Below are 57,671 nucleotides of genomic sequence, written 5' to 3'. Positions count from 1 at the left end.
CTGTTTCAGATTTGGAATCTTCTAATTCGTATGCGTTAAAATTAATTTCGTATGATAATCAGGGAAATATCTTAAATGAAAGTAAAATTAATGCTGTCACGTTAAAAACAAAAGAGGACAAGCAACAAGTTCGAAAAGCATTTTTAAGCCCAGAAAAAGCTAATGTCAGTATGGCAGCTGCAAATGAAAATGATAGTAAAATACTTTATCCAATGACAGATGCTTATATAAATACGGTTGAATCTGGCGGAATGGTAAAAGTAACGTGGGGAAATGTACCAACTGATGGGAATACTTATCAAGTTTATAAAAATGGTCAGTATGTTACAACAACTAATAAAAATGAATTTATAGAATCCCAAAGGTCAGTTGTTCAAAAAGCTGCTGTAAATAAGGCAGATAATATATCTTCAAAAGATGATCCGTATAGAAATTATTATGATATTAAAGGTTTTAAGAGTGTTCCTGCAGAAAAGATTGAAGAAAAAGTAAATTCTCTAAAAGCATCTGATATTAATCTTACAGAACATCAAAAAAATGAATTAGGATGCGAAGAAAAGGAAATTTCTACATATGTAGATAAACCAGGATGGAGTGCAATGCAGAAATCAGCTCAATCTCCATCAAAATATATGGCGGCTGATACTTTTGATTTTGGATATTTATTTAGATATCAAACATTTATTCCAATGGCTCAAGTGGAAGGACCACTCGGATCTGGTTACAAATATTTTGAAGGTGACACAAGAAGAAGATTTAGTTTCTTCTCAGATCAATTCCGAACGAGGTTAGATGTTAAAGTTACTTGGAAAATGAAACCAGGTGGAGCTTGGGTAGGCACCCCTGCAGAATTCAGTTCTAATAAGGAAACTGGTTGGACTCACGGAGTCGATAATAATAATGTATCTAGAAAAGGTAAAGCAAATGCTAATACTGATTTAACTTATAAAGTTATATCTGCAACGCCTACACAAGCTAATTTTATAATGAGAGTTGCATCTTCAAATCCATTAGTTAAAGGAGCGCCAGATATAGATGCGCTTGCAGCTGTAACTCTTAATAGAAATGGTAGTGGAGCAACATCAGGTTTCCATGATAGAGCACCAAACCATGAATTTTATAATGCGCTATACTCAGGAGCTAAGCCTCGGTTTGATAATGTAGTAACTCTTCATACAGCTACATTGCATCCAGTATTAGAATTTTGGGCTCTATTTCCAGGTGTATCTACAGTAGAATTTTTAGCAGTATTTCCAAGGAATACAGTTAATTAAGATCATACTAAGATATAGTAAAAACTCAGTTGCTGGAGAGCGCTGAGTTTTTACTAATAATGTTATATTTTTAATTACTTTTGATAGCTATATTGAAATAGAGATGAGGTGCACTTGATTGAAGAAATTCTTGGTATCCTATGCATATTCAGTATTAAGCTTGCTAATCATTATAAATATAATCCAACAGTATAATTACGTGCTGTTGGAGGGGAAATCTAAATACAATATATTTATTGATGTCTATGTTAATACAATCCAAGCAACATTAGCTGCATGTATTTTGGGAGCCCCAATGGTTTTATTTGGTTGTATTTTAGGTGAACTACTGTTCAGGTATATTATTTTATTAAATAAATATAACTTTATATTTTCTGTTATAATATATATTTTTTTAGGATCAGGATTGATTAGTATTTTTTTATATTTGGGATATCCCACTTCTTACGAATATCTAACTACTATGGATATAGCTCAATATATGTTAATGACCAGTATTTGTTCTGTTACATTTTTTATGAGTAGGAATAGATATGAGAAAAGGAACTGTCCCAAAAGCTCCTTTAAATGACTAAAACCCACGGAGAAAATGTATTTTCTCCGTGGGTTTTGTTATTTTTTCGATTTTCTTTCTCAAACGAGCGGTTTTTTCCACCTGTTTGAGGAAGTTGTGGGCTATGGCAATCAACCCAAACTCAATCGTTACTTTTGCCAATCCTCGTAACGAGAATCGACGGAACGACCGATTGCCCTTGATATGACCGAACGTACTTTCTGCTTCTATCTTTCGCTTGGCGTAGATTTGTGCTCCTTCGTCAGACCAAAGGCTTCGTTTTGCTTTCGCGTTTCATTCTTCATACACTGGGTTGTAGTGTACTTGGCGATTTCCCTTCGCTTTTGTACATTTCTCTTTGAATGCTTCGAACACTCTTCACATTCATATATTTTAAAATCTCTTGTATAACTGTAGGAATCGGTACGTTGTAAATACTGTTTAAACATTACTTTTCGGTTATTTGGACAAATATAATAGTCGTCGTGTTCTTTATATTCCCAGTTACTTGCGTGGCGAATCTCCTTTTTATATGAAGGGGATTCTTCTTTTCTCATCATAGGTGGGGGAATCAATACTTTAAATTCTTGCTCCTCCGCATATACATAATTCGTTTCACTTCCATATCCCGTATCAGCGACGCTCCTTGTCGGGAAAGGCAAATTTGATTGTGCCAATTTCTCCAAATATGGTGCGAAACAACGCGTATCTGTTGGATTTTGATGAAGTGAATATCCGATAATAAACTGATTTTCCGTTCCTACTTGTACATGATATCCTGCTTTCAATTGACCATTGTTCATATGATCTTCTTTCATGCGCATAAACGTGGCATCTGGATTTGTTTTCGAGAAGCTATTGCGCTTACCAAACGTTTCCTAATGAGATTCGTATTTTTGAAGGCGAGGTAAATCGTCTTCTTTCAGTTTTTTATGAATCTTTCGTTTTGAACTGTACCCCGAATCGTGAACACTTAAAAAAATGGCTCCGGTACAATACCAGAACCATCTTTTAAGTGCTTGATTTTTAAAGGTCTTTTTATGAAACTGTCCATTTTATAGGGTACAGTTCAAGTTCCCCTGGAAAAAAAGAGGATAGCCCCTATATATTTTCTGCCATTTCTTCTTTAAATCCGAAGAAATACGTAAAAATAAAGCCGAAAATATAAGCGATTACTAAGCCAAGGAAATAGAGTAAATATTTATTATCGGCAATGAGCGGAATTAACGATATCCCTGATACGCCGATTCCAAGTGAAGCCGTTTTCATAACTGCTTGAAAAGCACCGCCAACAGCCGCACCTAAACAAGCTGTAATAAATGGTTTCCCAAGCGGTAATGTCACCCCGTATAATAACGGTTCGCCAATTCCTAAAAATCCAACTGGCAGTCCCCCTTTAATGACATTACGAAGGCGTTTATTTTTTGTTTTCACGAAAATCGCAATCGCTGCCCCTACTTGCCCAGCTCCTGCCATTGCCAAAACTGGTAGCAGTGGCGTTACATGTGTTTGGTTAATAAATTCCATGTGAATCGGTGTAAGTCCGTGATGTAGTCCAACCATAACGAGGGGCAAGAATGTTCCTGCAAGCACCGCACCTGCAATAACTCCTCCAATATTTAAAATTGCATTTATTCCACTTGTAATTCCATCGGATAATAATCCCGCAACTGGCTGAATAGCTAGCATCGTTACTAAACTGACAACTAATACTGTAATAAGCGGCGTCACTATAATATCAACAGCATTTGGAACCGCTTTTCGAACTTGTCTTTCCACAATAACCATGAGCCATGCTGCAAAGATTACTGCAAATAAACCACCGCGCCCCGGTACTAACGCTTCACCAAATACTTTCACATCCGCCATAGCCGGGTTGAAAATTAAAATACCCGCGATTGCGCCGAGAACTGGTGTACCACCAAATTCTTTCGCTGTATTCCACCCCACTAAAATCCCTAAAAATGTAAAAATACCGCCACCCATTAAAAGCAAGATTTGCAGCCACGTCGCATTCGGATCTGCCCCTGCATTTTTAGCAAAATTCGCAACCCCATTTATAATTCCTGAAGCAACAAGACCAGGAATTAACGGAATAAAGATACTTCCTACTTTTCGCAAAAAGTTTTTCACTGGTGTATTATTTTTCTTCTTAATGGCGGATTTCATTTCTTGTCCAATGTCTTCTAGATGGTTATCATGAGCCACTTCCCCCATTCGCAGCCCTGTCAACGCTTCCATTTCAGCCGCTACTTTATTGACAGTTCCCGGTCCAACTACAACTTGTAATGTTTCATCTTCAATAACGCCCATTACACCGTCAACTTTTTTCAATTGATCCATATTCACTTTACTTTCGTCATGAAGTGTAAGACGTAATCTCGTCATACAATGTGCAATGCTGCGTACATTTTGTATTCCCCCAAGTTGCTCTGTAATGTCATTTGCCATCCGCTGTTCTTTCTTCATGGTAGAATCTCTCCTCTCCATTTCTATAGCGCCTTCTTCACAAATCCTTTTGCATCTTTTAATTTTTCAAGTGCTTCCCCATATTCACACTGTAGTAATATCATAACGATTGCTGCTTTCACATTCCGATTTGCCTTTTCGTAATACGCCTCTGCCTCCTTGTAATCTACCTCTGTTGCTTCCATAATAATTCGTTTAGAACGTTCTACTAATTTTTGATTGGTTGATTGAACATCGACCATTAAGTTTTTATATACCTTTCCTATACCAATCATCGAAGCCGTTGAAATCATATTGAGTACTAACTTTTGAGCCGTGCCCGCTTTTAATCGTGTCGATCCAGTTAGCACTTCAGCACCCGTTTCTACTTCTACACTCACTTGTGCTAACTGACTCATTTCAGCCCCTTTATTACAAGAAATACTCGCTGTCTTTGCCCCAACATAATTTGCATATTTTAATCCACCAATGACATATGGTGTGCGACCACTCGCCGCAATTCCGATCACTGTATCTTTATCATTTAGCTGAATCCCTTTTAAATCTTCTATCGCCAATTCCTCGCAATCCTCTGCACCTTCCACCGCCTTAGTAAACGCTTTCATTCCTCCGGCTATAAATCCTTGTACTTGTCTCTCATCTGTACCAAATGTAGGAGGACATTCAACAGCATCTAAAATACCTAATCTGCCACTTGTCCCAGCACCGATATAAATTAAGCGTCCACCATTTTGAAAAGATGAAATTACATTTCGAACGATTTTTTCAATTTGTTCCATCTCCTTGTGTACTGCTATCGCGACTTTACGATCTTCTTGATTCATCGCCTCTAAAACCTCTTTTATACTCATTTCATCTAAATTCATCGTGTTTTTATTCCGATATTCTGTCGATAAACGCTCTAACATTCTTTCGCCCTCCTTGAAATTTTATTTCACACTTTTATTATATAACTAAGAAATTTAAAATCAATATTCACCATTCATTTTATGAAATTTCATTTTCATTCATGACGAAATTGTGTCTTTCTAATATAAAAAAGAGCCCGTTCAAAAGAACAGGCTCTTCATTCATTTAAATTGATTTCAACACTTGAATCCCTTTTACAATATTCCAAATGAAATAGTAAATACTTACGATACCCGCAATTACAAATGTAGCGATAACAGCAATACCAACTGCACCATTATTCGCTGAACTTAGTCCAAATACACTAGACATTACAAAACCTATGAATACAACTACATACGGAATGAAATGTGTCCATAAAGCTTTCTTTGCATGATATTTCACTTCTTCTTCTGCAACAAAATAAATAATGATTGGAAGAAGAAATGGTGCAAAAAAGATACTAAAGTAACTTAAAGAAGCTAATATATGATTTCCGTTCATTTCTTTCACCTCAAAAAATAGAATGATTTCTTATGTCTTTATTATTTCATAAGAATAATCATGAAACCATTTAAAAACCTTACGTAAAGATGACAATTATGTAAGATTTCGCGAGGAGAATTTTGCTGCTCGTAAAGAAATCCAGCAAGCACTATATGTACAGTTTCACTTTAACTTTCTTAACCGATCTGCTTCCGCTCTTGTTTCCATAAAGCGATCCAACACTTGGTCGCCCATCCGATTAAATGTAATGACATATAATGCATCAATGATATTTAATTGTGTCATTCGCGATGCAATACTTGCAATGCGGTAATCTTGCTCTACATCTGGGATGCAAAGATGAATATCAGCTTCTTTATATAATGGCGATAATTGGTCAAGTTTCGTAATGGCAATAACAGTTACCCCTTGCTTCTTCGCATACTGCACCACCTCTAATACATCCTTTGTACGCCCCGATGTTGAAATAGCAACAAAGACATCGCCTGTCTTTAAATTCGTAATAAGCGGAAGCATCATGTGGAAATCAGAAAGCATCATTGCTGTAAACCCAAGTCTTGTAAATTTATATGCTCCATCCATTGCTGGTGCAGCAGATCCGCCAACTCCGTAAAATAATATCGTTCTCGCCTTTAAAATAGCATCTGCTGCTTTTTCTAACTCTCTTTTATCAATTGCTGTCACACTTGCCTCAATGGCAGCCTTATTCACATATGTCACTTTATTAAACAAATCAAACGGACCATCTTCTGTATTTAGCACGGAAAAATCATTAATATTATAATCGGCAATTGTTAATTCACGAACAAGCGCTAGTTTAAATGCTTTAAAGCTGCCAATACCAATCGTTTTACAAAAGCGCACGACACTTGCTTCACTAGCTCCCGCATTATGAGACACTTCTTTCGTCGTTAAATTTGGAACAATCTCAGCATGTTCCATAATATACTGCGCGACCTTTTTTTCAGCGGGTGAGAATTGATCCATATCATTTTTAATTTTAAATAATAGTGTTGACGCCTTCACCAAATATCCTCCATTCCTTACTCTTATTTTTATTGTAGCTTAATCACCCCCTTTCGTTCCATCCTACTCATTATATATCAGCGATTTTTCAAATATATCGGCGGTTCGACATGAGATATCGACCAATCGACAAATTTCATCAAATCACTGCTACTAAAAATGTAAAAAGAGCCCGTCCAGTAGTACAGGCCCTTCCTTTTATACAAAATATTTCTTTAACAATGGCGGTGTAATAATCGTCGTTAATATAACAACAATGACGATTGAGGTAAAATTCTCTTTTGCTAATAAATTTGCGGTTAATCCATTTGCCGCGATAATAAGTGCTACTTCTCCGCGTGACACCATACCAGCTCCAATACCAATCGACGATTTCAAATTAAATCCTGTTAATCTTGCTCCTAGTCCTGATCCAACTAATTTTGTCAAGATTGCGATTATCGTCATCAAAACGATAAACCAAATTTGGTTTCCAATCCCTTGAAATGTAATTTCCATTCCGATACTAACAAAAAAGACTGGTACAAAAATAGCATAGGCAATCGGTTCAATTTTATGTTCTACTTCATGCTTATATGTCGTTTGCGATATGGCAATTCCGGCTGCAAAAGCTCCGATAATCCCGGCAACCCCCATTTGTTCACTATAATAAGCAAAGGAAAAACAAATAATAAGTGCTGCACTAATTAATGCTTCTGATACGCGAAGCGGCACTAACATGCGCATAATCCACGGAACGACTTTCCACCCAATTACAACAATACTGCTAAAAAAGATGACTTTTTTAGCAATCATAAGCGTAACATTCACATCCTGTGTCCCTAAAAAACTCATAACAAAAGCTAATAAAATTACAACAATGACATCATCAAAGACGGCAGCTCCGAGAATGGTTGTGCTCTCCCTCGTATTCATTTTCCCTAAATCACGCAATGTTTGAACAGAAATACTGACGGAAGTTGCACAAAGTAATAATCCTAAGAAAATGGCATGTGACTGCATCATCCCAAACGCAATTCCTGCTAAATAACCACCGAGAAAAGGAAGAATAATACCGCCGATTGCAACTGCAAATGATGATTTTAAATTACGATTTAGTTCTTCTAAGTCTGTTTCTAGCCCTGCCATAAACATAAGAAGTAACACACCAATTTCACTTAGCTCATCAATGAGTTCTGAACTATCAATAATCCCTAAAACTGCCGGACCAATAATAATACCAACAATTAATTTTCCTAATACAGATGGCTGACCAAGTCTCACACTAATGTCACCAGCTAGTTTTGTACAAAGTAAAATAACAACTAGTTCAAAGTAAAACAGCATAGCATCTTCTCCTACTTTATAGAATACGTCTATTCCTAACGATAGTCTCTCCTTACTAATGCCATTTTATTTGTTGCATTTTTATTTCATTAAATACTCTGAATTACTACAGAAATGCTATTATTTTAGTCGTTATGTCTGGACAAGTTCGTGTTTCTAATATATTGAGCCGCGTTAATCAAAGAGGAAAGATTCCTTTATTAAAACACATCCAAATTTCAAAAGAAGATTCCGGACTCCTTTTGTCCCAATATTCCCGATCATTGCTATTGCGTATATTGAATGAGTAACCTTCCGCAATAACGTGGATTAGCTTTACCTTCTGGCTTGTTATAGGACTATATCTCCTGACAAACAAAACAAACTTAAACTTTCACTATAAAAAAATCGCTCACTATGCCATAAAGCGAGCGATTTCTCATATCTTTCTATTCGATTATTTTTTGTCTTTCTTCTTTTTCCATACTGCTACACTGTCAAAGAAAAAGTTAATGAATAACGTTCCTAACCCAGCCAATAAAAATGTCATTACAAATAAAATCCATATGCTTTTATCTTTCAAAAAATAATATCCAACAAGGAGCACAACAGCGATCCATACATATTCAAGAATTTTTTTTAGTTTTTTCTCTTCCAAAGTCATTCGCTCCCTTATTCAAGCTTCTTCTACTTTTAGTATAGCAAAAAAGAAGCCCATCATCTGCATAAAACGATCATATTACCCTCCTGAACCTGTATCTGTACAGTCTCCCACAATAACAAATATATCTTGCTTCAGCACAAGCATATTCAACTGCTCAATCGCTCGCTTCCAGCGAAATATATCATCTGCACCACTATTTTTGATATGCACATCACTTACAACTGGAAATATAAGCTTTGTCTCCTCTGCTTGAATCGAAGGATTCTATGGAAATGATATAAGTGCGAATACGCTGATTAAATTTCTTAGCTTTCATGCAATTTTCTACCCTACCTAACTCCTCCTCGTTTGGTTTATCCAATACAAGGATTATTGTAACGAAAGCATATTAATCTAAATCGAACTGTTTATGAAGGCTATTACAATACTGTAAATAGAGTGTCATTTCTATATGAAGTTACACATCACTGTCTTCTTTTCAAAAAGACGACGGATTTATGAATCTTTATTAATAAGACAAGTATAGTCCAACATTTAATAATAGTAAGAACGAATCATATAAGGAGGGAATGTCGATGCAAAAGCATAAAAAAATAGGCTGTTTTGCTCCTTTATCTATTATATGTGAAGTCCCATGTCCTCCCCCCCCTCCTATATCAAACGCTGAATTCGTTACAAATGAATTTGTAGGGAATTTCCTAATTACAAATGACACGTTTCTTCCTGAAACAAATCAATTAAAACAATCAGACTCCACTTTCGAACTTTGGAAAGGAGATGGACTGTCGTCATTATCAGGTAGTATTTCTGTATACAATAATCGAAACAGTACAACCGCGATTACTGTACAAATTGTAGGTGAAACGACAAATACGTTAACCGCCTTGCCAGGCAATACTGTTTCATATACCGGTTCAGGATTACAGTCTGTTTCTCTTATCAATATACCAAGTGATCCTTCTGTCTATATAGAAGGCCGCTATTGTTGTCAAATTACATACTGTAAATTCAAAAGTGATTGTATGTAAGTGCGTCCCACATTTTATAAAAAAATCGTGTGAACAGCTTCTTTGTTCACACGATTTTTTTATATTTCGCTAAATTAAAGTATATCGGATTGTCATACAAAACTCGCCAGTTTCCGCGGATGCTGTTCCCAAAATTGTCACAGTATCAAAACGTCTAACTGTAAAGGATGCACCGCTTCCAGTAGCCACCGTAATCGTTTCTACAGCCGTTCCGCCTATACCACCACTATAGAAAACGAGCGTAACAGGACCTGTTCCGGTATCTACTTTCAAATACCCTGATGCATAAATATCTTGTGCAATATTATCGGCATAAATAATTGCAGGTGCCGCGGATGCAGTCCAATTTATACACACTTTATCTTGTACAATATTTTTTTGCGAATTTGCACAACACGAAAGGTTCGCACTATAATTTTCCATTTCAAATCCCCCTTTATGACATGACATAGCGCGTTGTAATACAGAACTCTCCTTGATACGTGCCTACTGGCGTAGCCGGCGTTACAATTTGAATCACATCAAAGCGACGGAACGTAAAAGCAACGCTCATTCCTTCTGTCACTGTAAACGTTTGAATAATTCCTCCACCCGAATCCAATACATTCACCGTAATCGCATTTGCAGGACTCACTCCAGGCCCAACGTCATATGTTAGATAACCAGTCCCTACGATATTTTGGTTAATATTATTTCCATAGACCGTAAACGTACTAGCTTCCGAACTAGACCAAGGATTACAGACTTTATCTTGTACAAAATTGTTGCTTTCATCTGGACAACAAGTTAAAGCGGTTACAGAACAATTACAAGCCATAGTTTCTCTATCTCCTCTCTCTTACCACATTCCCTATATATGTATGCCCTCTTCATCCATTTGCTTGTATCATTCATCTATTTTCCAAACGAATCTTCCATAGGAAACTGTCCATGCATCCCCCTCTACTCTTTCTTAATATTGTATTTCTCTTGTAAATGTGGCGGTGCCATTTTTACAATAAACTGTAAAATAAAAGCCACAACAGCAATGTCATCTAATATACCAAATCCAAGTAGAAAATCCGGGATGATATCAAACGGAAAGGCTGCATATCCAATTAGAAGAGCGACGGTTAATACTTTCTTGGAAAGAGCAACGTCTTTTGAAGTGAAAAATTCATATAGAAATGGACCAAAACGGCGAAAATGAAAGATAAATCGGAATCTGTTCATCATTTTTTTCATCGATACGACCTCCTTTTTTGTATAAAAAAACCTTTATCAAATACGACAAAGGTCTAAAGAATAATAAGACGAGAGTTCCTCCCCTTTATATCGAAAATGTTATAAAAATCCCTTCAAATATTTGATACAACCTCTCCTTTTATGCCTGTTTAGCATTCCCTTAAATAATAAAAACATAAATAAAAAGCCACGCGATAAAGTGGCTTTTCTAGGCATCCTTAAAGCGGATTACATTTTGGCATCTCTAAACCAGATGATTGGGCTAATTTCAATAAATAATAACATTCTTCTCTTGCCATATGATCTGCCATTCTTGCGGATAGCGAGCTGAGTATTTGCTCGGATAACTCTAATTCTTCTAGCTCATGAAGAAAATGCGAGAAAAGATTGAGCTCTAACGAGACATCTTTCGTGAATTTTTTCAAGGCTGGAAAATGATGAAGTTCTGTACGTAAATACCCTGTCATTTCAACAGCTTTTAAATAAAATTGTTCAAAATGCTTCGCATATTCCTCGCTTTTTTCCTTCAAACGTTTCTCCACCAAATCAAGTTCCCCGGCAATCGATCCCGCATGGCCAGCCGCATCTGTTAACCAAACAAGGTGATAATGTAATTCGTGAAAAATAGGTGGTACCTCACCTTTTATTAAATATTCTAATACCGTTATATACTCTTCGACTTCATTTACCATATGATTAATAAAAGTAGGAGTAAAATGAATTGTGACTTTTCCTTCCAACTGCTTCTGCACAATACTTAACTTAAATGTTCTCATTTCCTCAGCTGCTTGTTTCGCCTCTTTGGCAAATGCAACTAAGTTTACAGTATGAATTCGACTTAAATACTTTTCAAACTTCGAAACAAAATGCCTCGCCTTATCAATGTCTCCCTTTTCTTTTGGAGCTAACGCATCTAAAAGAAATTGAGCATGATCTCCAAGCACCCTTAACCAAAATTTATGTTCAAATAATGCGCTTTCTTCATAAGTTCGATCCATATTTCCTTCCCCTCCCACACTATATTTCACACACTCTTAGCGAAAAAATGTTCACATGAAAACTAACTTATTTTTGATTCAATGTATAGTTCATGTTGATCAGGATCATAAACGATAATGCCCGTTCCATTCGGATTATGTTTTTCAGAAAACGATATTTGATAAAAAGCTAGCTTTTTCTTCACCTTTTCTATATCAGAAATAACAATCCGTATCTCTTTAGACGTAATCCGCTCTGCATTTATCCCATGCGTTCGGTTTTGGTTCATCATAATACAAATTCTCGTCGAACCAACATCATACCATACACCCGTAACATCTAATTGTGGTCTTTCTGAACTAGGCTTTAGACCTAAAATTCCTTCATAAAAATATAATGTATCTTTTAAATTTCTTACTTCTAATAAAACAGCATTCATAATTTCCTCCACCGCTCTCTCCCTCCTGTACGCTTTCCTTTTTTCTATATGTGTCATAAAAGGGGATTATGTCTGAATACATTATGTAATGATGAGTTTTTTAGTTTTATAGAAGGAGGTTCTATCATGAACAAATATATGAAATCTTATGTTCCCTATCATAGCCCTCAAGACCCTTGTCCTCCTATTGGAAAGAAATATTACTCTACTCCTCCTAATCTATATTTGGGATTTCAGCCACCCAATTTACCACAGTTTTCCCCACAAGAAGCTTTAAAAAAAGGAACTTTATGGCCTGTTTTTTATGATTATTACGAAAATCCATATGGAAAAGGGCGGTGAGCATAATCGTGGCTGAATCATTACCAAAAGAATATTATGAGTGGCTTGAAGAACTACAAGCACTGGATTTTGCTCTCGTTGAACTAACATTGTATTTAGATACACATCCAAATGATGTTGCAGCGATTGAACAATTTAATGATTTGTCTTACCAAAGACGCTTGCAACAACAAAAAATAGAAAAGAAATATGGCCCTCTTCAGCAATTTGGAAATAGTTACTCGAATGCTCCGTGGGAATGGAGCAAAGGTCCTTGGCCATGGCAAATATAAAGGAGAGAGAGTATGTGGATTTATGAGAAAAAATTACAATACCCTGTAAAAGTAAGTACTTGTAATCCTGCACTTGCCAAATTATTAATTGAGCAATATGGTGGTGCTGATGGCGAATTAGCTGCTGCGCTTCGCTATTTGAATCAGCGCTATACAATTCCCGATAAAGTAATTGGATTACTGACAGATATCGGTACAGAAGAATTTGCTCACCTTGAAATGATTGCTACAATGGTTTATAAACTAACAAAAGACGCATCGCCTGAGCAAATGAAAGCTGCTGGCCTTGATCCACATTACGCAGATCATGATAGCGCTTTACATTATCATAATGCAGCTGGTGTGCCTTTTACCGCAACTTATATTCAGGCTAAAGGGGATCCAATCGCAGATTTATATGAAGACATTGCAGCTGAAGAAAAAGCAAGAGCAACATATCAATGGCTCATTAACTTATCAGATGACCCGGATATAAATGATAGCTTACGCTTTTTACGAGAACGTGAAATCGTCCATTCACAACGCTTCCGTGAAGCTGTAGAAATTCTAAAAGAAGAACGTGATCGAAAGATTTATTTTTAACTGATTTCAACACATACCCTACTGGTATGTGTATTTTTTATTTACTGAAAAAACAACCTCCTCAGAAACAGTATAATTATTCAGTTTAACGTATTAATTTTTATTTTTTTAAAAATTTCCTATTGCTTTCTAGTCATCAGACCTTTAAAATAATAACAGTTGCTCGACAAATTATTTGAATTTTCGACAAAAATCTTAGGAGGATTTTCTATATATGCGTAATACGTTAAAGCCATCGCAAATTTTCTCCATTAGCTTATTGCTATTTGCAGTTTTCTTTGGCGCTGGCAATATGATTTTCCCACCTCTGCTCGGACTTTCTTCTGGACAGAATATGTGGGTGTCTATTTCAGGATTTATTATTACAGATGTAGGGTTATCATTATTGGCAATTGTTGCTGTTGCTCTTGCAGGCGGCAGTTTTAAAAATTTAGCGAGCCGTGTTCATCCAAAATTCGCAGCAATATTAGCTATTATTATTTATCTTTCAATCGGCCCGCTATTTGTAATTCCAAGAACAAGTTCTGTTTCTTATGAAATTGGGATTGCACCCATTTTTCAATCTCAATGGTATTCTATGCTTGTTTTTAGTTTTATTTTCTTTACGATCGTCTACTTTTTATCATTAAATCCATCTAAGCTAGTTGATCATATTGGAAAAATATTAACGCCTGTTTTACTTGGAATCATTGCAATTATGGCAATAAAAGCCATTCTTACACCCGGCTCTTTTGTAGCACCTATCGGCGACTATAAGGAAATGCCATTTTTCAAAGGATTTCTTGAAGGATTTTTAACACTCGATGCAATCGGAGCTCTTGTGTTATCAACAATTGTTGTAAATGCCATTCGCCAAAATGGCGTTAACGAAAAAACATCGATTGCGAAGTACACCATTATTTGCGGAAGCATTGCAGCATTCTTTTTAACTATTGTTTATTTCTTACTTGGCTATATTGGGGCATCACACGGAAATCTTGGCCAGTTTGAAAATGGTGGTCAATTGTTAGCTACTGTTATGTATCACTTATTTGGGACAAGCGGGAATATTTTACTAAGCATCGCTATTATATTCGCTTGTTTAACAACAGCAATCGGTGTCGTAAGTGCATTTGCTAACTATTTTACAAACGTATTAACAAACGTTTCTTACAAACAACTTGTTCTATCTGTTTGCATCTTTAGCTTTGTTGTTTCAAATTTAGGCCTAAGTTTGCTTATTAAAATTACATTACCTGTATTAATTATTTTATATCCAATTACAATTATTTTGATTTTCGTATCATTTATTGATAAATATACAAAACGAAAACCATCTGTTTATATCGGAGCAATGACGGCAGCGTTTTTCATTAGCTGTATTAACGCTCTTGATAATATCGGAATGGTTCCAGCGGCTATTACGTCAATTGTCAGTACAATTCCTTTTTATAAATTAGGAGTCGGTTGGCTCATCCCAGCAATCCTTGGTGGAATTGTTGGTTATTTCATTCCGCAAACACAAATGGAAAGTGAACTTTCTACGAAATAAAGTGAAACTTTAATTAGTGGGGGTTTTCTTCATCCCCCACTAATTATGAACTCTCACCAATCGGGCTACTCCCACCTATCTTCCTTGCTTCTTTCTGAATCTTGAGGCGGGAGTCTTACTGCCCTAAAATAGCAGGATTAAAAAGCAATCGTATATCGAACAATCACATGTTGTGTTGAATATGGAGCCCATAGAGTTCGTGGCGCTCCTCGAAAATATGTTTCCATCCCCCTCTCCTTCCTTTTATCTCTATATACAGATTATTCCTCAAACATATAAACTCTATTTTATGAAAGCTAAAAAGACGCCGATTGCTACTTATGATATTCTCTTCCACCTAATATTATTGTAAGAAAGAAAAAGTCCGTCAATCAATTTATCTTCTTCCCTTCTTTAGTCGCATTTCTCAGACTCATTCGTAGCCATACAATAACCTTACAAAATTGTAATGTTATTGTAAGCTAAAACGATTTGTCATTTTTTCCCTCTCTTCTATACTGAAAATAGATATAAAAACGAACAAAAAGGTGATAAATAAATGAAAAAGAAAAATAAGGTATTCATTACGAGTGTAGTAGCAATTGGAATCGCAGCAGGTTCCTATTTTGCTTTTACTGGAGGCTCTTCTGATGTAGCAATCGCCTATAGTGGTTATAAAGTAACCGAAAAGCAAATTGAAAACACACAAAAATTCGGCGGTGAAGTCATTCCAAATGGGATGGAGACAATTGCATTCGATCCATCAAAAGGAACTTATGAACTAGCTGTCCAAAAAGGCGATGAAGTGAAAAAAGGGCAACTTCTTTTCACGTACAATGACCCTACTATGAAATTAAGTGTTACAGAGGCAGAAATGCAAAAGAAATTAGCTGAAAAAGAAGTAACATTATTAAAGAAACAAATTGATACAGCAAAACAAACATTACAAAAAAACAAAAACGCTGGAGCACCTCAAGAAATGCTAAAAGCGGCAGAAACGGAAGTACAACAGCTTGAATCACAACTTGAAATAAAAAAATTTGAAGTCGAAAAAGCGGAACAAATGATAAAAACAAACAAAGAAAAATTAACTACTCTTTCGGTAACAAGCCCTGTAGATGGTTTCATTGATGAGATTACCAAAAATACGGATGAAAAAACAGGTCTAAACGGGATTACAATTCGTCACACTGGTCCATTAAAAGTAAAAGGACAACTGTCAGAGTTCGAATTAGCTCATGTCAAAGTCGGGCAAGAAGTGACCATTACTTCCAAAACAGTACCAGGAAAAAAATGGACTGGAAAAGTAACAGAACTCTCTTCAACACCGATCAAAAGCATGGATGAAAACAAAACCGTTTCTAATTACCAATTTATTGTTACATTAGATAATAGCGAAGACTTGCAAAATGGATTCCATGTATATGTAACAAATACATCCGGTGCAGCAACTGGCACTGTTATCCCCAAAAGTAGCATTGTGAAAAAAGGGGATAAAAACGTTGTCTTTGTTATGAAAGATGGAAAGGTAAAAGAACAACCAATCACTGTTGAATTCGAAACAGATAGCGAAGCAAAAGTTTCCGGTGTAAAAAAAGGAGAACAAATCGTTTCTAAACCTGATAAAGACTTAAAAGATGGCATGGAGGTCAACACCCAATGATTGAATTAAAAGGCATCACGAAATCTTTTCAAAATGGTGCAGAATCCGTTCAAGTTTTGCACGGTATTGATATCACACTGAACCAAGGTGAGTTTACTTCCATTATGGGACCGTCTGGTTCTGGTAAGTCAACGTTAATGAATGTGATTGGCTGCTTAGATAAACCAACAACAGGTACGTATTTATTGGCCGGTCAAAACATCTCAAATATGTCTGAAACAGAGCTTGCTCATGTTCGCAATAAGGAGATTGGATTTGTATTCCAAAACTTCATGTTACTCCCACGTCTCAGTGCTCTACAAAATGTAGAACTCCCGCTCATTTACGCAGGAGTAGACAAAAAAGAACGCCGAGAACGCGCATTGGTAGCTCTCACAAAAGTTGGGTTAGCAGAACGTGCCACACATTTACCAAATGAATTATCTGGTGGGCAAAAACAACGTGTAGCCGTTGCCCGTGCCATTGTAAATAATCCGAAGTTCATCCTCGCTGATGAACCGACCGGTGCGCTTGATACAAAAACGAGCAAACAAATTATGGATCTCTTTTACGAATTAAACAAACAAGGTTCAACCATTATTATGATTACTCATGATAGAGAGATTGGAGAGGCAGCTGCGCGCCAAATTGTAATTCGTGACGGAAATATCGTTCAAGATTGGAGAGGTTAACATTGAACACAAATGAAAATATACGTATGGCCCTTTCCTCTATCTTCGCTCATAAAATGCGCTCCGTTTTAACAATGCTTGGGATTATCATTGGGGTTAGTGCCATCATTACAATCATCTCAATCGGGGACGGAACAAATGAAAAGTTCCGCGAGCAAATTGGAAAAGAAAAGAAAGACCAATTCTCCGTAAACTATATGACTGAAGATTACTCAGATATGGATGGAAAAGTATCAGCAAGCATGTATGACAATGTATTAAAAATCAGTGGAGTTCAAGATGTATACCCGGATGTAAGTGGAAAAGAAAAAGTATATGCAGGAAAAGAAGAATTAAATCTTGATATCATCGGGGCAAAAGGTGACTATTTTGAAGATTCCTCTAAATTCCATCTCGAACATGGAAGGTTTTTAACCGCTTCTGATTTAGATCGACCAGAACATTCCATTATGTTAAATAAAGAAGCATTTCATAAATTATTTTCTTCATGGAAACCAAACTTATATATAGACATAAAAGGTACACCTTATAAAGTAGTTGGTGTATACTCTAAAGAATCTATGATGGGCGGCATGAAATTCAAAGAAGGTATCATTTCTGTTGAAAATTGGCCTATCCTATTTGGAAAAAATAATTATGATGGCATTACAGTAAAAATAGATCCAGCTCAAGATAAACAAACTGTGCAAGATGCGGTTATAAAATCATTAAATGATGCAAAAAAGCCTGAGTATACAGGAGAATTTAAAATACAAGATCCGCAAGAAGCTTTAAAAGAAATTGATAACTTTACAGGTATATTAAAAAGTGTATTCGGTGGTATTGCAGCCATTTCATTACTTGTTGGCGGCATTGGTGTTATGAATATTATGCTCGTATCTGTAACAGAGCGAACGCGTGAAATTGGAATCCGAAAAGCAATTGGGGCAACGCGTGGAAAAATATTGCTGCAATTCCTTATTGAATCTTGCATTCTAACAGCATTAGGCGGATTCATTGGATTCCTACTCGGTATTTTCTTCGCTTGGATCGTTGCTATGTTTGCTGGATGGCCACTTGTCGTTTCCGTAAAATTAGGAATTATTTCTGTCGCACTTTCTATGCTCATTGGGATTTTATTTGGTTTACTACCAGCTAATAAAGAGGCAAAGCTTGATCCAATCGAGTGTTTACGTTATGAATAAAAAATGGTAGAGAAGATGCTCTCTACCATTTTTTGTATGATCATTTCTTCCATGTAAATCCAAATTTATCCCATGCTTGTAAATAATCGAGTAAGAAAATCTCTTCTTCCACTATACGGCCCACTACGTTTGTCTTTCCTGTATTCACCATATCTTTTAAGGCAATTTGTAATTCCCCTTTATACTGACCGTACTCTTCATTATCGATTAAAATATCGCCTCGTTTAATCGCTCTTGTATGATGCGGTTTAAATTCTTCTTTTTTATATTTCACGCGGCTTTGTGTTGAGCGAATCATATATTCTGATACGTCCCCACGATAGAAATGCGGTTCTTCCAATATAATCTTTCTCTCTAACTCTGTTGTTGTATCATAAATTTCCACATCAAATATTTGCTTTTCTTTATTGATTGCCCCAAGTGCTTTTAGCTCAGCTTCTGATGCGTATGCATTTGCAATAATGACATCATCAATGACCCCTGTTGCAAATAAATGCTTCGCTTGTGTTGTAATTGGTAATTCACGATGTTGTTCGATTGTACATAACCCTTCCGTTACTGGCCACGGACCATATGTTGCATCAAAAGATGTAACAAATGCTGCCGTTCTCATTCCATACTCTTTAAACTGTTTTGAACATTTCATAAAGTGATCATAAGAAAGACCCGAATAGCGATGTGGATAGAAATTATGACAACCAATTAAATTTTCTTTGTTTGGACGATGACTCATAATATTATCAACATATTTTGTACCATTGCTCATATTAATCTCGATTTTTAGCCCATATGGATTATATGTCATAATAGATTCTTCTAATCCTGAAAAACCAACATCTAGCCGAATGCCATATGCACCTAATTTATGGAAAAACGATAAATCATCATAAGAAATACCAAGCTGCTTAAACACTGCTGGACTTATATCAACGAGTACTTGAAAACCTAATTCATTTGCATGAGAAATCGTTTCCTTAAATTCTTTCATAACTGTTTCTTTGTCTCCATCAACGGATAATAAACATGTAAATACTCGTGTAAATCCATACTGATGTGCTAATGTTAAATATTCCTTATCTTTCTCTACTGTAGAATGTTCTGGATAAATAGAAATACCTAATTGTCTCATAAAGTATACGCCTCTTTCTTCATCATAATTGTAAACCTTTACAAATAAATGTAGATGAATAACTATATCCCCTAACCATTTACTACATTTTTGAATCCATTTTCTTTTCCGAAAAACTTCTGTCAATCATAACAACTAGCAGACTATACATCTATACTTTAACTCTTTTTCAAAGAATTGTGTAGTCTTTACACAAATTTGTAAATCTTTTTTATATAAAAAATCATTCCTCTACTTCAGTTCAACTTTCTTGACTGTTACATTGGCCAATACATATACTCGAAGGAACAGAGAAAAATTATAATATAGGAGATGAATATATGGGAGAAGCTGCACTTATAGAGCGAGAATCCTTATGGACAAAAGAATTTATCGCGCTAATTTTCGCTAATTTATGTATGTTCTTAGGTTTTCAAATGTTAATTCCAACGCTTCCTGTTTACGTAAAAGAAATTGGTGGCTCAAGTTCTAATATTGGTTTTGTTGTCGGCATATTTACCGTTGCAGCACTTTTTATTCGCCCCTTAACAGGAAATGCATTGCAGAAGTTTGATAAAAAAATTATTTTAATGACTGGGACTGCCATTTGTTTGCTAGCTATGGGCAGTTATTTGTTTGCTTCAACAGTATTTCTTCTACTAGCTGTCCGGATTTTACACGGAGCTGGTTTCGGTATGACAACCACTACATATGGGACGATTGTCTCTGACTTAATTCCACCTGCTCGCCGCGGGGAAGGAATGGGATATTTTGGTCTGTCTGGAACGATGGCAATGGCACTTGGTCCTCTCATCGGATTATGGATTATGCAAAACTATAACTTTACTATTCTTTTTTTATGTGCACTATCTTGTACTGTTGTTTCTCTCATTTTAACAAAACTATTAAAAATGAAAGAAATGGCAAAGCCACTTCTACAAAAACCCGAGACATTTTTAGATGGTTTTATTGAGAAAAAAGCTTTACTTCCTTCATTATTAATTTTATGTATTACCCTTATGTATGGAGGAATTGGTAGCTTTATTACATTATTTGCTGCACAAGTCGGAATTACTGATATTAGTCTTTTCTTCTTATTTAACGCACTTGCAATCGCTGTAACTCGTCCCTTTTCTGGAAAGTTATATGATGCAAAAGGACATATATTTGTAATCATTCCTGGTGTTTTACTAACTTTTGCAGGAATTATTCTTCTATCGTATACAACAGCGATACCAAATTTAATTATTGCTGCTAGTTGTTATGGTAGTGGATTTGGGGCCATTCAACCTGCCTTGCAGGCATGGATGATTGACCGGGTTTCTCCGCACAGACGAGGTGTCGCTACTGCAACATTCTTCTCTGCATTTGACCTTGGCATCGGTGCTGGAGCAATTCTGTTCGGATTTATTGCCCATTTTACAGACTATGCAACTGTATATCGTTACTCATCCGTGTTGCTAATCGTCTTCCTTTTCATTTACATAACAAATGTAAGAAAAGAAAGACGATTAGGGAAAAGACACGAAAAAGCTGCTGGATAACAGAGGTTCAGCGGCTTTTCTTATTCATTACGATGATATTTTAATTTTGTTGTTACGTTATTGCCAAAGTAACAATATATTTATATATTACTTATTCATTCATATCCTCTTCATAATCTGCATATTTTTCGTATATTGACCTCACAATATGTATAACGCTTCTTCATCATTGTTTTTTACAAACTTACTTTTAAAACCAATTAAATCCAGAAGATTCTTTAAGTAAATGTAAACTTTTTATTCCTTTGTAAATTTAGTGTAAATTTTAACGATAATCCGTTTACAGTCAATCAAGGTTTAGTTAATAATTACACCGTACATGAAATATAAGGAGTGGAATTCGTGGAATTTAATATTCAAGATATGCTCTTCCAATTTATTGGGGGGTTAGGTATTTTCTTATTCGGAATTAAATACATGGGAGATGGACTGCAACAAGCAGCTGGAGATCGTCTCCGTGATATTCTCGATCGCTTCACAACAAATCCACTGATGGGTGTACTAGCTGGTATGTTAGTTACTGTGCTTATTCAATCTAGTTCTGGTACAACCGCTTTAACAGTTGGACTTGTAAGTGCTGGCTTTATGACGTTACGACAAGCCATCGGCGTCATTATGGGGGCAAATATTGGAACAACTGTTACAGCATTTATTATTGGAATTAAAATTGGAGAATATGCTCTTCCTATTATGGCAATCGGAGCAATCTTCCTATTCTTCTTTAAAAATAAAAAAGTACAATCTCTTGGACAAGTCGTATTCGGATTTGGGATGTTATTCTTCGGTTTAGAATTAATGAGTACAGGTATGAAACCACTCCGTTCTTTAGAATCATTCCAGGAGCTAACAGTAAGTATGAGTAATAATCCTATTTTAGGTGTGATTGTTGGTACTGTATTTACTTTAATTGTACAAAGTTCAAGTGCAACAATTGGAATCTTGCAAGAGTTATTCGGGCAAGGAGCAATTGATTTAAAAGCTGCACTTCCTGTATTATTTGGTGATAATATCGGAACGACGATTACCGCTGTTTTAGCAGCAATTGGTACTTCTATCGCGGCGAGACGTGCGGCATTCGTACATGTTATCTTTAATATCGTTGGAACCATTATCTTTACAATCTTATTAATACCTTTTACAAGTTTAATTCAATATTTCCAAACATCATTAAACTTAAATCCTGAAATGACAATTGCCTTTGCACACGGAACATTTAACGTGACAAATACAATAATTCAGTTTCCATTCATCGCTGTCTTAGCTTGGATTGTAACAAAAATCATTCGTGGAGATGATGCTGCTATCGACTGTAAGCCGCAGCACTTAAATCCTATTTTCATTGAACAATCTCCTGCTATCGCTTTAACAGAAGCACAAAAAGAAACGATTCGCATGGCAGAGTTTGCATTACACGGACTAAAAGAAGCGCGCTGCTTTTTAAATACGAAAGAAAAGAAGCACGCGGATATGGCAGCTCAACTAGAAGGGGCGATTAATAATTTAGATCGAAAAATTACCGACTATTTAGTATTGCTGTCTGAAAAGCCTCTTTCGCCAATAGATTCTGAAAAACATTCCGCATTATCATCTGTTGTCGGAGATATCGAACGCATTGGAGATCACGTTGAAAATTTAATCGAGCTTGTAGACTCTCAAATTTCCAATCGAATTACACTATCTACTGAAGCCATGGAAGAACTAAATGAAATGCTAGAGTTAACAGTTTCTACATTACAAGATGCGATCCATGCTTTAACAAACTTTGACACCGAACTTGCTCAAACAGTCATTACGAAAGAACGTAAAATTGATCAAATGGAACGCGTATTGCGTAAACGCCATGTGATGCGCCTAAATGAGCGCAGTTGCTCCGGTGATGCGAGCATTATCTTTGTCGATATGGTAAGTAATTTAGAACGTATCGGTGACCATGCTGTCAACATTGCAGATGGTGTGTTAGGGGAACAAGGAAAATTCTCATTAAGACAAACATTATAAAGACAAAAGAGACGCTTGAATCAGGCGTCTTTTTTGTTTTTACCAAAGTCGCTTTTCTGCTGAATTATATAAAATAGCCCCGTTCCTTCTCTTCTTGGACATATTCCAACAAATTTGACATTCCTATGCTTTTCTCACATTACATATTTTCATTTCACATAAAACCTATTATACTTGTCATATATTCATAAAACATAATAATGACATGCTATATAAATCTGACTTCCCATAAAATAAATTGAATTTTTGCGAAATGTAAATAATTTGTAATGTTCTTTTGCACTAAATTTCATTATAATTAGTTGATATGAGTTTCGTATTTCAATCCAAATGAAGGAGTACATGAAATGGATCAAAACCCATCTTTACAAGAGAATACACGTAGTAATACAAAGAAAAAAGGAAAGAAAAAAACAAAAATTATTATAAGCGCCCTTTTATTATTTTTAATAATAGGAGGAGGTTATACTTGGTTTTTAGTCAATAAAGCATCTTCTGCTGTTCGAAATGCCGCTCACGATTTAGCGCGCGGTAATAAATCAGATTTGCGTGATAAAGCTGTAAAACCTATTACAAATAATGTATCTGTATTAATAATGGGTGTTGATGAAAGCGATGTCCGCGGAAAAGAATACGGTAACGCAATCCGTACTGATGCCCTATTACTAGCAACTTTTAATAAAGATAGTAAAACGGTCAAGCTATTGAGCATCCCGCGCGACACATACACATATATTCCCGTAGAAAAGAAAAAAGATAAAATTACACATGCACATGCATACGGTTCAGCGAAAAACGGGAAAAATGGCGGACCACAAGCAAGTATCGATGCCGTAGAAAAATTACTACATGTTCCTGTCGATTACTTTGTCAAATTCAATTTCAAATCCTTTATGAAAATTGTTGATGATTTAGGTGGCATTAAAGTGGATGTTCCTGTTGAATTCACAGAACAAGATAGTAACGATAATCCAGATGCAATTCACTTGAAAAAAGGGGTTCAAAAATTAAATAGTGAGGAAGCACTTGCACTTGCTAGAACGCGTCATATCGATAGCGACGCAATGCGCGGACAACGTCAACAACTTGTGATTGAAGCAATTTTAAAGAAACTAACAAGCGTTGGTTCAGTTACAAAAGTAGGAAATATTATTGATGATATTAACGGACAATTCGTTACAAACTTAACATTTGATGATATGTTATCATTTTATAAATACGGTTCTGATTCTACACTTGAAAAATTGCAAATTGAAGGAACAGACTGCTACATGGCTAAAGGTGATGACACATGCAGCAAATCTGCTGGTGGTGGTAGAATATATTACTATAAACCAGATGAAAAGAATTTAAAAAGCTTAACAAATGAACTTCGTGAACATCTTGGATTACCTGCATATACAAAGAAAGAGTCAGATAAGAAAAAGCAATCTAACCCTGAAGCAGAAGAAAATCAGGATTCAAATCATAATGAAAATGAAGAAGATACAGAAACAGAGTCTCATAACAATTAATCAAAGCCCCAGCTCTATAGAAATAAAGCTGGGGCTTTATGTATCTATCAACTTAAGAATTCCTAAAATTAAAACTTTTTAAACTATCAATTTTTATATCTTTAAATTATAATAAAAGATAGCAGAATATTTTAATTAACAGGAGGCACATACAAATGAAAGCAGCCGTAAAACATAATATTTCCGACTTTAAAGACTATTTAAAGTCCAATGATATATATATGGAAGAAATCGTTGATGAAAATGATGGTTCCGTACATTTCACAGTAAATTTAACTACAGAAAGTGGCGCAAAAATACACCTAATCGCAGCCTTCCATAATGACCATCCAACTGTAGATATATATTGCTTCAATGTTGCACAATTAGCTGATTCAACATCCAAAAGTGACATTTTATATATGTTAAACGAGCTGAACACATCATATAGATTTGCAAAGTTTACACTGAACAATAGAAATATTATCGATATCTCCACTTCCCTTGCCTTTTCAGAGCCACATTTTAACCCAGCGCTTGTCTTCGAACATGCGAGAATGCTATATCAATTAGCGAATGATGAGTATGAAAAGATTATGAAAGTAATTTGGAACTAAACAAACTTATGTAGGGGCCGTCCAAAACTATAACCTGTGGACAGTCTCTATTTCTCTTTTTAAAACAGCAAGATGGACCAGCTCGTTCATATTTCATGTCAAATCACTAATATTGCTTATGATCCATATAAATGAAAAAGAATGGACAAAAAATGTAAATACAATTGTTTATCCATCCTTTTCATTACATAACTATTCTTCACACATACTTCCGATGCACCATCTTCCCATCATATGAAAAGACAACGCCTTTACTCTCTACAATCGACTCTAAATGCACCGTTCTTCCCCATAGTTGATAAATATATGGCAGTACTTTCTCTAAATATTTTAAATCGAGCTCAATTCCTTCATAACAATGCTTAATATATAGCTCGCCATTCTTTAAATAATCTCCATTTTCTACAACTAGATATGGGAATCCGCCATTTGTCCGCATATTTACAAGCTGATCGCGAACATGTTCCCACTCTTTATCCACTACTTTATACTCTTTCCCTTGGCGTTGGAATAAGTACATATCTTCTCTCATCACTAAGTCCTTATTTAAATAGTTTCTTAAAAATGATACATCCCATTCAATTTCCCGTACTTCAAAGATTTTTTCACGACCTGACCCAGGCTTCACCCCGCGGCGCTTCATCTCTTCGGTCGGGTTATTATAGCGTTCTTCAATATCTTCAAACACTTTAATACCGAGGTAATACGGATTAATGTTCGTTTTAGAAGGTTGCACAACGCCTGCATTTAATTTCGCAAATTCAATCGATTCATCGGATGTTAAATCCATTTCACGGAGTATGCGTTGATGCCAAAACGAAGCCCAACCTTCATTCATGATTTTCGTTTCAAGCTGTGGCCAAAAATAAAGCATTTCTTCCCTCATCATCGTTAAAATATCGCGCTGCCATTCCTCTAGTTCTCGGCTATACTCTTCGATAAATAAAAGCAAATCTTTTTCAGGTCTTGGTGGAATTTTTTTCTTTTTTCTTATTCGCGCTGGTTCTTTCTTTTCATTTTGTTCATCTAATCTCCATAAATCATCGTATTCTGAAACTCGTTTCTTTTCTGCTTCTTCCACATCCTCGATGCTCCATGCTAATTTTGGACGCATGAGCGATGGATCAATATGCTCTTGAATTGCAAGTACAGCATCTAAAAATTTTTCGACCTCTTCTTTTCCATATTTATGCTCATACGCTTTAACACGATCAGCAGTCGCAGCCATGCTTTCCACCATATCGCGCTTCGTATTCGAAAAGCGAATATTATTTTTAAAGAAATCACAATGCGCCAATACGTGCGCCACAATTAATTTATTTTGAATTAAAGAATTCGTATCTAATAAAAATGCATAACATGGATCCGAGTTAATCACAAGTTCATATATTTTACTAAGTCCCAAATCATAATGCAGCTTCATTTTGAAGAACTGTTTTCCAAAGCTCCAATGTGAAAAACGTGTTGGCATGCCATACGCACCAAATGTATAAATAATTTCCGCTGGGCATACTTCATAGCGCATCGGATAAAAATCTAGTCCAAACCCAGTCGCAATCTCTGTAATTTCAGCAATCGCATATTGCAGTGCTTTATCATCACTCGCTCTCATTATTTTCCCTCCTTACACTCTCCCTTAAGAAAGTGTATGAAGGGAAACAAGCTTTCATGAAAACTAAACAAAATTCTCATGCATATCGGAATCATTTCGTTTCCTGAATGTAAACAGAAATTCCTACTATAATATAGAATATTAAAATATACACAATCTCATTCCATATGTATCATAAAGGAGCTGATGATATGAAGTATGGGCTGTTCGCCGAGAACGAGTCCTTTTCTATATTGTTTCGGGACTTGGACTACTACTACCTCATTTATTGCTAGCACTTCCACTATTTCTAGATTCTACATTAACTTCTGTTGACTTTATTATTTTACTCTCGTTAATTATACGAATTAATTTTTTTTGTTTTGGATTATGTCTGATATTCGATATGAATTTAGAGAAGAAACTCTTTATGCACGCTGTGGGCCATTTCGATGCAGCATTCCGTATCCCCCATATGACAAAGGTCAATAAAACAAATGACATGATGCTCGGGTTTCGGTTAGCTGCAACATTAGAAGGGATTGAAATTCACTTTTTAGCAGTTTGAAACTTTCACCACAAAACGAAGAAGCCTTTATTGCACAATTACAGAAAAAATGCCCCAAATTACAAAACAATTCGATTGTAAAATAGGATAGAAAAAGCGACACTATCAATGTGAAGTGTCACTTTTTCTATCCTTATTACTCTTCAATAATATCTAGTTTCTCCACAATCGGTGTGCGCGCTTTTCCTTCTGGCGTTTTATCGAAATAACCGACATGAAGAATACCAATGATGCGCTGTCCCTTTGTTAGTCCAATTCCTTCTATAAATAATGGATTATAAATTAATCCACCTGTTTTCCAAACAGAGCCTAAACCGCGTTCCCACGCAAGCAATTGAAAGTTTTGCATAAATGCACATGTTGCGGCATAATCTTCATCACGCTGAATTTGACGTGGATCTTCATCCATATAAACAACGATTTGAGCAGGTGTGCTTAAGAAACGATCGGATAAAATTTTACCGCGCTTTGCTTTTTCTTCTTCTGTAAAAGAATTTAATACGGCATCTACTAGTTTCTTGCGCCCTTCGCCAATAAATAATTTACAATTCCATGGCTCACGATGTTTATGGTTCGGTGCCCATGCCGCATCATTTAATAATTCAATTAATAGCTCTTTCTCAACTGCTTTATCTATAAATGTACGAATCGATCGCCTTTCTTTCATGACATTTGCAATGGAAGTATATGTAGTCATATTGTTCTCTCCCTTATTTTACTCTATATGTATACGTTTGTTATTGATAGTGATTTTCAATTTCGATTATAACTTAGTTTTCTATCATTAATCAATATTTTATGTTGAAAAGCCATCAAAATCCTGCCCTAAAATAGCGAGAGTTACTATGAATTAAAAAACTTGACATGTTCACAAGTTTTTCATCATAAACATTCTCCTTATTTTACCGTATAATATTTCGCTATCCCCAAAAACTAACGAAAGCAACTTATAAAGGAAAAGAGGTGGATATGATGTTCAAATTTTCATCAAAAAAACAAGGATCGACAAAGAAAAAGACGCCTTGTTCTATTCCTGAATTTATTCATACAATGAAAGAATCTCTTGATTTTGTTTCCTACCCTATTGTACAGGACGAAACACTCTGTCTTTTTTATTACAAAACGGTAGTCGATGCACGCCTCATTGAGCAGTTTATTTTAACACCGCTCAAAAAGCAGTTAAATAAGCTGAAAAATATAACGGATGTAGCAAATAGCATTCCCATGGAAGACATTGTCGTCTCTCCTTCTATTGATGATATTCGTGAAAAATTATTAGCTGGATATGTTCTCATTCAAATGCAAAACCATTCAAAACAATATGTCCTTATACGTGTAGAAAATACATCAATAGGAGCTCGTACATATAACGATACAGAAAATGAGTATAGCGTCATTGGACCTAAAATCGGGCTTGTCGAAAATATTGATATCAATATTCACTTACTACGCAAAAATATTGTAACAGAACAATTAATTTTCAAAGAAATTACGGTTGGATCTATATCCAAAACAAAAGTTGCCGTAGCTTATATAGAAGGCATTACGAATAAACAACATATTCATACTGCTATTCAACGCTTAGAGGGCATTGATTTTGATGTTCCTTTTGACGCAACAATGATTGAGCAATTTATTAGTGATAATAGTAATTCGCCATTTCCCGTTCTACTACCGACAGAGCGACTTGACCGATCTGTATTTGCTTTAATCAATGGACAAGTGCTCATTTTAACAAATGGATCACCTTATGCATTAGCTGGTCCAACAACTTTATTAGATTTCTTTATTTCACCGGAAGATTATTATTTGCCGTGGCTTATTGGCTCTTTTTTTCGGATGATACGTTTTTTTGGTGCGATCTTCTCGTTATTTTCTTCTGCGATTTATACAGCAGTATTAACGTATCATTATCAAATGATTCCGGCAGATTTATTAGGTCCGATTATTTTTTCTCGAGCAAATGTACCTTTCCCACCAATTTTAGAAGCACTTTTTTTAGAAATTACAATTGAGTTATTACGTGAAGCAGGTGCGCGTTTACCAACAAAAGTCGGGCAAACCCTTGGAATTGTTGGTGGAATCGTAATTGGACAAGCTTCTGTTGAAGCAGCTTTAACAAGCACCATTTTATTAATTGCGGTCGCTTTATCCGCTCTTGCATCTTTCACAACGCCAACTGTCAAAATGTCATCTACAATTCGCTTACTCCGATTCCCACTTATCCTTTTAGCTGGTGCATTTGGAGGTCTCGGTCTCATTATCGGATTTGTATTCATTTTAACTCATTTACTTCATTTAAAATCACTTGGATCGCCTTATTTATTGCCGTTATATCCATTCCGTGGTTTAAGTACAGCGGAAGGATTTCTTCGTCTTCCATTTAGTCAAACGGCAAATCGCCCTTCTTTCTTACGCCCAAAGTCACAATGGCGTTATGACGCTAAAAAAGCAAAACAAAAATACGATGGAGAGAAAACATGAGAAGAATATTATCTTTTTTAGTCATTATTTTGCTATGCTCTCAATTCGGATGCGCACAAATGCATACAGTAGATACACAAAGAATGATTCATGCAGCTGGATTTGATATATCAAAAAAACAGGAGTTTCAAGGAACTATTTTATATCCCGAATATACCCATGGTGTAAATACGAAACCGAAAACGCAAACAACGACAGCAATTTCACTCGAAACGATTACGTCTCGTTTGAACGCAAAGTCTCCGCATAATATTGTAGTTGGACAAATGCGTGTCGTCTTATTTGGAAAGTCTTTTGGCACATATGGAATAGGTGAAATAGTGAATAATTTACAGCGCAATCCGAACATTGGTCGCGATGTACAACTCGCTCTTGTTGATGGTTCATCTAAAAAGCTTTTACAGCATGTAAAAACACACGGTTCCTTATATCTTGCTGATTTACTGGAACAAAATGTACGAAATGAAACGATTCCTCGTACAGCTTTAAATTTGTTTTTATATGACTATTACTCAAAAGTACGTGACCCTTTTTTGCCGTATATTTCAATCGATAAAGACCAGGCAGTTTCAGTGAAAGGACTTGCCTTTTTAAAAAAAGATAAAGTCGTCATGTATACGGATAACCAAGGATCCTTTTTAGTCAAACTTCTTATGAATCCAACAAAAAATGGCCACTATGAAGTACCTATTCAAAAAGGGAAACATAAAGGGCTCGTTGTGATTCAAAATTTATCTGGCAAAAGCATCTACCAAGTTAACAATATGGATCATACAGCGAAAGCACGCATTCGTTTAAAGCTAAACGGATTAATCACAAGCTCCCCTAATTGGATGAACTTAACAAATAAAAAAAATATTTCTTTCATTCGAAAACAAGTAGAAAATACGCTAAAAAAACAAGCAGAACAACTCATTCAAGAATTCCAGCAAAAAAACATAGATCCATTAGGTATATGTGATGAAATGAGAAGCCGAACAAGGGAATGGAACATAAAAGAAATTAGAAAGATGTATCCTTCAACAGATATTCATGTTGATGTAAATGTGAATATTGTACAATCTGGCATCGGAGAATAGTGAGGTGATAAGATGAGTACGAAAAGCACTGAAAAAACAAAAACTGTTTCTCCTTATTTCATATTTTTTTTACTACACTCCTTACAAATTGGAGTGGGTATTCTTGGTTATCAACGAATTATTATAAAGAGCGCTGGTCATGACGCATGGATTGCTATCATTATAGCTGGTGCTGCAACTCATATTGTATTATTTTGTATGTTAAAAATGTTAGAGAAAGATGATGATTTAGTTCAGATCCATACAACATGCTTCGGAAAATGGATTGGGTCTTTCTTAACTTTATGTTTCACTTTTTATTTTCTATTATTTTGTCTTACCGTTCTACGGACATATATTGAAGTAATTCAAGTTTGGGTATTCCCTACCATAAAAGGATGGACGTTGACTTTACTTTTTTTACTTGTTACTTACTATGCATTAAAAGGAGGATTCCGCTCTGTAACTGGAATCTGCTTTTGGGGAACTGTATTACCCATTTTCGTTGTTCTTTTTTTAGTTTTCCCACTACAATATGCTCATTTTCGTAACATATTACCAATTTTCATACACTCACCTATTGAAATGTTACAATCAGCTAAAGATTCTTCATTAGAATTTTTAGGATTTGAAGCCATACTTGTTTTTTATCCATTTATTGAAAAAGGAAAATCATTTAAAAAATGGGCTCATGGTGGTATTTTATTTACTACCATTGTATATGGAGTGTTAGCGGCCGTTTCTATTATGTATTTTAGTGAAGGCTTACTAAATCACACCATCTGGCCAACATTAACGATGTTAAAAATTATTAAAGTTCCTTTTATTCAACGATTTGAGTACATTATTATTTTTATTTGGTTACTGATTATTTTACCCAACCTATGCTTAACAATCTGGTCAGCTTGTCGTTCTGTAAAGCGTTCTTTCCATATCTCATTTAAAGTTACACTCCCTTTTTTTATTACAATTGTATTCATCGCCTCTTTATTTTTTACAAATCGAGAAAGTATCAACATATTAAACACCACTTTATCTCAAACTGGAATGTATATTGTATATACATACATTCCCTTACTTTGTATATGGCACTCGATTCGCTGGCGATGGAAAAAGAAAAAAACTGCTCCATAACAGTAGAGAATTTGATACAATTCAATTAATACGTAGCTAAAGGAGGATAAGCATATAAAAAAATATATATTCTCTCTACTTGTAATCATGAGCCTACTCCTTACTGGATGTAGTAGTGCACATGACAAGAAAGTTTCAAGATCAAAAGAAGATCATGCTTCTCACATTGCACAAGGTGACGTGCAAGAAAAAACAAATGGAGTAGAAACACTCCCAACCTTTTTAGACAAGCTAGACCCACAACTAAAAGATATCTATACAGTCGCAGGAAACAACGCCGAATTATTAAGTTGGATTCCTTGTTACTGTGGATGTGGTGAAAATGTGGGACATAAAAGTAATAAAAATTGTTTTATTAAGGAAATAAAACAAAATGGAGAAGTTGTTTGGGACTCCCATGCAACAACATGTGTAAACTGTTTAGAAATTGCAGTCAAATCTGCATCTATGCAGCAAAACGGAAAGTCTCTACTTGAAATTAGAAATTACATCGACAATACATATAAAGAAGGCTATGCAAAACCGACGCCTACACCAATGCCCAAAGCTTAAAAACGAGGAATCCTCTCGTTGTTTATTAGCAAATTCTTTCACGTGTATTTCCACTTATCTTTCACACACTATATGTAACTCCTCGGTAAGGAGGTACACAATGAACACCTACAACGACTACGACAAAGCGCTCTATTACACATATTGTTGTAATTGGGATAAGTTACTTGTTTTAATGGTACAAACAAAAGATCAAATATTTTCAAAACGAATTGAACGCTTTTTACATGCGTATCAATATGGAAAACAATTATCTGAAGTAGATAAACAACTACAACTGTTATTCCAATATATTGACCATGCCTCACAAAAGTCCTATATGGAAGAAATTGAACAGCTACAAATGTAAAGAAAGAGCTTGTCCAAGAAGAATTATTTTTGGACGGGCTCTTTTTACAAGCATTAATTTTACTAACGATGAAGTAACGGGATTGATCGGTTAGTTGCTATCTCATGTAGAAATCGCCAACTTTTTGAATGTTTTTCCACATTCATGTTCATAATACATATATGATTGTGAATTGGACGTGATAACTTTGCGGAAACTGTTATACATATTCCTTTGTACCATTACAGTCTTAACCGGTTGTCAACCAAAGAAAAACATGGATTCATTTCATGGAAAGAAACAAGATAAATATACATACAATCTTCTCATTATCGGCAGTGATTCACGCGACGAACAACATGGGCGTGCGGATACCATTATGATTGCTCAATATAATAAAAAAGAGCATACAGCCAAACTCGCTTCTATTATGCGCGATAGCTATGTAGAAATTCCTACCTATGACAAAAAATATAATAAAATTAACGCTGCCTACTACTACGGTGGTCCAGAACTGTTACGCAAAACAATTCATCACAATTTCGGAATTGACACTTCCCATTACGTAACAATCGATTTTCAAGCGTTTGTTAACATTGTAGATACAATCGCACCAGAAGGAATTAAAGTACATGTCACGCAATCCATTATCGATGACATGAAATTATCTGTAGCACCTGGGATGCAGGCTCTTCATGGAAAAGAATTATTAAAATATGCTCGTTTTCGTCACGATAAAGAGAGTGATTTTGGTCGTGTAAGACGGCAACAAGAAGTACTTCAAGCAGTTAAACGAACATTTACTCGTAAGATGCATTCTCTAGATGGAATGCTTGATATACCAGCAATGGCACAAAAAATCGCACCAGACATCCAAACAAATTTAGATGTACAAACGCTATTTGCAATTCGCAATAGTCTATTATCAACACCAAAAATAGAAACCATGCGTGTTCCTCTTGAGAATGAGTATAATCATGCTTTTATTGAGCATGCAGGCTCCATATTACAAATACATCCCGAAAAAAATAAAGAAGCTCTTCAACGTTTTTTCAACGTCACAAGAGCTGTAAATAACTCATAAAAACAAGGTGGTATACCTTGTTTTTTGTTTTTACTACGATAAATTTTCTTGATAAAAATATTTTTTCTTTATTTTCATGTCCTCTTCATACTATAATTTAGTATGTAACTATTATAAGAGAGGTAAAAACATGGACCGTGAAAAGAAACAAGAATACGCTTTATTGACCGCTTGGGGAGCTTCTTTTATCGCTACACTTGGAAGCTTATATTTTTCTGAAATTATGAAATTCGAACCTTGTGTGCTTTGCTGGTATCAACGTATTTTTATGTATCCATTCGTTTTATGGCTTGGTATAGCTATAGCGAAAAAAGACTATCGCATCGCTTCCTATTCCTTGCCAATCGCAAGTATTGGTGCTTGCATTTCTTTATATCACTATGGAATCCAAAAAATCCCAGCGTTTTCAGAAGCCGGAGCAGTTTGCGGACGTGTCCCTTGTACAGGAGAATATATAAACTGGTTTGGTTTCATCACGATTCCATTTCTAGCATTAATCGGATTTATGACCATCATCATTTGTAGCTTTATAATCATAAAAAATAAATAAGGAGATGAAATCATGAAAAAACTGCTTATATTTGGCGGTATTGTTATCGTTTTATTTGTGGCCCTTTGGGGTGTAAGATTTATGGAAGATAATAGTAAAAAAGATTACTATGCAAACAAGATTACCCTGGAGGAGCTTCGTAAAAATATTACAGACAAAAAAGACCAGACCATTTACTTTTATCAAACAAATTGTGTACATTGTCAAAAGGTGTCTCCTATCGTTGTCCCTCTTGCGAAAGATTTGAATGTTGATATGAAAGTGATCGATATCGAAAAAGAGCCTGATGCTGTTTGGGACGAGTTCAACATTAAAGGGACTCCAACAATCATTCATTATAAAGAAGGAAAAGAAGTAAGTCGCATCAGCGGCGACCCAGGCAAAGAAACCTTTCGTAAATGGTTGAAAGAAACGAAAAAGTAACAAGAAAAGGAAACTTCCGCTATACATGAAATGGATATAAAATCCCACACTACTATATAAGGAGGGGTTTTATGCCAGAAGTACGCTGTTCCGTTTCCAATTGTTCCTTTTGGGGACAAGGCAACTTTTGTCAAGCAACTGCAATCTTCGTTCAGCCTGATGATCAAAATGCAAATCAACCAGGAGATAATTCCTATACAAATGCAGCTTTAACAGGTGAAACATTTGAAAGTGCAGTCACAACAAGCTTTGAAACGTGTTGTCAAACCTTTAAACCAAAATATTAAATCAAAACCCTTCATCGTATGAAAGATGAGGGGTTTTCTTCTGCACTATTTCATATCATAATACTCCCATATTGCCAAGCATCATGCATGAGTATCATGTATAAGATCACAATCACAATTGTTCCCCACAAAGTAATTTCTCGATATGTTCCTTCCTCGCCATCTCTTGCTTCAATAAAAGCCCAAATAAAACCTATCATTAAAAGTAGATCAACATATGGTACATACAGGAAAAAGAACAGCAGTGCATATAAATACACAACAAATAAACCAGTTGTAATTAAAAAAATTTTAAAAGCAAATTCACTATTTCCTTTCTTCATATATCCGCCCCCCAATCTATACTGTATTATATTCAACATATGACAAATTGGGGAAACATTCCAAATAAGCTACCAAAAATTTACGGTAGCTATTATTGAATATTATATTTTCGTTTATATATATTGCTCAAAACGGAATGAGGTAATTGTTCATAGTGAGTCTTCTCTCCTGATTCATCTATCATATAAAAATTATTCCCTATATAATAGTACCCCCTTTTTCGTTGAGAATAGACCGGATATCGCTCATTCGGCAACACTGTCTTTATTTTTGTCAATTGCCCATTTGGTTCTTGCCAATATAAATTCATGCGATCTACAAGCGTCAACATTCCAATTTGATCTTCTTCTACTTTGCGACCGTTCCAACTTACAACGCGGTACCCATACATATGAGCTGCCTGTTCTGGAGATGCATGAAAGCTTGAGATAATTACCTTTGTCTGTACGGATACGCGATCATACAACCATTGTATATCGCGATCATGCATGCGAATACATCCATTGGATTCTCGCCTTCCAATCGTGCCTTCACGATTTGTTCCATGAATTGCATATTCCTTTTCATTTAAGCCGAGCCATCTTGTTCCAAGTGGATTATTAGGAGCACCACCTGGAATTTTTTTTCGATGATACTCTTTATTTTTATATTTATTAATGATGCAAAAGCTTCCTTCAGGAGTTGGTGTACGAGGACTTCCTGTTGTTACCGGAAATGTTCTTACATAATTCCCATTTTCAAAAAAAGATAATTGATTGGTCGTCAAATTAATCAATATGAGATGATCTGTCTCAGCAAGCGTATGAATCGGCAGGCTGAAAAAGAGGATGACTGCTAGCCATAATTTTTTCATCTATATCCCCCCAGTACCACCATATACAATGGTACCATTAGCTTTTGCTATACTGCCGATTCTTATGAATAAAATATGAATACTCTTCTTTCCTTTTTCTTTATCCACTATTTTAGAGAAATAGCAGCCCGATTAGTGAGGGATGAAGCCCCCCACTGATTAAAATTTCACTTTATCCATTTACAATCACTCCACCATTGACATGAATCATTTGTCCTGAGACATAGGTTGAATCTTCTGAAGCTAAATATACGTAAGCTGGTGCCAATTCATACGGCTGTCCAGGTCTCTTCATTGGAACATCGCTTCCAAATTCAGCTACTTTCTTTTTATCAAAACTTGATGGAATAAGTGGCGTCCAAATAGGGCCCGGTGCGACACCATTTACCCGGATTCCTTTTTGCATTAATGACTTTGCAAGCGACCTTGTAAAAGCAACAATCGCTCCCTTTGTCGCCGCATAATCAATAAGTTGCTCATTTCCTTCATATGCGACAATAGATGCTGTATTAATAATAGCATCGCCCTGCTTTAAATGTACTAATGCCGCTTTTGTAACATGAAAATAAGAAAAGATATTAATACGAAATGTTTTTTCAAGTTGCTGCGCAGTAATATATTCTAAACTTTGCTGCGGATATTGCTGCGCGACATTATTGACAAGAATATTGAGACCACCTAATTGAGAAACAGTTTCTTTCACAATTTGCTCACAATGTTGTTCATCACTTACATCTCCTGGAAGCAATATACACTTTGCACCATGTTTCTCTACTAACTTTTTTGTTTCATTTGCATCTTCATGTTCGTCTAAATAAGCAATTGCGATATTTGCCCCTTCTTTTGCAAAAGCAACTGATACCGCTCTTCCAATGCCACTATCTCCCCCTGTAATAAGCACATATTTTCCTTTTAATTTCCCGCTTCCCTTATAGTACGGATTATCATATTGAGGAAGTGGATTCATAAGAGACTCTACTCCCGGTTGTTTATTTTGATGTTGCGGTGGCAATGTTAAAAATGTTTTCTGCTGTGTCATCCGTTCTTTCAACTCCTTCTTACTCTTTTCTTCTTATCATGTACATATCTACTAAAAGTAATTATGTATCAAGTACTTTCACTGCATTTTAAAGAGGAGTCTTACTATCCATCAATAGCGGAAAAAACACGAATTGTATACATCGTTTTATGACTAATATTCGACATCAAAACATAAAATACAAAATGGTATAAACTTTTTTTGTACAAAACTCTTGCAAAAAAAACAAAAAAACGAATATTATATATAACTGTTGCTAGAATCATTCGTAAACAGAAAGGATGTTTATATGTTTAACCTTTCAAAACATAAAACTTCTATTAAAACTGAAATTATGGCAGGTATAATCACCTTTTTAACAATGGCATATATTATTGTCGTAAACCCTGTTATCCTTGGAGATGCGGGTGTTCCTTTTGAGCAAGCATTTACAGCAACAATTATTGCTGCTATTGTCGGAACATTATTTATGGCCATCTTTACAAACTTACCAATTGCAATTGCTCCAGGTATGGGACTGAATGCTTACTTCTCATACTCGGTAGTAAAAGCACACGAAGGCATGACATTTACAATTGCATTCTCTGCTGTATTTGTGGCAGGTATGATTTTAATTTTATTATCATTCACATCTTTCCGTACAAAATTAATGGAAGTCATTCCGAATAACTTAAAACATGCAATCACTGCTGGCATTGGCTTATTTATTGCTTTTATCGGCTTACGCATGACAGGAATCGTAACAAAACATGACTCTAACTTAGTAGGACTTGGTGACCTTCACTCTGCTCCTGTGTTACTAGCGTTCGCAGGTCTTGGAATTACGCTTATTCTTATGTCCTTAAATATAAATGGTGCTATTTTTATCGGAATGTTATTAACGGGAATAATTGCTTACTTCACGGGACAATTAACATTCTCAAACGGCATTACATCCATGCCTGGATTACCTGAAGGAATTATTGTTTCTAATCCAATTACTGCTGTTTCTGATGTTATCCAATACGGATTGTACGGCGTTGTCTTTTCATTCTTCCTTGTTACATTGTTCGATACAACGGGTACATTACTTGGAGTAGCTCAGCAAGGTGGATTTATGAAAGATGGCAAACTTCCAAAATCAGGACGAGCTCTTCTATCAGATTCTTTCTCAGCAACAATTGGTTCTATGTTTGGAACAACACCATCAACAGCTTACATTGAATCCTCTGCGGGCGTGGCAGCTGGTGGCCGCACTGGTTTAACAACAATTACAGTTGCTGTATTGTTTGTAGCTGCAGCATTCTTCGGTCCTTTAGTAAGTGCTGTATCTGGCGTTTCAGCAATCACATCACCATCATTAATTATCGTTGGTAGCTTAATGATGGGTGCTGTACGTAACATTGATTGGGATGTATTTGATGAAGCATTCCCAGCATTTTTAGTGATTTTAAGCATGCCACTTACATCCAGTATCTCAACAGGGATTGCCCTTGGATTTATTTCATACCCACTTATGAAAATGGCAAAAGGTAAATTCAATGCTGTTCACCCGCTTGTATATATATTTGGAATTTTATTTGCTTATCAATTAATTTTCTTACCACATTAATAAAAACCCTTAGCACACAAAATTGTGAGCTAAGGGTTTTTATTATTTTTTATTATTCTTCATTTCCTTATCAAGTTTAATGACTTAGCCATCAGCCAACAAATTTCGTCATCTCACCAGTGCGAAACAATCATTACAACTACATTTAGTTTTGCAAGAATGCTTGTAAATCTGCAAATTTTCTTTTTGCGTCTTCATATCCTTGCTCATATAAGCCTTGTAGTTTTGTCACATCTTTTTCCATACGATCTACTTGCAATGGCATTTCAGGGCGAATGACAAATAAATTACCTGCTGCCTCTTCTTTTTCAATATAATGAAGTGTTTCGTTATATAATTCATAACGAGTAAGCATAGCACGAACAAGATGCGGATATTTTTTGTAGGCCCTAGCTACAACCCATCCAAACTTTGTTTTTTTCTTTGTATATCCATGATTTCTTGTTAAAATCACAACTGACTTTTTATATCCATCTGTCTGCGCCTTACGAACTGGAATTGGATCAGAGATTCCTCCATCTAATAATTGCTTGCCACGATAGTTTACAATCCGTGCAATAAATGGCAAAGAACTAGACGCTTGCAATAAGTTTAATGCATCTTCGTTCGTTCCTTCTTTTTCAAAATAAACAGGCTGTCCTGTTTCACAATCGGTCGTTCCAACAACGAAACGTTCTGGACTATTAAAATATGTTTCAAAATCAAAAGGAACGTGCTTCTCCGGAATTTCATGAAAAATGAAATCCATATCAAATAGTTGACGCTTTTTTAAAAAGTTCTTATATGATAAATATCTTGGATGTTGTGCGTAATCAATATTTACTACCTTATTTCGATTTCTTTGTCTAGAAAGATACGACGCTGCATGACAAGCACCAGCGGAAACACCAATGACATACGGAAAATATAAATCTTGTTCCATAAAGTATTCAAGTATCCCACCAGTATATACGCCGCGCATACCGCCGCCTTCTAATACTAACCCCGTATTTTCAAGCATTTCTTCCTCTCCTCTTTATATACCTAGACTATTTAATTATTCATATTGTTAAGTATCTCTTTCTATTATATATGAGTAGGTGTAAAAAAACATATTCAAAAGACTTAGCCTCTTTTACTCTTCACATGACAGTTCAAATAGCAGCATTCTTTATTTTGTACGCGTCTCTAAATGTGCTCCTACATCTCTTACAAATCTTTGGATGAACAACAATTCTTCCTCTGTATACTGATTCAAAAGAAAAAGCCATTTCTCCTCAACTTGTTGATGCAACTTCTCATGAGCTCTATAGATTTCATTTCCACTCTCTGTCAAACAAAAGAATATTTCTTTTTGATTATCCAACATTTTCATCTTTTCAACATACTTTTTGTTAAACAGCTTCGTACAAATTTTAGAAATAGCTCCTTTTGTCATTCCCATTTCTTCCGTAATCGCTGTTACATTTATTAAACCTTTGTTTCCAATACATTCAATGACATGTAGTTCTGATAACGACATCTCCCCCACACCTGCCTCCTGAAGAAAACGGGCATGATTATCCTTCATATATTCTTCTTTTTTATGAAAAAGTGTCCGAATGTCCGAAAGTATTTCTCTTTGCTTCTCTGCACGATCCAATCGATTCGCCTCCGTTATATTATATATGTTTCCACAGAAACAATTTAACTCTATATCATTTTAAATTTATTTTTTCATCTTTACAAGGAATAAAATCATGATACAATATATTTAGTTTCCTAGGAAACAAAAGGAGGTTCTACTATGAAACAGGCATTATCGTCAATAAAATTACAATCTATTTTATACACTGTTTGTTTGAGTGCTCTATTAGGATCTTTGGCTCAAAATATTTATACACCTATTTTACCAATGATTCAAACTACTTTTCACACTTCGCTCTCCCTTGTTCATTTAACCGTTTCACTTTTCACTTTTATTCTCGCAGTGATGCAGCTCGTTTATGGTCCACTCATTGATATGAAAGGCAGAAAATATATCCTAATTCCTAGTCTATGCATCGGAACCATTGGCGCAATCGGCTGTTCTTTTGCAACAAATATGTATGTATTCCTTATATTTAGAACGATTCAAGCGTCCGGAATTGCTGCCATTCCGATTGTAGCGGCCACCATTATTGGGGACTTATTTGAAGGGACAGAACGTGGAAAAGCAATGAGCATTTATCAAACGATACTTGCCCTCGCTCCTACTATCGGTCCACTAATTGGTGGCTATCTTGGGGACATAAATGGGCATGTAACTGTTTTTCTATTTTTATCTATAACTGGAATATTTTTACCCATTGTTAATATCATATTACTTCCTGAAACAAAGCCATCTATCCTTACCACAACTAAAAAAAACAGTCTTTATTGGAATCTTTTCAAACATAAAATTGGTCTCTCTATTGCCCTCATCGGCTTTATGCAATTTTGTATGTATTTTTGTTTCCTCGTTTTTTTACCTAGCATACTTACAAACGTATTCCATCTAAATGTGCATGAAATTGGAATGACGTTTGTACCGCTGGCCTTATGTATGATGCTAGGAAGTTATTGCTATAAGTTTTTCCAAAGATGGCTCTCGCCAAAACAAGCTTTACTGATTACTAGCTTTTTCAATATCCTATGTGTTCTCTTATTCTCCTTCACATATGATATAAACATCCTCATTCTTCTTATTGCGATATCCCTATACGGTTTTAGCATGGGAATATCGCTGCCCACTCACACAACTTTGTTAACAGAAGAATTTATTAAGGAGCGAGCAACTGCAATTGGGATGTACAATTTCATTCGGTATATCGGAATGAGCACAGGTCCAATGATTGGTGGTTTTCTATTTTTTTCGCAAAATTACTTTTGGATTTTCTTCATAGGTGCAATGCTATTTCTCATCATCGTCTTATATGTAAGGAAACAGCTACCGAAAAATAGCGAAATATAATATAAAAGGAATGTTCAGATAAAGTGTCTCACTACTTCTGAACATTCTCTTTTTTACTTCCTTTGATCAGCAACAATATGAATATCGATATACTTCGTTTCCCTCATGATTTCATTCACAATCGAACCTTTGCAAATTTCTTCCCACCTCGTTCTTGCAGATTGTCCAAGCAAAATTTGTGTAACTTGTAATCGTTTTGCAACTTCAATCATAACAGCTGCTGGCTTTCTCCCCTTTGCCTCTTCTAATAGAAATGTTGCCTCAAACTGTTTCGTCAATGCTTTCCATTCAGCAATGATTTGTCTTCTTCCTGCTGAAATAGATTCTACGTTGCCTCTTTCTACATTTAATACAAATAATTCAGCATTTAACCGATTCGCCATCCGCCATCCACGCCGAATTAATTTTTCTGCCGCCAAACTATATTGCACACAAACGAGGATCTTTTCTTTTACACCAATCGGTTCTATGAGTGATTGACTCATTTTCTCATCCATATCATCGGCAACTTCTCTCAGCGATAACTCTCGTAAAGCCCCCAAATTATTAATAGTAAAAAAGTGTTCCAAGCTTTGCTTAATCTTTTCTTCCTTATATATCTTTCCATCTCTTAACCTTTTCCGTAACACTTCTGGCGTAACATCAACAAGTTGAATCTCATTTGCTTTTTGTAAAATACAATCAGGAATACGCTCTCTTACTTTTATATTTGTAATCTGTTCTACGATATCATGAACACTTTCTAAATGTTGAATATTAAATGCAGATAATACTGATATTCCCGCCTCTAATAGTTCTTCTACATCCATATACCTTTTTTTATGTTTCGCTCCTGGAATATTGCTATGCGCAAGTTCATCTACCACGACTACTTGCGGTGCTCGCTTTATAATTTTCTCTACATTCAGCTCATAAAATCGCTTTCTTTTATACTCTATTTCTTGTAAAGGAATTATTTCTAAATCCAAAATAGCCGCTTCCGTTTCTTTTCTCCCATGTGTTTCAACCAGCCCAATAACAACATCTAGCCCTTCTTTCTTCATTTCATGTGCATCAAGTAGCATTTTATACGTTTTCCCAACACCAGGTGCTGCCCCGACGTATAATTTTAGTTTTCCTCTATTCATTCTCTGTATTTCTTCTAAATAATCCTCCGGTGACCTTCTTTGAAATTTCGGCTCATATTCTTCAGCGTACATAATCTCACTCCTTTACAAAAGGAAGCTACCTCAATCAAAATAGGATTGAGGTAGTCTATTTTTTATTGTATTCGTTTTTTGACTTCCATATTTAACTGTAAAACATTCACACGTTCTTCTCCATATAATCCAAATGCACGACCTTCTATATGCGAAGCAATGATAGCCTTTAACTCCTCTTTCGAAATTTTCGTTTCTTTTGCAACGCGGTCTACTTGTGCGTATGCCGCTTTAGGACTAATATCCGGATCCAGCCCTGAACCTGAATTTGTTACTAAATCTATTGGTACTTCTCTTACTGGGACAGAAGGATTATCTTCCTTCCATTTTTCAATACTTTCTTCTGTACGTTGTCGTAACTCCGGATTAGAAGGTGCATAGTTATTTGATCCAGACCCTTCCGCTTTATAGGCAATACTTGATATACGTCCATGAAAATATTTGGCGGAGGTAAACTCCTGTCCAATTCGTTTAGATCCAATGATTTCTCCTTTCTCATATATTAAACTTCCATCTGCATGATCCTTCATTACCCCTTGTGCAATTCCCGTTACCATGGCTGGATAAATCAAACCACATAGAACAACAAGTACTCCAGTTAAGCGAACAACAGGTCCAAACAAATTTTGTTTCTCAGTCATGTGTATCTCTCCCTTCTCTATGAAATGAATAGTCCAACGACTAAATCGACCAACTTAATCCCAATAAATGGTACAAGTACACCACCAAAACCATAAATCAATAAGTTACGAAAAAGTAGCGTATTGGAACTCATCGGTTTATATGCAATTCCTTTCATTGCAAGTGGAATCAACATCGGGATGATGAGCGCGTTAAAAATGAGCGCTGACAGAATAGCAGAAAGCGGTGAGTGCAATCCCATTATATTAAGTGCCTCCATTTGCGGAATTGCAACTGTAAACATCGCTGGAATAATCGCAAAGTATTTTGCTACATCATTTGCAATACTAAATGTCGTTAATGCACCGCGCGTCATTAATAGCTGCTTTCCAATCGCAACCACTTCAATAATTTTTGTTGGATTAGAATCTAAATCAATCATATTTGCCGCTTCTTTCGCTGCTGCGGTACCACTATTCATTGCAAGACCAACATCCGCTTGTGCCAGCGCTGGAGCATCATTTGTCCCATCACCTGTCATCGCAACTAATTTACCCAATTCTTGCTCTGCTTTAATAACAGCTATTTTATCCTCCGGTTTACATTCAGCCACAAATTCATCTACCCCTGCTTCTTTTGCAATCGTTGCCGCTGTTAACGGATTATCTCCTGTACACATCATTGTTTTTATTCCCATTTGCCGAAGCTGTTCGAAACGCTCACGCATACCAGGTTTTACAGTATCTTTTAAATAGATTAAACCGAAAATACGATTTCCCGCTGCAACCGCAAGTGGTGTACCACCCTCTTTGGCGATTAAATCGGCTTTTTGATGTAAATCGGTTGGAATCTTTCCTCTTTGAGATTGTACCCAATCAATTACGGCACCAACTGCTCCTTTTCTTACTTTTTCCCCGCTTTTTAGATCCATACCGCTCATTCTCGTTTCAGCTTTAAAAGGAACGAATTCTCCTATCTCTTCCTTAGATACATTGTAAGAAAACCCTTTTGATTGTACATAATCCATAACAGAACGTCCTTCCGGTGTTTCATCTAACACCGAGCTAAGTGCCGCCCATTTCGCTAATTGTTCTATTGTTTCATTTCCGACAGGCAGTAAAGCATGTGCCATCCGGTTTCCAAATGTAATCGTACCTGTTTTATCTAAAATGATTGTATTAATATCACCTGCTGCTTCCACTGCTTTTCCGCTCATTGCGAGTACATTAAACTTTGTTACACGATCCATACCAGCAATCCCAATTGCGGATAATAGTCCGCCTATTGTTGTTGGAATTAAACAAACGAGTAACGCAACAAGAATGGAAGTATCAATTTGAAATCCTAAATAATTTGTAAATAACGGAAGCGTTACAACTGCAATGAGAAAGATTAATGTTAAACTTATTAATACTGTATTTAACGCTATTTCATTCGGCGTTTTTTGACGCGTTGCCCCTTCTACTAATAAGATCATTTTATCTAAGAAAGATTCGCCAGGATTACTTGTAATTCGAATCGTAATCTCATCACTCACAACCATTGTACCGCCTGTCACAGAGCAAAAATCACCGCCTGCTTCCTTCATTACTGGTGCCGATTCACCTGTAATTGCCGATTCATCTACAGATGCTAAACCACGAATAACTTCCCCATCACCTGGAATCATTTCTCCTTGTTTTACAAGAACCATATCACCTTTTTTTAAGTTAGATGCTAAAACCCGAGTAATTTCTCCATTTTCCTTTACGATATTCGCATAAACATCCTTTTTTGATTGTTTTAATGAATCTGCTTGTGCTTTCCCGCGTCCTTCTGCTAATGCTTCTGCAAAATTTGCAAAGAAAACTGTGAATAAAAGAACAAGTGTGACCGTTATATTGAACCATAACGGAACATTTGTTGATAAACTCGGTACAACCGACAAAAGCAATGTAATGAAAAATCCAATTTCGACAACAAACATAATTGGATTCTTTATCATTTGCTTTGGATTTAATTTCAAAACTGCTTGTTTAAAAGCATTTGATACAATATCACGATCCATTGTTTTCGCACTTCTTACCTCACCATCTTCTCTTTTGGAAGATGACATAACCTGCACATGCTTCCCTTTTACTATCACTGGTCTCATATTGATTCTCCTCGCTTCTTTCTTATAGAGTCAGAAACTCTGCAATTGGTCCTAATACTAATACTGGAAAGAAAGTTAACGCACCGACGATAAAGATTGTGCCAACAAAAATCCCTCCAAATAGTCCATTATCTGTTCTGAATGTTCCGACTGTTTCTGGTACGACTGCTTTTTCTTTTAAAGATACCGAAACAGCAAGCATTGTTACTAAGCTGAAGAAACGCGCTCCATACATTACAAGTCCCGTTGAAATATTCCAAAATGGTGTATTATCCGCCAATCCTTCAAAACCAGAACCATTATTTGCTGCTGATGAAGTAAATTCATAGATTACTTGTGTAATGCCATGAAATCCTGAATTTGTAATCGCTTCTGTACCAAAATTGGTAGAAAATGCAACTGCCGATGCTCCGAGAATTAATAAAGGTTGAAATAATAATGTAACAGCAATAAGTTTCATCTCTTTTCCCTCTAGCTTTTTCCCAAGAAACTCTGGCGTACGTCCAACCATTAATCCTGAAATAAAGACAGCAATCATCGCATACATTATCACATTAATAAACCCTGCTCCAACGCCACCAAACACCGTATTTAAAAGCATGTTCACAAGTGTAAGCATCCCTCCAAGCGGGGTAAACGTATCATGCATCGCGTTCACACCACCTGTTTCCGATGCTGTCGTAACTGTTGCAAAGAGTGCTGTCATTATTGTACCGAATCGAACTTCTTTTCCTTCCATATTCCCTTGTGCATGGTCCATGCCAAATTGATTTAAAACGGGGTTTCCTTGTAATTCGGTTGTAACAGCCATACCAAATCCAATGACAAACATTATAAGCATTGATACAAATAAAATTCTTCCTTGTTTCTTACTACCAATCATTCTTCCATATGTGAATGGCAGTGATGTTGTAATAAACATCATAAGCATCATTTGTAACACATTCGTAATCGCTGTTGGATTTTCAAAAGGATGTGCAGAGTTTACTCCAAAAAATCCACCACCATTATTTCCTAGCATTTTAATAGATTCTAACGAAGCAATTGGCCCCCGCGGAATCACTTGTTTTGCTCCTTCAAGCGTTTGAGCGACTGCGCTGCCGCTCAATGTTTGTGGCATTCCTTGCGCGACGAATATAAGTGCCATAATAAATGCAATTGGCATTAACACCCTTATAATCGCTCGAACAAAATCAACAAAGAAGTTTCCTACTTCTTTTCCAGCTAATCCTCGAATAAATGCAATTGCAAATGCCAATGTTGTCGCTGGCGCTGTAAACATCATGAACGTAATCCCAATCATTTGTGCTAAGTACGATAATCCACTTTCACCACTATAATGCTGTAAATTCGTATTCGTCATAAAGCTAATCGCTGTATGAAATGCAAGTGTCGGTTCCATTCCCTCTACTTTACTTGGGTTTAATGGTAGAACGCCTTGTAATCTAAAAACAAGATATACAAACAAAATCATACAAGCATTCGTAAATAACATCGCAAATACGTATTGGATCCAAGTTTGATTCTTTTTCTGAATGCCACCTACTTTAAAAATGATACTCTCTATCGGACCAAACACTTTCTCTAACGTTCTACTCCCTTGAAACGCCTTTTCTACATATGTTCCCATTGGCTTTGCAAGTAATATAAACAATACTATCGTTACGATAGCTGCGACCCATGTTACCATTGCTTCTTCCTCCTAGTTTAGAACTTTTCTGGATTTAATAACGCGTAAACTAAGTAGCCTGTAAGAAAGAGTACTACGGTCGAAAGTATAATCGTCATTTCGATTTCCCTTCTTTCACAACTTTATCCGACCATTTTGCTAGACCAATCATGGAGAATACGAGTAGAATACAAAATCCAATCATCAGAATATCTAACATGTTTATCCCTCACAAAATGTATTTTTTTACCATCGAACCACTAAAAAAAGAACACTGAGGCTCTACTCAGTGTTCAAAAATGAACAACACAAAAGTAAACCTCCTCTCCAAACGCTTACGAAGTTAGCTGTCGGATTCGGGCCTAAAGAGTAGCCCTACTTTCATCATGAAAGATTCACCCCAAGTGACAATGCACAAAATTGGTTCCCCCGCTCCAAATCATTGGACTCAGCGATATAAGGTTATTTTTGGAAATTTTTATAAATAATTTATGAGAGTAAATATACTCCTCTATTTTTGACTTGTAAAGAATAAAATTACTGAAAATAATAAGATTTCTTGCCATATAACCGCTTACATTACTGAATATAATTATTTTATCATCTATTTTCTTATCTTTTCTTTCTTTTTCGTGAAAATGGCTTGTTACATAAAGTGAAACTTTAATCAGTGGGGGGCTTCATCCCTCACTGATTATGAGCCCTCACCAATCGGGCTGCCCGAAAATGGCGGGATAAAAAGAAAAGAGCACCTATGAAGTGGCGATCTTACTATACTTCATAGGTGCTCAATCATTTATTTACTCCATAAAAATGCACGTAAACTTCTCCCTCGAATATAAACTTGTGACAATTCTGCATGTAACTGCTCATATTCAATAATATCCTTCTCTAAATATAAATTATCTTTTGACAGCAATATCATATACGGCCTTGGAAAAAAAGGATCTAGCGCAGCTAATTCTTGAATTCTCTCTAATGATACTGCCCAGCGATTTGCTATATCGTCAAGTAATAATACTTTCATTTCCGCTTCCTCCGCTCTATTCAAGAAATAAAAAAGAAATGTTATCACAGTTTGTAAACACGACAAATGTAGCTCCCATTGTTTGATAGAGCCTGACTGGATATTTTTTATTTCTTGTCACAATTGTAATAGGTGCTTGAAACGAAAAACGAATCCATTCCGTAAAAAAACTAACGATCGGCAATTCGTCACCGAGCAGGATAACCTTTTTTATGCCTGTACAAATACTTGTTCTATTCAACTCCTTACCAAAACAATAAATTGTTTGAAAGCCAAACTTTCTTGCTTCTCCTGCTATTTGTTCATCAGCAGCCACAATAATCAATTCACTTTGAAACGATACTAATTCTCTTAAACTGTTTAACTTATCCTTTTCTCCTACACAAATGAGTGTTAGTCCTTGTTTCTCACCCATGTATTTCATCCTCCCTAGCATAAAAGAATCAGCTGATATTCTCCTATACTAACCAGATTGATGAAGAGATACATCCATCATTGTACCACCCTCTCTCAAAACGCTTACGAAGTTAGCTGTCGGATTCGGACTTTGAGAGTAGCCCTACTTTCATCATGAAAGATTCACCCCTAGTGACCATGCACCATTTGGTTCCTCCGCTCCAAATCATTGGACTCAGCGTTACAAAAACAGATTTTGGCTGCTATCATACTCCTAAATATGGAAATTGTAAACAATTAAAAATAGTGAACGATTTTCTGAACATCCTCGAAAATCAATAAAGTTTTTTAATATATTATTTTAAAAAAGTTGTTAATCGTCATAAAAAAACAGGAACCAGTTAGCTCCTGTTTTCTAGCACCTTTATCTTAAATATTTACATGCGTACTTCTTGACGTTTATATGCAAAATGGTTTGTTGGTCCATGGCCATTGCCAATGTTTAATGGCTCTGCAATTGCACTACTAATAAATTGTTTAGCTTCTTGAACGGCTTCTTTCATATCGTATCCTTTGGCAAGTCCTGCCGTTACAGCAGAGGCAAATGTACAACCACTACCGTGCGTTTGTTTTGAAGCAATTCTTTCACTTTTAAATTCAATGAATTGCTCACCATCGAACAAGAAATCAATAACTTCACTTCCTTGATACTCTGCATGTCCACCTTTCATAAGAACATACTGAACACCTAATGTATGCAATGCTTTTGCAGCCTCTTTGCTATCTTCTATATTATGAATCTTAATACCTGTTAACACTTCTGCTTCTGGCACATTTGGCGTTATAACAGTGGCGATCGGTAGTAAATGTTCTTTCAATGCATTGACAGCTTCTTGCTGTAATAGTGAAGCTCCGCCTTTTGCAATCATAACCGGATCTAGAACAATATTATTCCAGCCAAATTTTTTAATATACTCTGCAACAATTTGAATAATTTCACCACTAAATAACATTCCAAGTTTCACTGCATCTGGTGTTAAGTCGTCACCAATTGAATTCAACTGCTCTATAATTCCTTCAAGCGAAACAGGATATACCCCTTGAACACCAAGTGTATTTTGAGCAGTAATGGCTGTAATCGCCGTCATCCCGTACACACCAAGCTCTTGGAATGTTTTCAAATCCGCTTGAATTCCAGCGCCGCCACCGCTATCAGATCCAGCAATTGTTAATGCTTTATTTACTTTCATCTCATTCACTCCTTTTATCCAAAATAACGATGATATATTGTTTTCGCTTCTGCTATCTCTTTCGTGCCATACACAAGAACTCGTCCGTCTTGAAAAGCAACAAGCCGTTTTCCATCTGCACGAAATGATAATAAATATGGGTTCACTGTTAAATCAGCTACGCGGTCACGTAACAGTTCTTTATATCTATGAAAGTCCAGTTTTTCTTTATGAGGCGGACGAATTTGAACTGTATTTCTCCCGCATAAAACAGCCGTTTTTGACGTATTCTCTTTATTTAAATATGGATAGATTGCTTTCTCACCACAAGATGGACAATGATCCTTTTTCAACTTCTGTACATTCATACAGGAATATTCATTTTTCCATACATCAAATGACACGAGACCATCTCGAAGCGCTTTATAATCTTCTACTAAAAGTTTAAGAGTTTCTGTTACTTGATGCGAAACAACGATCGATACAGCAGGTGAAATAATGCCTGCTGTATCACATGTTGCTCCGCCAAGTGGGATGGATTGTAGTAAGCAAGATAAACACGGTGTCTTTCCTGGTAAAATGGTATAAGAAAGACCATAGCTCCCTACACAAGCACCGTAAATCCATGGAATTGAATATTTTTGTGATATATCATTTATAATAAAGCGTGTTTCAAAATTATCAGTCGCATCGATGATGACATCGACATTTGTAACAAGTTCTTCTAGCTCTTCTGCGGTTATATCTTTGACAAAAGCCTTTACCACTACACTACTATTAATCGCTTTCAAACGCTGTTTTGCCGCGATCGCTTTCGGGAGATGGTTCTTCACATCTTCTTCAGCGTATAGTTGCTGCCTTTGCAGATTACTCCAATCAATATAGTCGCGGTCTACAATCGTTACATTTCCCACACCCGCTCTTACAAGCATTTCTGCATTGGCGCTACCAAGTGCTCCTGCACCGATAATGAATACATGCTTTTTCCCTATCTTTTTTTGCCCTTTTTCTCCAATTGAGGAGAATAGCTCTTGACGAGAATATCGATTATTCAACTACGCTCATTCCTTCTAAAGGACTGCTTGCTGTTGCAAAGCGTTTCCGTGCAATACGTCCTGCTTCAAATCCTAAACGTCCTGCATGAATACCTAGTTTCATTGCTTCCGCCATTTTAATAGGATCTTTCGCACCAGATACAGCCGTATTTAATAACACACCGTCTGCCCCTAATTCCATCGCAAATGCTGCATCAGCTGGACTCCCAACACCTGCATCTACAATAACTGGTACAGTTGCTTGTTCAATAATAAAGCTTATATTTAATGGATTTACAATACCAAGTCCTGAACCAATTGGTGACGCTCCAGGCATAATCGCATGCACACCAAGCTCTTGTAGTTTGCGAGCTAATACAACATCATCTGATGTATAAGGAAGAACAATAAACCCTTCTTCAAGAAGCATTTCAGATGCTTTTAACGTCTCTACTGGATCTGGCAATAACGTTTTATCATCACCAATCACTTCTACTTTTACCATGTCACATAGACCTGATGCTTTTGCTAACTTTGCAATACGAACCGCTTCTTCAGCTGTTTTTGCCCCTGCTGTATTTGGAAGTAATGTGTAGTTTTTTATATCAATTTTTTCTAATAAATTCGGTTGCTGTGCATCAAATATATCCATCCGGCGCACTGCAAATGTTAAAATTTCCGCTTCTGATACTTCGATTGCTTTTCTTTGCACGTCATAATCAGAAAATTTTCCTGTTCCTAATAAAAGTCTAGATTTGAATGTGAAAGGTCCAATGTTTAACATAATCAACCGCCTCCTACGAAAGTTACAATCTCAATTTGATCGCCATCAAAAACGGAAGTGTCTTGATGGTCTTCTTTTTGCAGAATCTCCTTATTTCGCTCTACCACAACAATCTTTGTATCCAACTCTAAGTGAGTAAGCAATTCCGCTACCGTTTTAATATGTTCTGGCACCTCTACTTGCCTACCATTAATTTTCAAATACAAGCTTCCATCCCCCTTCTAAACTGACTTTGAAAACAATGAATCTAACAAATGATTAGTTTGTTTTCCTTCTATGATATCGGCCATATATTGACCAGAAATAGGACTTAATAAAATACCATTTCGGTAATGACCTGTACAAGCATATAACCCTTTTATTTCCTCATGCTCTCCCATATAAGGAACGTCATGATTGGATTGCGGACGAAGCCCTGCCCATGCGGTTTCCCACTCCGCATCTTTTAAAGCTGGTAAAATTGAATACGCACGTTCTAATATCGAAATGATACTTTTTGGTTGTACAGATTTGTTAAACGTATGAGGTTTCATTGTTGCTCCAATTACATAGCGACCACCACGTTTTGGTGCGATGTAAAATCTGTCTTGGAAAATCGGAGCTCTTACTAATGGCTTATAGCTTTTTACTGCGACTACTTCCCCTTTTACAGGATAAGTACCCCAATCTCTATGAAAATATTGAAGTAGTTTTGTACTCCATGAACCACCTGCAATGACTACTTTTTCACATGAAATAAAGCCTTCGCTCGTAACAATTCCGCACACTCTATTTTTTTCAACTCGAATATCAAATACTTCTGTTTGTTCATATATATCAGTACCAGAAATGGCCGCAGAGTGTGCGAACGCTTTCGTTAGTTCTGGCGCAATAACATGACCATCTTTGGGATAATAGACAGCGCCGATAATGGAGGAAGAAAGAAACGGTTCCTTTTGGCGAAGCTCATCTCCTGTTAGAAAATAAGATTCCTCACCTGTTTCTTGTTGCCAGTTCATTATATTTCGTATTCTTGTTTTCTCCTCTTCATTTTGAGCAATCCGATATATCCCTTTCTCTTCATATCCAATATCAATTCCCGTTTTTTCTCGTAACGCCTTTGCAAGTTGCGGAAATATTGCACGGCTTTCTCTAGCAAGTTCAAAGAGCGGGTTATATACATCCCATTCCGCCTGTACTCCAAGAAGTCCTGCCGCTGCTTTTGATGCTTCCGAAGCAACCCTTTGCTTCTCAACAATTGCAACATGGCAACTTCTTTCTGCTAGAAAATGTGCAACTGAACTACCAATTACACCACCGCCAATAATAGCTACATCATACTTCTTACTCATGATTTTCCGCCCACTTTCTTATTATTTCCTTATACAATCTTGCTTTCTCGTATGGATTACGATCGCTTACAATTCCAGACATAACTGCAATACCACTCACACCAGATTTAAGAACTTCTGTTGTATTTTCAGGTGTTATTCCTCCAATAGCTGTAATCGGTATTGTTAACCGCCTTGCCATATCTGAAATTTCTTCTAGTCCTCTTGCTGGGACACCTTTCTTACAGCTTGTCGGAAATACATGCCCATAAACAAGTGAATCCGCTCCATTTTTGAACGCTACGATTGCTTCTTCTAAAGAATGCACAGAATAACCAACATGCAAATAAGAAAATTTCTCTTTTACAGATTTCACATCTACGCTACGGTATCCTAATTGTACGCGCGGAATATTTAATAAAATTGCAATATCAATTCGGTCATTAAGCACAAGTTTAGATGCAGGAAAGCCTCTTTTTAAGAGACCTTCCACACCTTCATACAACTCTTTCGTACTTTTCTCCCGTTCGCGAATATGCAAATAATCAATCTCACTCTCCATTTGCATCGCTACATTCGTCAGCTCTTCAAATGTCATTTGACCATTTGAAATGACATGAAGTTCATTTTTCATACACATTCGCCTACTTTAAAATGTTTTCAAATAATTCATTAGCAGGAACAATCTCTTTTGTCATTCCTTTTTCTTTCAACCATTTATTTTGTTTTTCCCATGCCCCTTTTGAATCTGATAAAAACGGCTCATCTTTTGTTTCCATTTTTTCTAATAAAATTTTCATGCTCTCCTTCTCAACTTCGGGGATGAGCGGGAAGTTTTCCTTTTCTTGATGATCTAATAAAATGTTAAGAGCCTCATCTGGATTTTTTTTCATAAATTCATATCCTTTTTTCGTACCGCGTAAGAAAGCTTGCAGAGCTTCCTTATCCTTTTTCAACGTTCTCTCTCCTGTGACAAACACAAGCTCATGATAATTTGGCACGCCGTAGTCAGCTGGATTAAAGTATGCTGGCTCATGACCTTGATGACGCATGACAGGAACTTCATGGTTAATGTATGCCCCTGTGACAGCATCTACTTTTTTCGTAATTAATGCTGGTACTAAATCAAATCCTACATCGACTACTTTTACATCGCTTGGATTCCCACCATCTTCTTTTACCATTGCTTTTAAATACGCTTCACTTAAAGGTGTTCCAGAATAACCAACTGTTTTTCCCGTTAAGTCTTTTGGTGACTGAATACCTGCTGACTTTAATGAAACAATATGGTTTAACGGTGAGCGAACAACCGCCCCAATTGATTTCACAGGAATTTGTTCATTTGCCTTTGCAATAATTACATCTGGTTGATAATATAAGCCCACTGTCACTTTCCCTGTTGCTGGTAATGTTAAAGGATCAGTTGGATTAGAAGGGAATTTTATATTTACTTTTACACCTTCTTCTTTAAAATATCCCTTCTCGATTGCTGCATAGATAAAACTATGCACCGCATTTGGATACCAATCGAGCATCACCGTAACTTCTTTCTCCTTTTTTTGCTTATCTGACGCTGAATCAGTAGAACATCCCGCAATCATTGCAATGAATAAAGTAAACACAAAGATGCATTTGAATAATTTCATGAATGTTTCCTCCAACTAATGAATTTCTTTTCTAATATAGAAACAAGTAGGACAAACAAAATAGCAAGTAATGATAAAAGGACAATCGGTGCAAAAACCCCAGCCCCATCTAACTGCGTCATCATTCGCTTACTAAAGTAGCCTAAGCCCGCTTGTGCTCCAAGCCACTCACCAATTGCTGCACCGATAACGCTAAGCGGAACGGCGATCTTAAGTGCTGAGAAAAAATAAGGAAGTGCAGATGGCAACTTTAATTTTAAAAAAATATCTTGTTTCGTTGCGCCGTATGTAACTAACAGCTCTTCCCAATCCTTTTTCGTACTGCGCAATCCATCGTACATATTGACCGCAATCGGAAAAAAGGTAATTAAAACCGTCACAACAACTTTGCTCCAAATGGAATATCCAAACCATAAAACAAATAATGGAGCCAAAGCAGTAATCGGTATTGTTTGTGAGGCAACGAGTAACGGATAAAAAGATCTTTCCATCCATTTACTTGCATTCATTGCCATTGCAAGCCCAACACCAAGGACAATAGAAATTGCTATACCGATAAAAACGACATACAACGTCGCTGGTAAATGAACCGTAAAGAGTATGTCATGCAGCGCCCACATTTTCACTATAATTGCAGTCGGTGCTGGTAAAATATACATCTCATCTATAATTCTAGCTCCCACTTCCCAGCTTATAAGCAATATGCCACTTAATATACATGCAGGCAGTAGCTCTCTCATTTTCCTCATATAAGCACCTGCCCTTTTAACATACTAAGTAGTTCATCCTTTAACGCTAGTACTTCTGGTCTGTGTAAGTCTTTTCTTGTCCGTTCTTTCCCAAGTGGTACAACACGCTCTGTTAGCGTTGTAATTGGCTGCGTTGTCACAATGAGGATTCGATTCGAAAGAAACAGCGCCTCCTCTACATCATGTGTAATAAATAAAATTGTTTTTTTCCACTGTTTCCATTGTTCAAACAGCCATTCTTGCAATGTTGCCTTTGTTAATGCATCCAGCGCACTAAAAGGTTCATCTAACAATAAAATATCTCCACCTGTTAGTAATGTTCGAATAAACGATACTCGTTGCCGCATTCCTCCCGACAAGTCTTTTGGGTACTTTTGTTCGTATTCTTGTAATCCAAATTGCTCTAAAAGCGCTTTCGCTCTTTTTTCAGCTTCTGTTTTCTTAATTCCTTGACATTCTAAAGGAAGAGCTGCATTTTCAATAATCGTTCTCCATGGCAAGAGCATATCTTTTTGTGGCATATATCCTACAGGATGACTCTTTGTTTCCATCAGTTGAATTGTTCCAGCCGCTGCATCTTCTAATCCTGTAATTAAGCGAAATAATGTACTTTTGCCACAGCCACTCGGACCGATGATGCTAACAAATTCTTTTTCCTTTATGGAAGCATCTAGGTCCTTTATAATAGGATTTTCATCATAATGAAAGGAAACATTATGAAACTGTAGTATGCTCTTTGTCTTCAAATCCCCACATCTCCTTGCTATATGCCATATCCCAGAATAAATATTCAAAGCGGCTGGAATATAGGAAAATCTCTTCTAAGCGGGCTAATTCTTGTTCTGTTTTTCCTTCAGCTAGTTCGTTTAATAAATCGATTAACCAAATGCAAAGATTCCCATACTCTTCTGAACTATATCCTTGAATCCACTCTCCAAAGAACTCATGATCTCTTGCTCCTGGAATATCATTTAAACGTTTTCCAATTTCCCAATAACTCCACATACACGGAAGAAGCGCTGCAATAAGCTCAGCTAGTGTGCCATTTTGCGATACTGACATCATATAGTTTGTGTACGCTAAATTTTTAGCTGATGGCTTCGCTGATTCGATCTCTTTTATAGAAATTCCAAGACGCTTTGCATACTGCTTATGAATGGTCATTTCTCCATTTAAAATGCCATCAATTTGTTCCGCAAATTTTGCCATAACTTGTGGATTCGTTGCTTTTACAACACCAATTGCATAAATTTTTGCATAATCTAGCAAGTATAAATAATCTTGTATGATGTAATATTGGAACTTATCCTTTTCTAACGTGCCATCTCCCATCCCCGTTACAAAAGGATGATTATGACTTTTTTCCCAAACAGGCTGCACGACTTCAAATAATCTTTCACAAAATTTCATATATATTTCCCCTTCCTTTATATCTTTTTATCCAAATAAAAAGCCACTCCTATATAAGAAGTGGCTACAGCAAATAAAAAAATATATATGCATTGCTCCACTTCCCTTCGCTAGTATTACCTAGATCAGGTCCATAAGGGTTAAGGTTCATTCCTCTCTCAGCCTATTAGGCACCCCTAGTGGTATCCGTTATGAAATTTTGAACTACCCCCACTTAACACTCTTACGAGCTGTTTGAAGTGGGAGATTCCTAAGAACACCAACCTAACGGTTAGTTATTGATTAGGCTATCCCCGTAGTCCCTACGG

64 protein-coding genes, 2 pseudogenes and 3 riboswitches (1 of these 69 running past the window's edge) are annotated in these 57,671 nt (G+C 36.2%); of the genes and pseudogenes, 26 read left to right on the top strand and 40 right to left on the bottom strand.

Translation table 11 applies throughout. The annotated features are described in order from the left end of the window. On the top strand, positions 1-1,274 hold the 3' portion of the coding sequence (locus MR059_RS15760; RefSeq protein WP_011983776.1) for a DUF3238 domain-containing protein. It extends 1,042 nt beyond the left edge of the window; only the last 1,274 of its 2,316 coding nucleotides appear in the window; its start codon lies off the left edge, out of view; its stop codon occupies positions 1,272-1,274. Positions 1,275-1,845: 571 nt separating this feature from the next. Here the strand turns inward: MR059_RS15760 and MR059_RS15755 are convergent. The 7 genes from MR059_RS15755 to MR059_RS15725 all read right to left on the bottom strand — a co-directional run bounded on the left by MR059_RS15755 (position 1,846) and on the right by MR059_RS15725 (position 8,043). Continuing rightward, positions 1,846-2,058 (bottom strand): transposase, encoded by a 213-nt coding sequence (locus MR059_RS15755; protein ID WP_237701329.1) that lies wholly within the window; start codon positions 2,056-2,058, stop codon positions 1,846-1,848. Beyond that, the gene (locus MR059_RS15750) at positions 2,055-2,651 is read right to left on the bottom strand and encodes a transposase (protein WP_011983775.1); all 597 of its coding nucleotides are present in this window, start codon (positions 2,649-2,651) and stop codon (positions 2,055-2,057) included. Before MR059_RS15750 ends, MR059_RS15755 begins: the two co-directional genes overlap by 4 nt. Positions 2,652-2,928: 277 nt before the next feature. After that, positions 2,929-4,296: a PTS transporter subunit EIIC gene (locus MR059_RS15745; protein ID WP_011983774.1), complete on the bottom strand. Its 1,368-nt coding sequence runs from the start codon at positions 4,294-4,296 to the stop codon at positions 2,929-2,931. A 23-nt stretch (positions 4,297-4,319) separates the two neighbouring features. After that, positions 4,320-5,204, bottom strand: a complete 885-nt coding sequence (gene murQ / locus MR059_RS15740) for an N-acetylmuramic acid 6-phosphate etherase (RefSeq protein WP_011983773.1) — start codon at positions 5,202-5,204, stop codon at positions 4,320-4,322. Positions 5,205-5,370: 166 nt separating this feature from the next. Then, positions 5,371-5,688 (bottom strand): magnetosome magnetite crystal formation protein family, encoded by a 318-nt coding sequence (locus MR059_RS15735; protein WP_011983772.1) that lies wholly within the window; start codon positions 5,686-5,688, stop codon positions 5,371-5,373. A 165-nt stretch (positions 5,689-5,853) separates the two neighbouring features. Continuing rightward, positions 5,854-6,717, bottom strand: coding sequence for a MurR/RpiR family transcriptional regulator (locus tag MR059_RS15730; RefSeq protein ID WP_011983771.1), 864 nt, complete (start codon positions 6,715-6,717; stop codon positions 5,854-5,856). A gap of 198 nt (positions 6,718-6,915) precedes the next feature. Then, entirely contained in the window at positions 6,916-8,043 is a 1,128-nt protein-coding gene (locus MR059_RS15725) for a cation:proton antiporter (RefSeq protein ID WP_011983770.1), read from the bottom strand. A 202-nt stretch (positions 8,044-8,245) separates the two neighbouring features. On the opposite strand from MR059_RS15725, the pseudogene MR059_RS22325 reads away from it, so the two are divergent. After that, positions 8,246-8,408: pseudogene (locus MR059_RS22325) on the top strand (amino acid permease C-terminal domain-containing protein); the annotation flags it as partial. A gap of 71 nt (positions 8,409-8,479) precedes the next feature. On the opposite strand, the gene MR059_RS15720 reads toward MR059_RS22325, so the two are convergent. Further along, complete coding sequence (locus MR059_RS15720; protein WP_041809466.1) at positions 8,480-8,680, bottom strand: hypothetical protein; 201 nt, start codon at positions 8,678-8,680, stop codon at positions 8,480-8,482. An 84-nt stretch (positions 8,681-8,764) separates the two neighbouring features. Then, a pseudogene (locus tag MR059_RS15715) lies at positions 8,765-8,983 on the bottom strand (hypothetical protein); the annotation flags it as partial. Between the two features lie 278 nt (positions 8,984-9,261). On the opposite strand from MR059_RS15715, the gene MR059_RS15710 reads away from it, so the two are divergent. Then, a complete protein-coding gene (locus MR059_RS15710) occupies positions 9,262-9,714 on the top strand; it encodes an S-Ena type endospore appendage (protein WP_011983767.1) in 453 nt (150 codons plus the stop codon). Between the two features lie 69 nt (positions 9,715-9,783). On the opposite strand, the gene MR059_RS15705 is transcribed toward MR059_RS15710, so the two are convergent. The 5 genes from MR059_RS15705 to MR059_RS15685 all read right to left on the bottom strand — a co-directional run bounded on the left by MR059_RS15705 (position 9,784) and on the right by MR059_RS15685 (position 12,367). Then, on the bottom strand, positions 9,784-10,137 hold the full coding sequence (locus MR059_RS15705; protein WP_011983766.1) for a DUF3992 domain-containing protein: 354 nt from the start codon (positions 10,135-10,137) through the stop codon (positions 9,784-9,786). A gap of 13 nt (positions 10,138-10,150) precedes the next feature. After that, positions 10,151-10,531, bottom strand: a complete 381-nt coding sequence (locus MR059_RS15700; protein WP_011983765.1) for a DUF3992 domain-containing protein — start codon at positions 10,529-10,531, stop codon at positions 10,151-10,153. Positions 10,532-10,656: 125 nt separating this feature from the next. Next, positions 10,657-10,938, bottom strand: a complete 282-nt coding sequence (locus MR059_RS15695; RefSeq protein ID WP_011983764.1) for a YkvA family protein — start codon at positions 10,936-10,938, stop codon at positions 10,657-10,659. 218 nt (positions 10,939-11,156) lie between these two features. Further along, positions 11,157-11,936: a DUF2935 domain-containing protein gene (locus tag MR059_RS15690; protein WP_011983763.1), complete on the bottom strand. Its 780-nt coding sequence runs from the start codon at positions 11,934-11,936 to the stop codon at positions 11,157-11,159. Between the two features lie 62 nt (positions 11,937-11,998). After that, entirely contained in the window at positions 11,999-12,367 is a 369-nt protein-coding gene (locus tag MR059_RS15685; RefSeq protein ID WP_041809463.1) for a VOC family protein, read from the bottom strand. Positions 12,368-12,481: 114 nt separating this feature from the next. Between MR059_RS15685 and MR059_RS15680 the strand changes: the two genes are divergently transcribed. The 7 genes from MR059_RS15680 (at position 12,482) to MR059_RS15650 (ending at position 18,579) form a co-directional block, all read left to right on the top strand. Next, the gene (locus tag MR059_RS15680) at positions 12,482-12,697 is read left to right on the top strand and encodes a spore coat associated protein CotJA (protein WP_011983761.1); all 216 of its coding nucleotides are present in this window, start codon (positions 12,482-12,484) and stop codon (positions 12,695-12,697) included. A gap of 8 nt (positions 12,698-12,705) precedes the next feature. Next, a complete protein-coding gene (locus MR059_RS15675) occupies positions 12,706-12,969 on the top strand; it encodes a spore coat protein CotJB (RefSeq protein WP_011983760.1) in 264 nt (87 codons plus the stop codon). Positions 12,970-12,981: 12 nt separating this feature from the next. Then, positions 12,982-13,551 carry a spore coat protein CotJC gene (cotJC, locus tag MR059_RS15670; protein WP_011983759.1) on the top strand — a complete coding sequence of 190 codons (570 nt, stop codon included), beginning with the start codon at positions 12,982-12,984 and terminating at the stop codon, positions 13,549-13,551. Positions 13,552-13,765: 214 nt separating this feature from the next. Beyond that, positions 13,766-15,082 carry a branched-chain amino acid transport system II carrier protein BrnQ2 gene (gene brnQ2, locus MR059_RS15665; protein WP_011983758.1) on the top strand — a complete coding sequence of 439 codons (1,317 nt, stop codon included), beginning with the start codon at positions 13,766-13,768 and terminating at the stop codon, positions 15,080-15,082. Positions 15,083-15,620: 538 nt separating this feature from the next. Further along, positions 15,621-16,724, top strand: coding sequence for an efflux RND transporter periplasmic adaptor subunit (locus MR059_RS15660; RefSeq protein WP_011983757.1), 1,104 nt, complete (start codon positions 15,621-15,623; stop codon positions 16,722-16,724). Further along, entirely contained in the window at positions 16,721-17,395 is a 675-nt protein-coding gene (locus MR059_RS15655; RefSeq protein WP_011983756.1) for an ABC transporter ATP-binding protein, read from the top strand. The genes MR059_RS15660 and MR059_RS15655 overlap by 4 nt, the downstream gene beginning before the upstream one ends. 26 nt (positions 17,396-17,421) lie before the next feature. Further along, complete coding sequence (locus MR059_RS15650) at positions 17,422-18,579, top strand: ABC transporter permease (RefSeq protein ID WP_407919000.1); 1,158 nt, start codon at positions 17,422-17,424, stop codon at positions 18,577-18,579. A gap of 40 nt (positions 18,580-18,619) precedes the next feature. Here the strand turns inward: MR059_RS15650 and MR059_RS15645 are convergent, their stop codons facing one another. Next, a complete protein-coding gene (locus MR059_RS15645; RefSeq protein ID WP_011983754.1) occupies positions 18,620-19,708 on the bottom strand; it encodes a DUF871 domain-containing protein in 1,089 nt (362 codons plus the stop codon). Positions 19,709-20,028: 320 nt separating this feature from the next. Here MR059_RS15645 and MR059_RS15640 point away from each other — a divergent pair, with 320 nt between their 5' ends. The 4 genes from MR059_RS15640 (at position 20,029) to MR059_RS15625 (ending at position 25,339) form a co-directional block, all read left to right on the top strand. Next, positions 20,029-21,231, top strand: coding sequence for an MFS transporter (locus tag MR059_RS15640; protein ID WP_011983753.1), 1,203 nt, complete (start codon positions 20,029-20,031; stop codon positions 21,229-21,231). Positions 21,232-21,573: 342 nt separating this feature from the next. Further along, a complete protein-coding gene (locus MR059_RS15635) occupies positions 21,574-23,229 on the top strand; it encodes a Na/Pi cotransporter family protein (protein WP_011983752.1) in 1,656 nt (551 codons plus the stop codon). Between the two features lie 347 nt (positions 23,230-23,576). Continuing rightward, positions 23,577-24,743, top strand: coding sequence for an LCP family protein (locus MR059_RS15630; RefSeq protein ID WP_011983751.1), 1,167 nt, complete (start codon positions 23,577-23,579; stop codon positions 24,741-24,743). Between the two features lie 155 nt (positions 24,744-24,898). Next, the gene (locus MR059_RS15625) at positions 24,899-25,339 is read left to right on the top strand and encodes a hypothetical protein (RefSeq protein WP_011983750.1); all 441 of its coding nucleotides are present in this window, start codon (positions 24,899-24,901) and stop codon (positions 25,337-25,339) included. 199 nt (positions 25,340-25,538) lie between these two features. Here the strand turns inward: MR059_RS15625 and MR059_RS15620 are convergent, their stop codons facing one another. Continuing rightward, positions 25,539-26,951, bottom strand: a complete 1,413-nt coding sequence (locus MR059_RS15620; RefSeq protein WP_011983749.1) for a SpoVR family protein — start codon at positions 26,949-26,951, stop codon at positions 25,539-25,541. Between the two features lie 409 nt (positions 26,952-27,360). Here MR059_RS15620 and MR059_RS15615 point away from each other — a divergent pair, with 409 nt between their 5' ends. Continuing rightward, positions 27,361-27,498, top strand: a complete 138-nt coding sequence (locus MR059_RS15615; RefSeq protein ID WP_237701317.1) for a hypothetical protein — start codon at positions 27,361-27,363, stop codon at positions 27,496-27,498. Between the two features lie 136 nt (positions 27,499-27,634). Here the strand turns inward: MR059_RS15615 and MR059_RS15610 are convergent, their stop codons facing one another. Further along, positions 27,635-28,195: a nitroreductase family protein gene (locus MR059_RS15610; protein WP_011983747.1), complete on the bottom strand. Its 561-nt coding sequence runs from the start codon at positions 28,193-28,195 to the stop codon at positions 27,635-27,637. A gap of 275 nt (positions 28,196-28,470) precedes the next feature. Here MR059_RS15610 and MR059_RS15605 point away from each other — a divergent pair, with 275 nt between their 5' ends. The 9 genes from MR059_RS15605 (at position 28,471) to MR059_RS15565 (ending at position 35,398) form a co-directional block, all read left to right on the top strand. Further along, complete coding sequence (locus tag MR059_RS15605) at positions 28,471-29,982, top strand: spore germination protein (RefSeq protein ID WP_210351934.1); 1,512 nt, start codon at positions 28,471-28,473, stop codon at positions 29,980-29,982. Continuing rightward, positions 29,979-31,061 (top strand): Ger(x)C family spore germination protein, encoded by a 1,083-nt coding sequence (locus tag MR059_RS15600; protein ID WP_011983745.1) that lies wholly within the window; start codon positions 29,979-29,981, stop codon positions 31,059-31,061. Before MR059_RS15605 ends, MR059_RS15600 begins: the two co-directional genes overlap by 4 nt. A 12-nt stretch (positions 31,062-31,073) precedes the next feature. Next, entirely contained in the window at positions 31,074-32,174 is a 1,101-nt protein-coding gene (locus MR059_RS15595) for a GerAB/ArcD/ProY family transporter (RefSeq protein ID WP_011983744.1), read from the top strand. A gap of 54 nt (positions 32,175-32,228) precedes the next feature. Beyond that, the gene (locus MR059_RS15590; protein WP_041809460.1) at positions 32,229-32,726 is read left to right on the top strand and encodes a PCYCGC motif-containing (lipo)protein; all 498 of its coding nucleotides are present in this window, start codon (positions 32,229-32,231) and stop codon (positions 32,724-32,726) included. A 100-nt stretch (positions 32,727-32,826) separates the two neighbouring features. Beyond that, the gene (locus MR059_RS15585; RefSeq protein WP_011983742.1) at positions 32,827-33,075 is read left to right on the top strand and encodes a YhdB family protein; all 249 of its coding nucleotides are present in this window, start codon (positions 32,827-32,829) and stop codon (positions 33,073-33,075) included. A gap of 178 nt (positions 33,076-33,253) precedes the next feature. Further along, positions 33,254-34,138 carry an LCP family protein gene (locus MR059_RS15580; protein ID WP_011983741.1) on the top strand — a complete coding sequence of 295 codons (885 nt, stop codon included), beginning with the start codon at positions 33,254-33,256 and terminating at the stop codon, positions 34,136-34,138. Between the two features lie 130 nt (positions 34,139-34,268). Further along, the gene (locus tag MR059_RS15575; protein WP_011983740.1) at positions 34,269-34,688 is read left to right on the top strand and encodes a disulfide formation protein C; all 420 of its coding nucleotides are present in this window, start codon (positions 34,269-34,271) and stop codon (positions 34,686-34,688) included. 12 nt (positions 34,689-34,700) lie between these two features. After that, entirely contained in the window at positions 34,701-35,111 is a 411-nt protein-coding gene (locus MR059_RS15570; protein ID WP_011983739.1) for a thioredoxin family protein, read from the top strand. Positions 35,112-35,182: 71 nt separating this feature from the next. After that, the gene (locus MR059_RS15565; RefSeq protein ID WP_011983738.1) at positions 35,183-35,398 is read left to right on the top strand and encodes a DUF1540 domain-containing protein; all 216 of its coding nucleotides are present in this window, start codon (positions 35,183-35,185) and stop codon (positions 35,396-35,398) included. 50 nt (positions 35,399-35,448) lie between these two features. Here MR059_RS15565 and MR059_RS15560 read toward each other — a convergent pair whose 3' ends face one another. From MR059_RS15560 to MR059_RS15550, 3 genes are all read right to left on the bottom strand, one after another. After that, a complete protein-coding gene (locus MR059_RS15560) occupies positions 35,449-35,721 on the bottom strand; it encodes a hypothetical protein (protein WP_011983737.1) in 273 nt (90 codons plus the stop codon). A gap of 92 nt (positions 35,722-35,813) precedes the next feature. After that, positions 35,814-36,575 (bottom strand): L,D-transpeptidase, encoded by a 762-nt coding sequence (locus MR059_RS15555; RefSeq protein ID WP_011983736.1) that lies wholly within the window; start codon positions 36,573-36,575, stop codon positions 35,814-35,816. A gap of 172 nt (positions 36,576-36,747) precedes the next feature. Beyond that, a complete protein-coding gene (locus tag MR059_RS15550) occupies positions 36,748-37,614 on the bottom strand; it encodes an SDR family oxidoreductase (protein ID WP_011983735.1) in 867 nt (288 codons plus the stop codon). A gap of 289 nt (positions 37,615-37,903) precedes the next feature. Between MR059_RS15550 and MR059_RS15545 the strand changes: the two genes are divergently transcribed. Beyond that, a complete protein-coding gene (locus MR059_RS15545) occupies positions 37,904-39,205 on the top strand; it encodes an NCS2 family permease (protein WP_011983734.1) in 1,302 nt (433 codons plus the stop codon). A gap of 145 nt (positions 39,206-39,350) precedes the next feature. Here the strand turns inward: MR059_RS15545 and MR059_RS15540 are convergent, their stop codons facing one another. Then, the gene (locus MR059_RS15540) at positions 39,351-40,205 is read right to left on the bottom strand and encodes a patatin-like phospholipase family protein (RefSeq protein ID WP_011983733.1); all 855 of its coding nucleotides are present in this window, start codon (positions 40,203-40,205) and stop codon (positions 39,351-39,353) included. A gap of 150 nt (positions 40,206-40,355) precedes the next feature. After that, positions 40,356-40,826, bottom strand: a complete 471-nt coding sequence (locus tag MR059_RS15535; protein ID WP_011983732.1) for a MarR family transcriptional regulator — start codon at positions 40,824-40,826, stop codon at positions 40,356-40,358. A 144-nt stretch (positions 40,827-40,970) separates the two neighbouring features. On the opposite strand from MR059_RS15535, the gene MR059_RS15530 reads away from it, so the two are divergent. Further along, on the top strand, positions 40,971-42,155 hold the full coding sequence (locus MR059_RS15530) for an MFS transporter (protein ID WP_011983731.1): 1,185 nt from the start codon (positions 40,971-40,973) through the stop codon (positions 42,153-42,155). Between the two features lie 53 nt (positions 42,156-42,208). On the opposite strand, the gene kdpDN is transcribed toward MR059_RS15530, so the two are convergent. The 18 genes from kdpDN to tenA all read right to left on the bottom strand — a co-directional run bounded on the left by kdpDN (position 42,209) and on the right by tenA (position 57,363). Then, entirely contained in the window at positions 42,209-43,354 is a 1,146-nt protein-coding gene (gene kdpDN, locus MR059_RS15525) for a KdpD-like non-kinase potassium sensor (protein ID WP_011983730.1), read from the bottom strand. A 62-nt stretch (positions 43,355-43,416) separates the two neighbouring features. Next, complete coding sequence (kdpC, locus tag MR059_RS15520; protein WP_011983729.1) at positions 43,417-43,995, bottom strand: K(+)-transporting ATPase subunit C; 579 nt, start codon at positions 43,993-43,995, stop codon at positions 43,417-43,419. 17 nt (positions 43,996-44,012) lie between these two features. Then, positions 44,013-46,109: a potassium-transporting ATPase subunit KdpB gene (kdpB, locus tag MR059_RS15515; protein ID WP_011983728.1), complete on the bottom strand. Its 2,097-nt coding sequence runs from the start codon at positions 46,107-46,109 to the stop codon at positions 44,013-44,015. A gap of 22 nt (positions 46,110-46,131) precedes the next feature. After that, the gene (kdpA, locus tag MR059_RS15510) at positions 46,132-47,799 is read right to left on the bottom strand and encodes a potassium-transporting ATPase subunit KdpA (RefSeq protein ID WP_011983727.1); all 1,668 of its coding nucleotides are present in this window, start codon (positions 47,797-47,799) and stop codon (positions 46,132-46,134) included. Positions 47,800-47,816: 17 nt separating this feature from the next. Further along, positions 47,817-47,897, bottom strand: coding sequence for a K(+)-transporting ATPase subunit F (kdpF, locus tag MR059_RS22320; protein ID WP_081428345.1), 81 nt, complete (start codon positions 47,895-47,897; stop codon positions 47,817-47,819). Continuing rightward, the gene (locus tag MR059_RS15505; RefSeq protein ID WP_041809453.1) at positions 47,894-47,998 is read right to left on the bottom strand and encodes a hypothetical protein; all 105 of its coding nucleotides are present in this window, start codon (positions 47,996-47,998) and stop codon (positions 47,894-47,896) included. Before MR059_RS15505 ends, kdpF begins: the two co-directional genes overlap by 4 nt. 98 nt (positions 47,999-48,096) lie before the next feature. Continuing rightward, positions 48,097-48,242: riboswitch (cyclic di-AMP (ydaO/yuaA leader) on the bottom strand. 332 nt (positions 48,243-48,574) lie between these two features. Further along, positions 48,575-48,805: a hypothetical protein gene (locus MR059_RS15500; RefSeq protein WP_011983726.1), complete on the bottom strand. Its 231-nt coding sequence runs from the start codon at positions 48,803-48,805 to the stop codon at positions 48,575-48,577. A 16-nt stretch (positions 48,806-48,821) separates the two neighbouring features. After that, positions 48,822-49,220 carry a hypothetical protein gene (locus tag MR059_RS15495; protein WP_011983725.1) on the bottom strand — a complete coding sequence of 133 codons (399 nt, stop codon included), beginning with the start codon at positions 49,218-49,220 and terminating at the stop codon, positions 48,822-48,824. Positions 49,221-49,305: 85 nt separating this feature from the next. Continuing rightward, a riboswitch (cyclic di-AMP (ydaO/yuaA leader) is annotated at positions 49,306-49,452 on the bottom strand. A 186-nt stretch (positions 49,453-49,638) separates the two neighbouring features. After that, positions 49,639-50,451, bottom strand: a complete 813-nt coding sequence (thiD, locus tag MR059_RS15490; RefSeq protein ID WP_011983724.1) for a bifunctional hydroxymethylpyrimidine kinase/phosphomethylpyrimidine kinase — start codon at positions 50,449-50,451, stop codon at positions 49,639-49,641. Positions 50,452-50,465: 14 nt separating this feature from the next. Next, positions 50,466-51,485 carry a thiazole biosynthesis adenylyltransferase ThiF gene (locus tag MR059_RS15485; protein WP_011983723.1) on the bottom strand — a complete coding sequence of 340 codons (1,020 nt, stop codon included), beginning with the start codon at positions 51,483-51,485 and terminating at the stop codon, positions 50,466-50,468. Next, entirely contained in the window at positions 51,478-52,248 is a 771-nt protein-coding gene (locus MR059_RS15480) for a thiazole synthase (RefSeq protein ID WP_011983722.1), read from the bottom strand. Before MR059_RS15480 ends, MR059_RS15485 begins: the two co-directional genes overlap by 8 nt. Before the next feature lie 2 nt (positions 52,249-52,250). Beyond that, on the bottom strand, positions 52,251-52,454 hold the full coding sequence (gene thiS / locus MR059_RS15475) for a sulfur carrier protein ThiS (protein ID WP_011983721.1): 204 nt from the start codon (positions 52,452-52,454) through the stop codon (positions 52,251-52,253). A 15-nt stretch (positions 52,455-52,469) separates the two neighbouring features. After that, on the bottom strand, positions 52,470-53,579 hold the full coding sequence (thiO, locus tag MR059_RS15470; protein ID WP_011983720.1) for a glycine oxidase ThiO: 1,110 nt from the start codon (positions 53,577-53,579) through the stop codon (positions 52,470-52,472). After that, entirely contained in the window at positions 53,572-54,192 is a 621-nt protein-coding gene (gene tenI, locus MR059_RS15465) for a thiazole tautomerase TenI (protein ID WP_011983719.1), read from the bottom strand. The genes thiO and tenI overlap by 8 nt, the downstream gene beginning before the upstream one ends. A 10-nt stretch (positions 54,193-54,202) precedes the next feature. Continuing rightward, positions 54,203-55,204, bottom strand: coding sequence for an ABC transporter substrate-binding protein (locus tag MR059_RS15460; RefSeq protein ID WP_011983718.1), 1,002 nt, complete (start codon positions 55,202-55,204; stop codon positions 54,203-54,205). Further along, the gene (locus tag MR059_RS15455) at positions 55,201-55,953 is read right to left on the bottom strand and encodes an ABC transporter permease (RefSeq protein WP_011983717.1); all 753 of its coding nucleotides are present in this window, start codon (positions 55,951-55,953) and stop codon (positions 55,201-55,203) included. The genes MR059_RS15460 and MR059_RS15455 overlap by 4 nt, the downstream gene beginning before the upstream one ends. Then, the gene (locus MR059_RS15450; RefSeq protein WP_011983716.1) at positions 55,950-56,699 is read right to left on the bottom strand and encodes an ABC transporter ATP-binding protein; all 750 of its coding nucleotides are present in this window, start codon (positions 56,697-56,699) and stop codon (positions 55,950-55,952) included. The genes MR059_RS15455 and MR059_RS15450 overlap by 4 nt, the downstream gene beginning before the upstream one ends. Beyond that, positions 56,668-57,363 carry a thiaminase II gene (tenA, locus tag MR059_RS15445; protein WP_011983715.1) on the bottom strand — a complete coding sequence of 232 codons (696 nt, stop codon included), beginning with the start codon at positions 57,361-57,363 and terminating at the stop codon, positions 56,668-56,670. Before tenA ends, MR059_RS15450 begins: the two co-directional genes overlap by 32 nt. Before the next feature lie 85 nt (positions 57,364-57,448). Then, positions 57,449-57,551, bottom strand: a riboswitch (TPP riboswitch). Positions 57,552-57,671 lie beyond the last annotated feature (120 nt).

Origin of the sequence: Bacillus cereus group sp. BfR-BA-01522 (assembly GCF_022662635.1) — a bacterium.
Lineage (GTDB): Bacteria > Bacillota > Bacilli > Bacillales > Bacillaceae_G > Bacillus_A > Bacillus_A cytotoxicus.
Note: the sequence above shows the minus strand (reverse complement) of the source record. Positions and strands in the feature narration are given on the sequence as shown.

Coding starts and splice junctions, on each gene's coding strand:
- MR059_RS15750 (WP_011983775.1), bottom strand. CDS start 2,651: ATGCGCATGAAAGAAGATCATATGAACAATGGTCAATTGAAAGCAGGA.
- MR059_RS15745 (WP_011983774.1), bottom strand. CDS start 4,296: ATGAAGAAAGAACAGCGGATGGCAAATGACATTACAGAGCAACTTGGG.
- murQ (WP_011983773.1), bottom strand. CDS start 5,204: ATGTTAGAGCGTTTATCGACAGAATATCGGAATAAAAACACGATGAAT.
- MR059_RS15735 (WP_011983772.1), bottom strand. CDS start 5,688: ATGAACGGAAATCATATATTAGCTTCTTTAAGTTACTTTAGTATCTTT.
- MR059_RS15725 (WP_011983770.1), bottom strand. CDS start 8,043: ATGCTGTTTTACTTTGAACTAGTTGTTATTTTACTTTGTACAAAACTA.
- MR059_RS15710 (WP_011983767.1), top strand. CDS start 9,262: ATGCAAAAGCATAAAAAAATAGGCTGTTTTGCTCCTTTATCTATTATA.
- MR059_RS15705 (WP_011983766.1), bottom strand. CDS start 10,137: ATGGAAAATTATAGTGCGAACCTTTCGTGTTGTGCAAATTCGCAAAAA.
- MR059_RS15700 (WP_011983765.1), bottom strand. CDS start 10,531: ATGGCTTGTAATTGTTCTGTAACCGCTTTAACTTGTTGTCCAGATGAA.
- MR059_RS15695 (WP_011983764.1), bottom strand. CDS start 10,938: ATGAAAAAAATGATGAACAGATTCCGATTTATCTTTCATTTTCGCCGT.
- MR059_RS15690 (WP_011983763.1), bottom strand. CDS start 11,936: ATGGATCGAACTTATGAAGAAAGCGCATTATTTGAACATAAATTTTGG.
- MR059_RS15680 (WP_011983761.1), top strand. CDS start 12,482: ATGAACAAATATATGAAATCTTATGTTCCCTATCATAGCCCTCAAGAC.
- cotJC (WP_011983759.1), top strand. CDS start 12,982: ATGTGGATTTATGAGAAAAAATTACAATACCCTGTAAAAGTAAGTACT.
- brnQ2 (WP_011983758.1), top strand. CDS start 13,766: ATGCGTAATACGTTAAAGCCATCGCAAATTTTCTCCATTAGCTTATTG.
- MR059_RS15660 (WP_011983757.1), top strand. CDS start 15,621: ATGAAAAAGAAAAATAAGGTATTCATTACGAGTGTAGTAGCAATTGGA.
- MR059_RS15655 (WP_011983756.1), top strand. CDS start 16,721: ATGATTGAATTAAAAGGCATCACGAAATCTTTTCAAAATGGTGCAGAA.
- MR059_RS15650 (WP_407919000.1), top strand. CDS start 17,422: ATGGCCCTTTCCTCTATCTTCGCTCATAAAATGCGCTCCGTTTTAACA.
- MR059_RS15645 (WP_011983754.1), bottom strand. CDS start 19,708: ATGAGACAATTAGGTATTTCTATTTATCCAGAACATTCTACAGTAGAG.
- MR059_RS15640 (WP_011983753.1), top strand. CDS start 20,029: ATGGGAGAAGCTGCACTTATAGAGCGAGAATCCTTATGGACAAAAGAA.
- MR059_RS15630 (WP_011983751.1), top strand. CDS start 23,577: ATGGATCAAAACCCATCTTTACAAGAGAATACACGTAGTAATACAAAG.
- MR059_RS15625 (WP_011983750.1), top strand. CDS start 24,899: ATGAAAGCAGCCGTAAAACATAATATTTCCGACTTTAAAGACTATTTA.
- MR059_RS15620 (WP_011983749.1), bottom strand. CDS start 26,951: ATGAGAGCGAGTGATGATAAAGCACTGCAATATGCGATTGCTGAAATT.
- MR059_RS15615 (WP_237701317.1), top strand. CDS start 27,361: ATGCACGCTGTGGGCCATTTCGATGCAGCATTCCGTATCCCCCATATG.
- MR059_RS15610 (WP_011983747.1), bottom strand. CDS start 28,195: ATGACTACATATACTTCCATTGCAAATGTCATGAAAGAAAGGCGATCG.
- MR059_RS15605 (WP_210351934.1), top strand. CDS start 28,471: ATGTTCAAATTTTCATCAAAAAAACAAGGATCGACAAAGAAAAAGACG.
- MR059_RS15600 (WP_011983745.1), top strand. CDS start 29,979: ATGAGAAGAATATTATCTTTTTTAGTCATTATTTTGCTATGCTCTCAA.
- MR059_RS15595 (WP_011983744.1), top strand. CDS start 31,074: ATGAGTACGAAAAGCACTGAAAAAACAAAAACTGTTTCTCCTTATTTC.
- MR059_RS15585 (WP_011983742.1), top strand. CDS start 32,827: ATGAACACCTACAACGACTACGACAAAGCGCTCTATTACACATATTGT.
- MR059_RS15575 (WP_011983740.1), top strand. CDS start 34,269: ATGGACCGTGAAAAGAAACAAGAATACGCTTTATTGACCGCTTGGGGA.
- MR059_RS15570 (WP_011983739.1), top strand. CDS start 34,701: ATGAAAAAACTGCTTATATTTGGCGGTATTGTTATCGTTTTATTTGTG.
- MR059_RS15565 (WP_011983738.1), top strand. CDS start 35,183: ATGCCAGAAGTACGCTGTTCCGTTTCCAATTGTTCCTTTTGGGGACAA.
- MR059_RS15560 (WP_011983737.1), bottom strand. CDS start 35,721: ATGAAGAAAGGAAATAGTGAATTTGCTTTTAAAATTTTTTTAATTACA.
- MR059_RS15555 (WP_011983736.1), bottom strand. CDS start 36,575: ATGAAAAAATTATGGCTAGCAGTCATCCTCTTTTTCAGCCTGCCGATT.
- MR059_RS15550 (WP_011983735.1), bottom strand. CDS start 37,614: ATGACACAGCAGAAAACATTTTTAACATTGCCACCGCAACATCAAAAT.
- MR059_RS15545 (WP_011983734.1), top strand. CDS start 37,904: ATGTTTAACCTTTCAAAACATAAAACTTCTATTAAAACTGAAATTATG.
- MR059_RS15540 (WP_011983733.1), bottom strand. CDS start 40,205: ATGCTTGAAAATACGGGGTTAGTATTAGAAGGCGGCGGTATGCGCGGC.
- MR059_RS15530 (WP_011983731.1), top strand. CDS start 40,971: ATGAAACAGGCATTATCGTCAATAAAATTACAATCTATTTTATACACT.
- kdpDN (WP_011983730.1), bottom strand. CDS start 43,354: ATGTACGCTGAAGAATATGAGCCGAAATTTCAAAGAAGGTCACCGGAG.
- kdpC (WP_011983729.1), bottom strand. CDS start 43,995: ATGACTGAGAAACAAAATTTGTTTGGACCTGTTGTTCGCTTAACTGGA.
- kdpB (WP_011983728.1), bottom strand. CDS start 46,109: ATGAGACCAGTGATAGTAAAAGGGAAGCATGTGCAGGTTATGTCATCT.
- kdpA (WP_011983727.1), bottom strand. CDS start 47,799: ATGGTAACATGGGTCGCAGCTATCGTAACGATAGTATTGTTTATATTA.
- kdpF (WP_081428345.1), bottom strand. CDS start 47,897: ATGACGATTATACTTTCGACCGTAGTACTCTTTCTTACAGGCTACTTA.
- MR059_RS15505 (WP_041809453.1), bottom strand. CDS start 47,998: ATGTTAGATATTCTGATGATTGGATTTTGTATTCTACTCGTATTCTCC.
- MR059_RS15500 (WP_011983726.1), bottom strand. CDS start 48,805: ATGAAAGTATTATTACTTGACGATATAGCAAATCGCTGGGCAGTATCA.
- MR059_RS15495 (WP_011983725.1), bottom strand. CDS start 49,220: ATGGGTGAGAAACAAGGACTAACACTCATTTGTGTAGGAGAAAAGGAT.
- thiD (WP_011983724.1), bottom strand. CDS start 50,451: ATGAAAGTAAATAAAGCATTAACAATTGCTGGATCTGATAGCGGTGGC.
- MR059_RS15480 (WP_011983722.1), bottom strand. CDS start 52,248: ATGTTAAACATTGGACCTTTCACATTCAAATCTAGACTTTTATTAGGA.
- thiO (WP_011983720.1), bottom strand. CDS start 53,579: ATGAGTAAGAAGTATGATGTAGCTATTATTGGCGGTGGTGTAATTGGT.
- tenI (WP_011983719.1), bottom strand. CDS start 54,192: ATGAAAAATGAACTTCATGTCATTTCAAATGGTCAAATGACATTTGAA.
- MR059_RS15460 (WP_011983718.1), bottom strand. CDS start 55,204: ATGAAATTATTCAAATGCATCTTTGTGTTTACTTTATTCATTGCAATG.
- MR059_RS15455 (WP_011983717.1), bottom strand. CDS start 55,953: ATGAGGAAAATGAGAGAGCTACTGCCTGCATGTATATTAAGTGGCATA.
- tenA (WP_011983715.1), bottom strand. CDS start 57,363: ATGAAATTTTGTGAAAGATTATTTGAAGTCGTGCAGCCTGTTTGGGAA.